This window comes from Pseudomonas protegens CHA0 (assembly GCF_000397205.1).
Classification (GTDB): Bacteria; Pseudomonadota; Gammaproteobacteria; order Pseudomonadales; family Pseudomonadaceae; genus Aquipseudomonas; species Aquipseudomonas protegens.
This window is the reverse complement of sequence record NC_021237.1, coordinates 1149620-1207290: the sequence shown is the minus strand read 5'-3', so window position 1 is coordinate 1207290 and position 57671 is coordinate 1149620. Positions and strand designations below refer to the sequence as shown.

The following is a 57671-nucleotide window of genomic DNA, read 5'->3' as shown; positions in this document are numbered from 1 at the left end:
TTCCTCACCGCTCGATCAGCGCAATGCGCTTGTTGTACCAGTTCATCAGCAGGGAAATGCTGATGCTGATCGCCAGGTACACGCTCATGGTGATGGCAATGACTTCAATGGCCTGGCCGGTCTGGTTGAGCACCGTGCCGGCGAACAGCGAAACCATTTCCGGGTAGCCGATACCCGCGGCCAGGGAAGAGTTCTTCGCCAGGTTCAGGTATTGGCTGGTCAGCGGCGGAATGATCACTCGCAGGGCCTGGGGAATGATCACCTTGCGCAGGGTCGGGCCGTTGCGCAGCCCCAGGGAGCGGGCCGCCTCGGTCTGGCCGTGGCTCACCGACTTGATCCCGGACCGCACGATCTCGGCGATGAACGCCGCGGTGTAGACAGTCAGGGCCAGGGTCAGGGCCAGCAGCTCGGGAATCAGTACCCAGCCGCCGACGAAATTGAACCCCGCCAGCTTCGGCATCTCCCAGTGCACCGGCGAGCCGAAGATCAGCGTGCACAACGCGGGAATCACCAACAGCAGGCCCAGGCCGCTCCAGAACTTGTGAAAAGGCACGCCGGTGGCTTCAAAGCGCCGGTTGGCCCAGCGGCACATCAGCGCGATGGTGCCGATGGCCAGGACCAGGCTTGCGACAAACGCCCAGAAACCGGGGGCCATCTGCGCCGCCGGCATGTTCAGGCCGCGGCTGCTGACAAAGAACATATCGCCAAAGTTGTGGCTGTTGCGCGGCCCCGGCATGGTCAGGAATACCGCGAAGTACCAGAACAGGATCTGCAGCAGCGGCGGAATGTTGCGGAACACTTCCACATACACCGTCGCCAGCTTGCTGATGATCCAGTTCGGCGATAGCCGCGCCACACCGATGATGAACCCCAGCAGGGTCGCGAGGATCACCCCGATAAAGGTCACCAGCAGGGTGTTGAGCAGGCCGATGACGAACACCCGGGCATAACTGTCCGCTTCGGTGTAGGCAATCAGGTGTTGCGCGATGCCGAACCCGGCGCTGCGCTCGAGAAAGTCGAAACCCGAGGTGATCCCTCGGTGCTGGAGGTTGGTTTGCGTGTTGTCGAACAGAAACCAGCCCAGCGAAACCACCGCCACCAGGGTGATGATCTGGAACAGCCAGGCGCGCACACGCGGGTCGCTGAGGCTAAGCCTCTGCTTGGGTGCGCCGATTGTATTTTGCATGAAGTGCCCCAGGAATAATGGAACAGAACATCACCCGGCGGTTGGCCCGCCGGGTGATAGAACCATCAGCGCACAGGTGGTGCGTATTGGATGCCGCCGTTGTTCCACAGCGCGTTCAGGCCGCGGTCGATGGCCAGTGGCGTGCTCTTGCCGAGGTTTTTCTCGAACACTTCACCGTAGTTACCTACTTGCTTGACGATCTGCACCACCCAGTCCTTCGGCAGCTTCAGGTCTTTGCCGTATTCACCGTCCGCGCCCAGCAGACGTGCAACATCAGGGTTCTTGGTGGATTTGGCTTCAGCCTCGACGTTCTTCGAGGTGACGCCCGCCTCTTCGGCGTTGAGCATGGCGAACAGGGTCCACTTGACGATGCTGAACCACTCTTCGTCGCCCTTGCGCACCACCGGGCCCAGGGGCTCCTTGGAGATGGTTTCCGGCAGAACGACATAGTCGGTAGGGGTTGCCAGCTTGCTGCGCTGTGCGTAGAGCTGGGATTTGTCGGAGGTCAGTACGTCGCAACGCCCGGACTCCAGGGACTTGGCGCTTTCGTCAGAGGTATCGAAAGTGATCGGGGTGTATTTCAGACCATTGCCGCGGAAGTAGTCCGACACGTTCAGTTCGGTAGTAGTACCGGCTTGAATACAGATAGTCGCACCGTCCAGCTCTTTGGCGCTTTTTACGCCCAGTTTTTTGTTCACCAGGAAACCGATCCCGTCGTAATAGGTGACGCCGGCGAACACCAGGCCCATGCCCGCATCGCGGGAACTGGTCCAGGTGGTGTTGCGCGACAGCACGTCGATCTCGCCGGACTGCAGCGCAGTGAAGCGCTCCTTGGCGTTCAACTGGCTGAACTTGACCTTGGTCGCATCGCCGAACACCGCAGCCGCCACCGCGCGGCAAACGTCGGCATCGATGCCGAGGATCTTGCCGGTGGCATCCGGTACCGAGAAGCCCGGCAAACCGTCACTGACGCCGCATTGCACGAATCCTTTCTTCTGTACTGCATCGAGGGTCGCACCCGCCTGTGCGAAACCGCTCATACCCAGCACCGTTGCTGCCGTGACGGCAGCCAGGGTGGATTTCAACATCTTCATTCAAACCTCCAATTTTGCTCTTGTTGTGTCGGAGCTTGAGTCCTGCCGCACCCTCATGAGGCGCTGTTGACCCGTGTCGGCTTTTTTATGGGGTCAAGCGGCGTAAGACCTTAGCTATGAGTCTAGTAGGAGAAATCCACGTAATAGGGGGCCTACATCTCACCAATCGGCCGAACGGGCTGTAGCCCTTCGCAGTTCGCAAAGCCCGTAGCGGCCAGTGGCGAACCTTCATCAGAGGAGGCTGGCTATCCCATCGCCTGCGGTAGCCTGTTAGTGTTACCGCCGGCGGACAGGGCTTTCACCTGGACTCCTCTTTCTGAGCCATAGCAAAGCCCGTACCACAGTCCCGGCTAAAGCGTTTCAGCCAGTGGTCAACAGTAAAACGTTCAACCGTGCGACATCTTCTTCACCGATCAACCGGGCGCGCCCTTCACTCACGCACTCAATCAGCGCGCACGCACACAAATGGAGCAGCCATGACCGAGCCCTTGATTCTTCAGCCCAGCAAGCCCGCAGATGCCTGTGTGATCTGGCTTCACGGCCTGGGAGCGGACCGTTACGACTTCCTGCCGGTAGCCGAGATGCTGCAGGAAACCCTGCTGAGCACGCGCTTCGTATTGCCCCAGGCGCCGACCCGGGCAGTGACCATCAATGGCGGATATGCCATGCCCAGCTGGTACGACATTCTGGCCATGAACCCGGCCCGCGCCATCAGCCGTGAACAGCTCGAGGAATCGTCTGACGAGGTCATCAGACTGATCGAAGAACAACGCACCAGCGGAATAGACGCATCGCGAATTTTCCTCGCCGGTTTCTCCCAGGGTGGCGCCGTTGTACTGCACACCGCCTTCCTCAAATGGCAGGGTCCATTGGGTGGCGTACTTGCCCTGTCCACCTATGCCCCGACCTTCAGCGATGAACTGCAACTATCGGCCAGCCAACAGCGGATTCCGGTGCTTTGCCTGCACGGCCAGTACGACGAAGTGGTACAGAACGCCATGGGCCGTACCGCTTATGAGTACCTGAAGCAGCATGGTGTCACCGTGACATGGCAGGAATACCCAATGGAACACGAGGTGTTACCAGAGGAAATCCGCGACATCGGCACCTGGCTGAGCGAGCGCTTGCGCTAGAAAATCCGCGCGCCGTGCCCCCGGCGAGCAACAGACTACGCCGCGCCCGCTTCTTGCATTACACTGGCCGGCGTACATTCCTTAACCAATTGATGAGATGACCGTGCTCAAAGCACTCAAGAAAATCTTCGGTAAAAGCGAGGCTGAGCCGCTCGCGCCAAGCCCCAGTGCCCCCTCCCCCAGTTCCAGCAGCCGTCATGACGGCCGTCAGCCGGAACGGAGCGCACCCGCTACCGCAGCTAAAAAAGAACCGGTGAACACACCGGCCACCCCTTCCGCTCCCAAAGCCCCACGCCAAGAGAAGCCCAAGGCCGAGCAACCCAAAGCTGAGCAGCCGCGTCGCCCGCGCGCGCCGAAACCGCCGGTCAGCACCTGGAAACTCGAAGACTTCGTGGTCGAACCCCAGGAAGGCAAGACCCGCTTCCACGACTTCAAGCTCGCTCCGGAACTGATGCACGCCATCCAGGACCTGGGCTTTCCCTATTGCACGCCAATCCAGGCCCAGGTGCTGGGCTATACCCTGGCGGGCAAGGACGCCATCGGCCGGGCCCAGACCGGTACCGGCAAGACCGCCGCATTCCTGGTGTCGATCATCACCCAGCTGCTGCAGACCCCGCCGCCCAAGGAGCGCTACATGGGCGAACCACGGGCGCTGATCATCGCTCCGACCCGGGAGCTGGTGGTACAGATCGCCAAGGACGCCGCGGCGCTGACCAAGTACACCGGCCTCAACGTCATGACCTTCGTTGGCGGCATGGATTTCGACAAGCAGCTCAAGCACCTGGAAGCGCGCCACTGCGACATCCTGGTCGCCACCCCGGGCCGCCTGCTGGACTTCAATCAGCGCGGCGACGTGCACCTGGACATGGTCGAAGTGATGGTGCTGGACGAAGCCGACCGCATGCTCGACATGGGCTTCATCCCGCAGGTACGGCAGATCATTCGCCAGACGCCCCCCAAGAGCGAGCGCCAGACCCTGCTGTTCTCCGCCACCTTCACCGAAGACGTGATGAACCTGGCCAAGCAATGGACCACCGACCCGGCCATCGTCGAGATCGAAGCCGAGAACGTCGCCAACGCCAACGTCGAACAGCACATCTATGCCGTGGCCGGCGCCGACAAGTACAAACTGCTGTACAACCTGGTCACCGACAACGGCTGGGAACGGGTGATGGTCTTCGCCAACCGCAAGGATGAAGTGCGACGCATCGAGGAACGCCTGGTACGCGATGGGGTGAACGCCGCCCAGCTGTCCGGCGACGTGCCGCAGCACAAGCGGATCAAGACCCTGGAAGGCTTCCGCGAAGGCAAGATCCGGGTCCTGGTAGCCACCGACGTGGCCGGCCGCGGCATCCACATCGACGGCATCAGCCACGTGATCAACTTCACCCTGCCGGAAGTGCCGGACGACTACGTGCACCGCATCGGCCGGACCGGTCGCGCCGGTGCCGACGGCGTATCCATCAGCTTCGCCGGCGAAGACGACTCCTACCAGCTGCCATCGATCGAAGCCCTGCTGGGCCGCAAGATCAGCTGCGAGATGCCGCCCGCCGAACTGCTGCGCCCGGTGGAGCGCAAGCGCCCGCAAGCCTGACGGCCGGCGCTCCCGCAGCGCCCCGGCAACCTGAAGAAACGCAGCCCGACCACAGGCTGCGTTTTTTTTCGCTTGGATATTGCCCGCCAAAACTAAAAGTCCATAATAGACAAATTAGTTTAAATCCTGGGAGCCCTTGCATGTCCAGCACGCCTTACGTGATTGCCCGCCCCGAGGCCCGTCAATTGCTCGAACGCATCGACGTGCCGCAGATCCTGCGCAAACTGTTCCGCGACCTGGCTGCCGGGCTCGCCGTGCAACCGGCGCAGCAACTGGTGGAGTTTCCCCAGGGGGCCGGCGACTTCATCAATTACCTGGGGGTGCTGGCCGAAGACCGGGTGTACGGGGTCAAGACCTCGCCCTACATCGTCCGTACCCAAGGCGCGCTGGTCACCGCCTGGACGTTGCTGATGTCCATGGACAGCGGCCAGCCGTTGCTGCTGTGCGACGCCGCCGAACTGACCACCGCCCGTACCGCGGCCACCACAGCGGTCGCGGTCGACGCCCTGGCGCCCCCCACAACCCGGCACCTGGCAATCATCGGTAGCGGCGCGGTGGCCCAGGCGCACTTGCGCTATGTGCAGGACCTGCGCCCCTGGCAGAGCATCCGCCTCTACTCCCCGAGCCTGGCGAACAAGCCCGCCGCAGAGCTTGCCCGCCTGCAAGCCCTCGACCCGCGCTTGCAACTGGTGGCCCGGCTTGAGGACGCCACCGAGGGCGCCGACGTGATCATGCTCTGCACCTCGTCCGCCGGCCCCGTGCTGGATCCGAGCAGCCTCGGCAAGCCGGCGCTGATCACCTCCATCAGCACCAATGCGCCACGGGCCCACGAAGTGCCACCCGCGGCCCTGGCACAGATGCAGGTCTACTGCGACTACCGGCGCACCACACCGGGCTGCGCCGGTGAAATGCTGATCGCCGGCGAACAGCACGGCTGGGACAGTGCGGCGATTCTCGGCGACCTGCCGGAGTTGCTCAGCGAACAGGCCCCGCTCCCGGATGCCGAACGCCCGGTGTTCTTCCGTTCCATCGGCCTGGGCCTGGAAGACATCGCCCTGGCCAATGCCCTGTACCACCTGCGGCGCCCGCAGTAACCACTGCTGCTCGCCCCTATTGCGGAGCTTCGAATGATCCAGGCAGATTTCATCATCATTGGCGGCGGTATCGCCGGAGCGTCCACCGGCTACTGGCTGTCGCCCCATGGCCGGGTGGTTGTGCTGGAACGTGAATCCCATCCCGCCTATCACTCCACCGGCCGCTCCGCGGCGCTCTATACCGCCGCCTACGGCACCGCCCAGGTGCGCGCCCTGACCCTGGCCAGCCGGGCCTTCTTCGACCACCCGCCGCAGGGTTTCTGCGAGCACCCGCTGCTGACCCCGCGGGGTGAAATGACCGTGGACTTCAACGGTGATCCGGCCGAGCTGAACATCCAGTACCTGAGCGCCAGGGCCACGGTGCCGGAGATGCAACTGCTGAGCGCCGACGAAGCCTGCGCGCGCCTGCCGATCCTGCGCCGGGAAAAGGTCCATGGCGCGCTCTACGACCCCAGCGCCAGCGATATCGACACCGACGCCCTGCACCAGGGCTACCTGCGGGGCATCCGCCGCAACCAGGGCCAGGTCTGCACCGACCATGAAGTGCTGGGGATCGAGCGCGACAGCCAAGGGCAGTGGCAGGTGCGAACGGCCGCTCAGGCGTTCAGTGCGCCGGTGTTGATCAATGCCGCCGGGGCCTGGGCCGACCACATCGGCACAATGGCCGGAGCCCGCGCCCTGGGCCTGCAGCCCAAGCGCCGCGCGGCTTTCATCTTCGCCGCCGCCGAAGGCCTGGACTTTCACCACTGGCCAATGCTGGTGAGCCTGGATGAATCCTTCTACATGAAGCCCGACGCCGGCATGTTCCTCGGCTCACCGGCCAATGCCGATCCGGTTGAACCCCACGATGTGCAACCCGAAGAACTGGACATTGCCCTGGGTATCCACCAGATCGAAGAAGCCACCACCCTGAGCATCCGTCGTCCGACCCGGACCTGGGCCGGGCTGCGCAGCTTTGTCAGCGACGGCGATCTGCTGGCCGGTTTCGACCTGCAGGTTCCGGGGCTGTTCTGGGTTGCAGGCCAGGGCGGCTACGGTATCCAGACCTCGCCGGCCATGGGCCAGGCCAGCGCCGCCCTGGTGCGAGGTGCCCCCTTGCCGGAACACCTGACCCGCTTCGGCCTCACGCCTGCCATGCTCTCCCCGGCCCGCCTCGACCGAACCACCGGTTGAGGCGCCCCCAACGATTGCGGCACACTCCCAGCGCCCGCTGCCGGCGGGCGCTGAAGCTGCCTGGAGTACGACCATGACCTCACCTGCAAAGGACCCTGCCCTGGACAATTTCCGGGCGATTGCCGATGCCATTGCCACCCTGTTCTTCCCCCATGCCGAGGTGGTGCTCCACGACCTGCGTACACAGAAGATCGACTACATCGCCAACAACCTGTCCAAACGCGAAGTGGGCGACGACGCAGCCCTGGAAGACCTGCTCAGCGGCGACCGCGACGAACGCAACATCGGCCCCTATGAAAAACTCAACTGGGACGGACAGAAGATCCGCAGCCTCAGCAGCGTGCTGCGCGACAGCCAAGGCCAGCCCCAGGCGGTGCTGTGCATCAACCTGAACATCTCGCTGTTCGAAAACGCCAAGGCGGCGCTGGACCTGTTTCTGTCGCCGAGCAAACTGATTCCCCAGCCCGACTCGCTGTTTCGCGATGACTGGCAGGAGCGGATCAACACCTTCCTGCACAACTGGCTGCGCGAGCGCCAGCTGGGGCTGAACCTGCTGACCCGCGATCACAAGCGCGAACTGGTGCTGGCGCTGCACGCCGAGGGCGCCTTCAAGGGCAAGAGCGCCTCCAACTACGTGGCCAACGTGCTGAACATGGGCCGGGCGACGGTGTACAAGCACCTGAAGGAATTGAAGGGACAATAAAGGTTCACGAGCAAGCTCGCTCCTACGCGGAATTGCACAACACCTGTAGGAGCGAGCTCGCTCGCGAAGGCGTCCTCAAGAACGCCACAATGTCTCAATCCCCATAGATATCCGACTTGAAGTACTTGGCCTGGATCTTCTGATATTCACCATTGGCCCGAATATCATCGATGGCCCTGTTCAACTCGCCCACCAGTTCACTGTTGCCCTTGCGCACGGCAATCCCGGCGCCCTCGCCGACGTACTTCGGATCTTTGAGCTCAGGCCCGACAAAGGCGTAGTCGGCCCCCCGGGGCATCGACAGAAAGTCGGCCAGCGGAATGCTGTCGGCAAAGATCGCGTCCAGGCGCCCGGCCGCCAGGTCCATGTAGATCTCCTCGTTGTTGCTGTAGCGCACCACCTTGATGCCCTTGGGCTCGAACACCTCCGTGGCATAGCGGTCGGTGGTGGTGGAGCGCTGCACGCCCACGGTCTTGCCCTTGAGGCTGGCGTACTGGTCGTCCACCTCGGCGCCCTTCTTCATCACCAGGCGCGACGACGTGAAGTAGTACTTGTGGGTGAAATCCACGGATTTGCGGCGCTCGGCGGTAATGGTCATGGAGGACAGCGCAGCGTCGATCTTCTTCACCTTCAGCGAAGGAATCAGGCCGTCGAACTCGCCCTCGATCCACTCGCACTTGACCTGCATCTGCGCGCACAGGGCATTGCCGATGTCGTAGTCGAAACCACCGATCTTGCCCTCGGCGGTCTTGAAGGCAAATGGCGGGTACGCCGCCTCGATGCCCAGGCGCAGGGTCTTTTCGGCCGCGAACAGGCTGCTGCACGCCAACAGGCTCAAGGCCAGGCCACTGATCAGGGGGAGTTTTTTCATGTTCGTTCTCTCGCGGGTTGTTGTTGGTTTGGCAAGACAGAAGGAAGAGGAGAAACAGGCGACGCTTTATTTGTACTTGTTAATCCATACTGGACTTTTACGTACATATCGTCAACGACGCGCGCAACGACTTATCCCCAGCGTTCGGCGGGAACAGTCGTAGTCGATTGCAGGTTGGATTGCGGCGGGCTCAGGTGCCGCCGGCAAGTATCAGGGGATCAGTCTTTCCAGCGCGCGGCCGCCGCATGGTCGCTGTCGCGACCTTCGACCCAGCGCGGGCCGTCGGCGGTGTTTTCCTTCTTCCAGAAAGGCGCCCGGGTCTTCAGGTAATCCATGACAAAGGCACAGGCATCGAACGCAGCCTGGCGATGGGCACTGGCCGCACCGACAAACACAATGGGCTCGCCCGGCTCCAGGGCGCCGATGCGGTGCAGCACTTCCAGTTGCAACAGCGGCCAGCGCTGCTCGGCTTCGGCGGCGATCTTGCCCAGGGCCTTTTCGGTCATGCCCGGGTAGTGCTCAAGAAACATGCCGTGGACATCCTGCCCATCGTTGAAATCGCGCACGTAGCCGACAAAGCTGACCACCGCACCCACCCCGGTATCCGCGGCGTGCATGGCGTTGACTTCAGCCCCGGGATCGAACGCTGCTGACTGCACTCGAATCGCCATCTCAACCTCCGGTCACCGTGGGAAAAAACGCCACTTCGTCGCCGTCTTCCAGGGGTTCGTCCAGCTGGCACAGCTCTTCATTGCGGGCGCACATCAGGTTCTGCTCGGCCAATACCTCGGCCCCGTCCCGGGACAGCAACGCCTGGCGCACATCCTCGACCTGCTGGAACACGCCTTCGATCTCCAGCCCGTCAATGCCCAGGGCCTCGCGGTAGCGAGCGAAAAACTTCACCGAGATCTTCATGCCTGATCCGCCTGGTAATGGCCGCTCTTGCCGCCGAGCTTCTCCAGCACCCGAACGCTGTCGATGGTCATGCCCCGGTCCACCGCCTTGCACATGTCATAGATGGTCAGCGCGGCGACGCTGGCGGCGGTCAGCGCCTCCATTTCCACCCCGGTCTGCCCCGATAGCTTGCAACGCGCAACGATGTGCACGCAGTCCTCGCCTTCGGCACTGAGCTCGACCTTGACACTGGTAAGCATCAACGGATGGCACAGGGGGATCAGGTCACTGGTTTTCTTTGCCGCCTGGATCCCGGCGATGCGCGCCACGGCGAATACATCGCCCTTGGGGTGACCGCCGCTGACGATCATCTGCAGGGTTTGCGGGAGCATGCGCACCCGCGCTTCGGCCACCGCCTCGCGAAAGGTCACGGCCTTGTCGGTGACGTCGACCATATTGGCGCGCCCCTGGGAATCGAGATGAGTCAGCACGGCGTTACTCCTGATCTGGTGGCGGCGATTGTAAACCCGCGGGTCAGTTTTCCGCACCCTGCAGCCCCGCCCCCCGGGGGAAAACAATCCTGCCCGAGATGGTCAGCCGGCCTGTCTGGCCCAGGGTCCCAGAGGACGATCAGCGTGGCGAATACCCAGCATAAGAACAAAGAATTGGCGCCATTATATTAATAAAAGTACAACTTCCCGGAAAAAGGAAACGAAAAAACATGGCATTTCTAATATCAATCCTCCTAAGCCTCCTGGCCGGTTTCGCAGTACCACTACAAGCAGGAACCAATTCAAGACTTGGACACCTATTAGGCCATCCACTATGGGCCACCGGGGTATCACTACTTGTCAGCCTACTGGCACTTATTGCTGTAATAATCTTTATTAAAGTTCCTCGCCCCAACTTCGCAGCCGCTCAGGAAGGCCCCTGGTGGATCTGGATGGGCGGGATTGCCGGTGTGTTCTACATCACCGTCGCCCTACTGATGGCGCCACGCCTAGGGGCCCTCAACTTCATCATGACAGTGATTGTCGGACAACTGATCATTTCCTTGCTCATCGACTATTTCGGTTTGGTCGGTCTTCCACGCCAAACAATAAGCATGCAAAAACTCATTGGCGTATTAGTCGTCATTGGTGGATTCATCATTACCACTCGCGGCTAGCCATAAGAACAACGCAACAACCGATAACAACCAGAAACAACCTGCCCAACTATTTCCTCATCGGAAAGTTAATAACACTCAGCCGACCAGATAGGTGAACAATGACCAGTCAAGCTGCAACTTATGACTCCATCGGTGAACGCTTTGAAGACTTTACCGACACCGCCTCGCAACGCTCGGTAGAAACCGAAACCTTCTTCCATATGGTGGGAGCCATCCAAGGCAAATCCGTCCTGGACCTGGCCTGCGGCTTCGGCTACTTCGGCCGCGAGCTTTACCACCAGGGCGCCAGCAAGGTGGTCGGGGTAGATATTTCCTCATCGATGATCGAACTGGCACGCAAGGAATCGGCGCGCAACCAGGAGGCCATCGAGTATCACGTCGCCAACGTCTGCGACATGGGCGTACTGGGGCACTTCGACCGCGTCACTGCGGCCTGGCTGTTCAATTACGCGCAATCGCCACAAGAGCTGGAAAAGATGTTCAAGGTCGTGGCCAGGAACATGGTCCCCGGCGGCAAACTCATCGCCTACACCGTGGACCCGGGCTTCGAGTTGCAACGCGGCAACTTCACCAAGTACGGCGTCCACGTACTCAGCGAAGAAGCCCATGCCGGTGGCTTCCGCCATCACGCCGAGTTCGTTACCCAACCGCCCAGCGCCTTCACCTTCCACCGCTGGAGCCGCGACACCTACGAGCACGCCATCCTCAAGGCCGGCTTCTCCAAGCTGCAGTGGCAGAAGCCAATCATCTCCGTCGCCAATCGTGCCAAGCATCCCGTCGGCTACTGGGACGATTTCGAGCGCAACTGCCTGCAAACCGGGCTGATCTGCACCCTGTGACCGCCCCTCTCCCCTCAACCAGATGCAGGACAAGAAGTACTATGAATTCCAAGGGTTTTGCTCACTGGCCAGTGTTCGACGGCCCCCTGACAGCCGAAATGACCGACAGGCAATTGATGGGCCTCGCGGAACACTTTCAGCCAGGCATCGAGCTTTCGCTGCCCCTGGCAGTCTGGCGGCAGTTGTCCGACAAATCGGCGGAGCAGTTGGCCCTGGGGGTGGAAAACCCTGACGCTCCCCTGTCATGGCGTCTGGCCTCGGCACGGCTGCTGGCACAGACCATGGACCCACGCCTGGATGTACTCAACCCGCCGATGATCACCATCGAAGGCGGCCAGGTCGAGATCGGCCTGGAGGAGTCGGCCATCGACCAGGTGCTGCAGCACATGCAGGGCCTGGGGCTGGACCGCAGCTGGATCGAGAAGGAGGCCCCGCGCCACCAGGTGGAGCTCAAGCCCTACGCCATTGGCAAGTACCCGGTAACCAACCTGGAATACCGGGCATTCCTGGAGGATTCGCAGTACCCCGCCATCCCCGGCAACTGGCTTTTCGGCCAGTTCCCCAGCGAACGCGCCAACCATCCGGTCTATGGCCTGAGCGCCGGCGATGCCGACGTCTACTGCCAGTGGCTGGCGGCCCGTACCGGTCGCTCGTTCCGCCTGCCCAGCGAAGCGGAATGGGAGTTTGCCGCCGCCGGCCATGAAAACCTCGAATACCCCTGGGGCGACCAGTTTCTGCCCCTGCACGCCAACACCGCGGAAATGGGCCTGTTCGCCACCACCCCGGTAGGTGCCCTGCCCGAGGGCGCATCGCCCTTCGGCTGCATGGACATGGCCGGAAACGTCGAAGAATACGTGGCCGATGACTACGCCCCCTACCCCGGCGGCAACGCCGTCATCGACGACCTGGTGACCGTGGTCGGCACCCACCGGATTGCCCGCGGCGGCAGCTTCACACGCTTTCGCGACTTGACCCGCAACTGCCGTCGACACGGCAAATACCCCAGGGAGATCTACGTGATGGGCTTCAGGCTCGCCGAGAGCCTCTGACCCGGCATTTCTACTTTTGCAACCAAACAATTACACGTTCAACGTCAAAGAACGGAAGGGATTTCCATGAACACACTCAGCATCAGAAACCAGGTCGACATCCCCCTGAACGACTCGCCCACCCCCGGCACTTTCTACAGTTTCAGCGGCCTGGAAGCGGCCCATGAACACATCCTGATCAAGCTGGGCCCCGCCAGCGAACACAGCCCCCTGGTGCGCATTCATTCCGAATGCCTGACCGGCGATGTCTTCAACTCCCAGCGCTGCGATTGCGGCCCGCAACTGAGCGAGTCCATCTCGCGCATGCAGGAAGAAGGCGGCTACCTCATCTACCTGCGCCAGGAAGGCCGGGGCATCGGCCTGTACGCCAAGCTGGATGCCTACCGCCTGCAAGACGGCGGCATGGACACCTTCGAAGCCAACAGCCACTTGAACTTCCCCGAGGACGGCCGGGACTTCTCCATGGCCGCCAGGATGCTCAAGGCCCTGGGCGTGCAGCACTGCCGCCTGATCACCAACAACCCGGACAAGGTCCAGGCCCTGAAGGACAACGGCATCATCGTGGACAGCACCATCCCCACCGGGGTCTTCCTCACCCGGCACAACAGCCACTACCTGCAAGCCAAGAAAGACAAGAAGCACCACCTCATCGATCTCATCAAATAGAAGAGCCTGCCTCCCCCGGAGCCCGCGGGCCGGGGGACGGCTGCCCGTCATCCGCCAACGCATTATTAAGGACAATAATCATGAGACATTTCGGGCCCATCAGCGGCATCGCCACGTTCAAGGACACCTACGTCGCCACCGCCGGCTACGACAACCAGGTGATCCTCTGGGATGCCAGGACCCGGACCCCGATCCAGCGGGTCCTTCACGATCACCTGGCCAACCAGTGCGCATTCAACGCCGCCGGCACGCTGCTGGTAAGCGCCAGCAGCGACTACACCGCGCGGGTCTGGGAAGTGCCGTCCCTGCGCCTGAAGACCGTGCTCATCGGCCATGACGACGACATCGAGATGGCCGCCTTCTCCCCGGACGGCCAGACCATCGCCACCTGTTCCCGGGACCACAGCATCCGCCTGTTCAACCTCAGCGGCCAGACCCTGCGGATCCTCCACGGCCACACCGCCGACGTGATCTCGGTGTGCTGGTCGGCCGATGGCCAGACCCTGGTGTCGAGCAGCGATGACGGTTCGATCCGGCGCTGGGATGCCAATACCGGGCAACAGCTGGAAACCATCGACCTGGGCGGCGTGGAAACCGACACCGTGGCCCTGTCCCGCGAGGGCATCATTTTCGCCGGCGACGACGAAGGCAAGATCTCCATCATCAGCCCCCGCGGCACCCTGCTGCAGCCCGCCCACAGCGCCGGGATCAAGCGCATCATCTGGGACGACAGCCAGCGCCTGCTGATCAGCCTCAGCTACGACCGCTCGGTCATGCTCTGGCACCTCAAGCAGGACGGCACCCTGGTCAAGACCGCGGAAACCTCCCTGCCGAGCATCATCTGGCCACGCAGTTGCGCGCTGCTGGGCAGCCATCGCATCGCCTTCGTCACCTTCGGCTCACGCTATGCCACCTGGGATTTCGCCACCCAGACCTGGGACCTCAGCGGCATCGAACCGGCGGTCAGCCTCAACGCCGTGGCGGTGGTCGGCGAAGACGTCTACAGCATCGGCGACGCCGGCATCCTGCACATCAACGGCCAACCCAGCATCAAGGCCGGCAGCCTGTGCAACTTCCTCCTGCCCTTTGGCGACAGTGTGTTGACCGGCGGCCAGATGGGCACGGTGTTCGACGCCCGCACCGGCGCCACCCTGTACCAGCACCGCTCGCCCCTGAACTGCGGCACCACCTTCATCAAGGACGGTGCCTTGCACGCAGCCATCGGCACCTACACCGGCGAAGCGCTGATCTTCTGCCTGGACCAGCAGCAGCCGCGCTTCGTCACCCAGGTGCGCATGCATGAGAACGCCATCAAAGGCATCGCCGCCGATGAAACCTACATTTTCAGCGTGTGCGCCACCGCAGCCGCGGCCTTCTTCCGGATTGCCGACTTCGGCCTGGAAACCTACCTGGACAAGGCCCACGAGCGGATCTCCAACGGCTGCACGCAGATCCAGGGCGGCTTCGCCAGCATCGGTCGCGACCTGAAACTGCGCCTGTGGCGCGATGGTGCCAGCGAGGTGTTCGACACGCCCCACAGCCACTCGATCAAGTGCATCGCCATCTCCCGCGACCGCTCGATGATCGCCACCGGCAGCTACGGCGGCACCGTGGCCGTCTTCGATCTGAAAAAGCGCGTCTGGGCCAGCGTGGAGAAACCCACCGCCAGCGGCATTTCCTGCCTGATCCATGACGCCAGCGGCGAAGGTTTCCTGGCCAGCGCCTACGACGGCCGGATCTACCCGATCACGCCCCCGGCCGCTGTCCAGTCGGCGCGCCCATGACCTACTTCAGCGAAGTCGACTTCCAGCACATGCAGCACGCCCTGTCCCTGGCAGAACGGGGCAGCCACTCCACCTGGCCCAATCCGCGGGTAGGTTGCGTGATCGCCCATGGCTCGCAAGTGGTCGGCGAAGGCTGGCATCGGCGGGCCGGCGGGCCCCACGCCGAGGTGTTCGCCCTGCGCCAGGCCGGTGGCCTGGCGCGGGGTGCCACCGCCTACGTGACCATGGAACCCTGCAGCCATGTCGGACGCACCGGTGCCTGCCATCAGGCCCTGATCGACAGCGGCGTGCACAGCGTGGTGGTGGCCCATCAGGACCCGTTCGAACAGGTCAACGGCCAGGGCATCGCCCAACTGCGTAACGCCGGAATCGAGGTGCGGGTCGGCCTGCTGGAATCGGCGGCCCAGGAGTTGAACCGCGGCTTTCTGTCCACGGTGCGGCGCCAGCGGCCCTGGGTGCAACTGAAAATGGGCATGAGCCTGGACGGGCGCACGGCCCTGGACAATGGGCGCTCGAAGTGGATCACCAGCACCCGGGCCCGGGCCGACGTGCAGTATTGGCGGGCCCGCAGCTCGGCGATCCTCACCGGCAGCGGTACCGTCCTGGCGGACGACCCACTGCTCACGGTACGCCAGCTGTCCTCCCCGGAGGCCCTGGCGCCAGTACGTGTGGTGCTCGACAGCCAGGGCCGGGTGCCCGCCACGGCGCGGGTGTTCAACGACCAGGCGCCGAGCCTGCACGTGGTGCACCGGGAGTGCCCGCTGGCCAGCAGCGACAGCGAGCAGGTCATGGCGCTGCCCGGGGACGACCAGGGCCTGCACCTTGAGCAGTTGCTGCACAACCTCAGCCAGCGCGGCCTGCACGACCTGCTGGTGGAAGCCGGCCCGACACTGGCCGGCAACCTGCTCAAGGCGCATCTGGTGGATGAGTTGCTGTTGTACGTGGCTCCGCGCCTGCTGGGGGATCTGGCCCGGCCGCTGGTGCACCTGCCGTGCTTCGACCGCCTGGAGGAGGCCCTGGACTTTGCCCTGTATGACGTCAGCCAGCTGGGGCCGGACCTGCGTCTGCGCCTGCGGCCGGCTCAGCCGCCGAGCGCGCTATGAGCGACCACCTGCTTGACCTGCTCACGCAACCAGACATGGGCCGGTTCATTGTCGAAACGCTGATGCCAGATCTGCACGAAGGGAAACGGCGGAATCGGCAACGGCGGTCGCAGCTGGATCAGGTCCTGGTTAAGCAGCGCTTCGTCCAGGGTGCGAGTGGCCACCGTGAGAATCAGGTCGGTGTTGTGAATCATGCTGGGGGCAGTGCGCCAATGGGGCACGCTCACGGCTATCCGCCGCTGCAGCCCTTCGTCGCGCAGCAGGCTGTCCACCTCGCCGTTGGCGCTGCCATCCATCGACACCAGGATGTGTGGCCGGGCCAGGTAGCTGTCCAGGTCCAGCGTGCCGTCGGCCGGCAATGTGCGTCGATCGAGGAGGCAGGAGAAGGTTTCCTCGAACAGTACCTCGGTGGAAATGTCGCCGGACAGGTTGGGAAACACCCCCAGGGCCAGGTCGATCTTGCCCTGGGAAACCTGCTCGAACATTCCGTGCCGGGTGTCCTGGGTCACCACCAAGGTGGTGTTCGGCGCATCGCGGCGCAAGCGCACCATCAGGTTGGGCAGCACCAGCGCGGCGCCGTAGTCGGACATCGCCAGGGTGAAGATGCGCTGGGAACTGGCGGGGTCGAAGTCGATGGACTTGCCGAACAGGGTTTCGATCTGGCCGAGGATTTCCCGCAGCGGCTGCTGGATGTTCTGGGCCAGGGAACTGAGCACCAGTTCGCTGCCCCGGCGAATCAGGATCGGGTCATCCAGCAACCCGCGCAACTTGCTCAACGAGTGGCTGATGGCCGGCTGGCTCAAGTGCAGGCGCAAGGCCGTGCGGGTGACATGTTTTTCTGTCAGCAGGGCATCAAGCACCACCAGCAGGTTCAAATCGATATTGCGCAGTAAGACCGTGACCATCCTGTCATTTCCAACTCAGGGAGCAAGGTCCCAAAAGGAGCAACACATGCTGCAACTCAAACGAATTATTGAAACAGCCCTTTATGTGAACGATCTCGACATCGCGAAAGAATTCTACGCAAAAACCTTCCAGCTGGAAGTCATGGTCGAGAGCGATGTCCTCGTGGCGCTGAACATCGGCGGCCAGAATACCCTGTTGCTCTTCAAGCGGGGCGCCTCGCTGCACACCAAATACCTCAGCGGCGGCGAGATCCCGCCCCACGATGCCAGCGGGCGGATCCATGTGTGCTTTGCCATCGACAAGCAGGACCTGCCCGGCTGGAAGGAACGCCTGGCCCACTCCGGCATTCCCCTGGAAGGTCGTACCGAATGGCCCAAGGGCGGCTCCAGCATCTATTTCCGCGACCCGGATGAAAACCTCGTCGAGCTGCTCACCCCCGGTTGCTGGCCGATCTACTGAAACTGCAACTGACGTCAAGGAGTGAATGTCATGGTGTCCGTCGGTGTAACCAAGCCCCCCTCCCTGCGCGCATGGCTGGCGCTGATCGCGGCGCTGCTGACCGTCGGCCTGCTGGCCGGGTGGCTGTGGCACGGGGCCCGGCCCGGCCCACAGGCCTATGCACAGGCACCGGTCAAGGTCGCCGTGGCCACGGCCAGTACCCTGCCCTTCCCGAACTACCTGGAAGCCATCGGCGAACTGGAGGCGATCCAGCAAGTCAGCGTGCCGGCGGAAATCGGCGGGCGCATCGTCAACCTGCCGATCCAGTCAGGGCAGCGGGTCGAACGCGGCCAGGTCCTGGTCCAGCTCAACGACGCGCCCCAGCGCGGCAACCTGGTGCGCCTACAAGGGGAAATGGAAAACGCCCGGATCCGCCTCGAACGCTCGCGGCGCCTGGTGTCGGTCAACGCCACCTCCAGGGAAGCCTTCGACAATGCCCAGACCGAGCTGTCCACCGCCAAGGGCGCCTTGCAGGCGCTGACCGCGGAAATCGAGCAGCGCACCATCCGCGCGCCCTTTGCCGGCACCCTGGGCATTCGCAAGGTGCACCTGGGGCAATACGTGAACCCCGGGGACGTGCTGATCAACCTGATTGGCGACAAGGGCCTGTACGTCAACTTCAGCGTGCCCGAGCAGGCGCTGGCCCAGGTCACGCCGGGGGCGACCCTGGAAGTGCTTCTCGATGCCCTGCCCGGGCAGGTGCTCAGCGCCAAAGTGAGCGCTGTCGATCCGTTTCTCGATCGCACCCGCACCCTGAGCATCCAGGCGCGCCTGCAAGACCCGCCAGCCAGCGCCCTGCCCCATATGTTCGCCCGTGTGCGGCTGGCCCAGCCGCTGCCCAGCGGCACCTTGAGCGTGCCGGAAACCGCGGTGACCTATAACGCCTACGGCGAAGAGTTGTTCGTGGTCCAGCCGGCCAAGGATGCCCAGGGCGCGCCGACGGTGCAGCGGGTATCGGTGAAAACCGGCGCGCGGCATGCCGGCCGGGTGGTGATCGACAGCGGCCTGGCGCCGGGCGCGCAAGTGGTGACGTCCGGGCAGATCAAGCTCAGTGACGGCGCCCCGATCGAACCGCAGCAGCACAGCGTGCTCAGCGATGCCGGCGGCAGTGCGACAACCCTGGCCGCGGGAGAAGAGCCGTGAAGTTCACCGATCTGTTTGTCCGCCGCCCGGTGCTGGCGCTGGTGGTCAGCCTGCTGATCCTGCTGGCGGGGCTCAAGGCCTACAGCAACCTGCCGGTGCGCCAGTACCCGTTGCTGGAAAGCTCGGTGATCAGCGTCACCACCGACTACCCCGGGGCGCCGGCTGAGCTGATGCAGGGCTTTGTCACCCAGCCGATCAACCAGTCCCTGGCCTCCGTGGAGGGGGTGGACTACGTCAGCTCGTCCTCGGTCCAGGGGCGCAGCCTGATCACCCTGCGCATGGCCCTCAACCAGGATTCGTCGAAGACCCTGAGCGAGGTGATCGCCAAGGTCAACCAGGTCAAGTACCGCCTGCCCGAGCAGGCCTACGACCCGGTGATCGAGCGTTCCGCCGGGGACGCCACCGCCGTGGCCTATGTCGGTTTCGCCAGCCGCTCGCTGTCCGCCTCGGCGCTGAGCGACTACCTCAGCCGAGTGGTACAGCCGCTGTTTTCCAGCATCGAGGGCGTGGCCAAGGTCGAGACCTTCGGCGGCCAGCGCCTGGCCATGCGCCTGTGGCTGGACCCGCAGCGCATGGCCGGCCACGGCGTCAGCGCGGCCCAGGTGGAACAGGCGATCCGCGCCAACAACTTCCAGGCCGCCCCCGGGCAGATCAAGGGCCAGTACGTGATCTCGTCGATCCAGGTCAACACCGACCTGAGCAACCTCGACGAGTTTCGCGACATGGTCATCAGCAACCGTGGCGACCACCTCCTGCGCCTGCGGGACATCGCCCGGGTCGAGCTGGGCTCGGCGTCCTATGAAACCAGTGCACTGATGGACGGCAAGCCGGCGGTGCACCTGGGCCTGTATGCCACGCCCAAGGGCAACCCGCTGCTGATCGTCGCCGACATCAAGCGCCTGCTGCCGGAGATCCAGAAGACCCTGCCGCCGGGAGTGGAGGTGGCCCTGGCGTTCGAGACCGCCCACTTCATCCAGGCCTCGATCATCGAGGTCATCGAAACCCTGATCGAAGCCATCCTGATCGTGGTGGCGATCATCTACCTGTGCCTGGGCTCGGCCCGCAGCGTGCTGATCCCGGTGGTCAGCATTCCCCTGTCGATGGTCGGCGCACTGGCGCTGATGCACCTGTTCGGCTTCAGCATCAACCTCCTGACTCTGCTGGCCATGGTCCTGGCCATCGGCCTGGTGGTGGACGATGCCATCGTGGTCATGGAGAACATCCACCGCCACCTCAAGGAGGGTCGCACGCCGTTGCAGGCGGCCTTTGTCGGGGCCCGCGAAATCGCCTCGCCGGTGATCGCCATGACCATCACCCTGGCTGCGGTGTACATGCCCATCGGCCTGATGAGCGGGCTGACCGGCGCGCTGTTCAAGGAGTTCGCCCTGACCCTGGCCGGCGCGGTGCTGATCTCCGGGGTAGTGGCCCTGACCCTGACCCCGGTGATGTGCGCCACGCTGCTGCCGGCGGGGCAGCAGGAAGGCCGCATGAGCCGCTGGGCCGAGCAGTTCTTCCACTGGCTGGCACGTCTCTACCAGCACGGCCTGGTGCGTTCCCTGCGCTGGCGCGGCGCGGTCCTGGCGTTTGCCGCCCTGGTGCTGCTCAGCCTGCCGTGGCTCTACGGCCACGCCAGCAAGGAGCTGGCGCCCAACGAAGACCAGGGCAACCTGCTGCTGGCGATCAAGTCGCCGCAGCACGCCAACCTGGACTATGTCGAGCGCTATGCCTACCAGCTGGACGCGATCCTCCAGGGCCTGCCGGAAACCGTCAGCACCTGGATCATCAATGGCAGCGACGGCGTGGCCGCCAGTTTCGCCGGGGTCAACTTCAGCGAGTGGTCGCAACGCCAGCGCAGCGCGGCCAGCATCCAGCAGCAGTTGCAGCAGGAGGTCGATGCGGTCGAGGGCAACTCGATCTTCGTCTTCCAGTTGCCGCCGCTGCCGGCCTCCACCGGCGGCCTGCCGGTGCAACTGGTGATCCGCAGCACCGAGGACTACCGCTCGCTGTTCCAGGCCATGGAAGAGATCAAGCAGCAGGCCCGGGCCAGCGGCCTGTTCGCGGTGGTGGACAGCGACCTGGAGTTCAACAACCCGGTGACCGAGGTGCGCATCGATCGCAGCAAGGCCAACAGCCTGGGCATCCGCATGCAGGACATCGGCACCACCCTGGCGGTGCTGATCGGCGAGAACTACACCAACCGCTTCGCCCTGCAAGGCCGCTCCTACGACGTGATTCCCCAGAGCGCCGCGGCCCAGCGCCTGACGCCCCAGGCCCTCAACGGCTTCTATGTGGAGACCGACAGCGGCACCCAGGTGCCGTTGTCCACCGTGGTCAGCCTGCATGACAGCATCCAGCCCAACAAGCTCAAGCAGTTCAACCAGCAGAATGCCGCGACCTTCCAGGGCATCCCCGCCCCGGGGGTCAGCCTGGGCCAGGCGGTGGCCTTCCTGCAGCAGCAAAGCCAGGCCCTGCCCGCCAGTTTCAGCCATGACTGGCAGGCCGATTCGCGGCAGTTCATCCACGAAGGCAATGCCCTGCTGCTGACTTTCCTGTTCGCCCTCATCGTGATCTACATGGTGCTGGCCGCGCAGTACGAAAGCCTGAGCGACCCGCTGATCATCCTGATCACCGTGCCGCTGTCGATCTGTGGCGCGCTGATTCCCCTGGCGCTGGGGCTGGCGACCATCAATATCTACACGCAGATCGGCCTGGTGACCCTGATCGGCCTCATCAGCAAGCACGGCATCCTGATGGTGGAGTTCGCCAATGAACTGCGCGCGTCCCTGGGCTGCACTGCGGCCCAGGCGATTATCCGCGCGGCACGGATCCGCCTGCGGCCGATCCTCATGACCACCGCCGCCATGGTGGTGGGGCTGGTGCCGCTGCTGTTTTCTTCCGGCGCCGGCGCCAGCAGCCGTTTCGGCCTGGGGCTGGTGATCGTCATCGGCATGCTGGTGGGCACCCTGTTCACCCTGTTCGTGCTGCCGTCGATCTACAGCCTGATGGCACGCACCCACAGTCGCTCCAGCGAGCTGGAGGAACTGCAGCAACTGGCCTGAGCCTGCGCCAGAAGTGCAACGGGCGGCCCAAGGGCCGCCCGTTGTGTTCCAGGGTGAGGTTACAAATGGCTTTCGGCGTATTCCGCCAGGATCGAGCGCGGTACCCCTTGCAGGGTGATGTGCACGCCGTTGGGGAAGTCCTTGAAACGTTCGGTGAGGTAGGTCAGGCCAGAACTGGTGGCCGACAGGTAGGGGGTATCGATCTGTGCCAGGTTGCCCAGGCACACCACTTTGGAACCGGCGCCGGCACGGGTGATGATGGTCTTCATCTGGTGCGGGGTAAGGTTCTGGCATTCGTCGATCAGGATCAGGCTCTGCTGGAAGCTGCGGCCGCGGATGTAGTTCAGGGATTTGAACTGCAACGGCACCTTGCTGAGGATGTAGTCGACGCTGCCGTGGGTGTTCTCGTCATCCATGTGCAGGGCTTCGAGGTTGTCGGTGATGGCGCCCAGCCAGGGTTCCATCTTCTCCGCCTCGGTGCCGGGCAGGAAGCCGATCTCCTGGTCCAGCCCCTGCACGCTGCGGGTGGCGATGATGCGCCGGTAGCGCTTGCTGACCATGGTCTGCTCGATAGCGGCGGCCAGGGCCAGGATGGTCTTGCCCGAGCCCGCGGCGCCGGACAGGTTGACCAGGTGGATATCCGGATCGAGCAGCGCGTACAGCGCCAGGCCCTGGTAGATGTCCCGCGGTTTCAGGCCCCAGGCCTCCTGGTGCAACAGGGGCTCCTGATGCAGGTCGAGGATCAGCAGCACATCGGCGCGGATTTCCTTGATCCAGCCGACAAAGCCCTGTTCGTCGATGATGAATTCATTGATGTGCACCGCCGGCAGGTTGTCGATCAACTGCACCTGGTGCCAGGTACGGCCATGGTCCTGGCGGGTTTCCACCTTGCTTACGCGGTCCCAGAACGAGCCGCTCATGTTGTGGAAACCATTGGGCAGCAGGGAAACATCGTCCACCAGCTGGTCGGTGCTGTAGTCCTCGGCGGCGATCCCGCAGGCCCGCGCCTTGAGGCGCATGTTGATGTCTTTGGTCACCAGCACCACGGGCAGGTCCTTGTTGCGCGCGTGCAGGTCGATCAGCTGGTTGATGATGATGTTGTCGTTGAGGTTGTCCGGCAACAGGCTGGTGGGCTCGTTGCGCTTGCTCATGAGGATCGACAGCAAGCCCTTGGGCCCGCTCTTGCCACGCTGGATCGGTACGCCCAGCTCGACGTCCTCGGGTGAGGCTTCACCCAGGGTCTTGTCGATCAGGCGGATGGCCTGGCGGCATTCGGCGGCCACGCTGTGATGCCCGCTCTTGAGCTTGTCCAGCTCTTCGAGGACGGTCATGGGGATGGCGACGTGGTGTTCTTCGAAATTCAGTAAGGCGTTTGGATCGTGAATCAATACATTGGTATCGAGTACATAAAGGATTGGCTGGTTGGAAGAAGAGCTACGTCCGTGGTCATCCATACTCGGTCACCTTATGTGGGAGCCAGTCGACGCAATACCATGGGGTATCGCGCCTCGAAGGGCCACCGAATTCACCCGCGGGGGTTCAGGTGACCTGCACACACAAGGAGTCTTGGGAGACGCCACCTGTGTCGCAGGTTTCGGCGGTCTGAGTTCGTAATACTCCAAAAGCCGTGACAGGAAAAAGCACTTTGACGCTTTTTTGATGTTTATTTTGCAGAGTGACGAATAGCCCTTGGCGAGTGGCCCGGGCACCGTTAAAGTCGGAAGTCCGCCTGCCTCGAAATCCCGCTATTTTTCCCCTCTTCAGCCGCCATTTCTCCCTGTTTGCGCAGGCTGTTTCGTTTCAGCGAAATGCATCCTGGCAGTCTTCCCAACCGATGCCGCTCTGCGCGGTCTGGGCCAGCAACCAGGGCAGGCTGCTCTTGACCCCATCCTGCTTGGCATTGAAGGCGATCACCCCGCGTCGCCACAGCAGCATCAAGGTCAACACTCTTTGCCCGCTGTCCTCGGCCTTGAGCTTGCCGGCGCCATCCTGGGCGTCGATGTCCCATAGCGCCACCTGCATGCCCTGGGCATTGAAGAAGCCCTGGGCGTCGGCGCGACGCTGGCCATAGGGCGGGCGGAACAGCGGCACGTAGTTTTCCGGCAGCTTGCTTTTCACCAGGTCGGCGCTGCGCTGGATCGAGTACTGCCAGTCCTGCCAATGGCTGTGGGAACGGAATTCCCACCCCTGGACCCCAACGCACTGCCGGGAATACAGGGATTGCAGGCTGGCCACCGAAGCCTTGTCGAGACGGTTCTGGATATCGTTGCCAAGAACGAAGAAGGTGCCGCTGAGGTTGGCCTTGCGCAGGTAGTTGGTGAGCCAGGGCGTGTTGTCCGGCGCCAGGTTGGCGGCGCTGTCGAAGGTCAGCAGAAACAGCCGGTCATTGAGCTCGTCGCCATTGCGCTCGTAGTCGCCAAAGCGCAGCACTTCGCTGCTGGTCTGCGGTGACAGCGCGGCCTTGCGCAGCAATTCGTCCAGGTACTGCTCGTGGAAGGTCCGGCTCGGCTCGCCCCAGCGCGCGTAGTAGGAGTCCTGCGCCAGATGGAACTTGCCGGCCTGCTTGCGCAACTGCTGCATGTTTTCCACCAGGTAACAGAAGGACGCGTCCTGGTCGCAGCTCTGCTGGGCGAAGTTGTAGTTATCCAGCAGGCGCTGCCACAGATGCTCGCGCAGCTCAAAGATCGCCTCCATATTGATCATCCGCAGGCCCAGGCGCTGCTTCATCGAGGCTTCGTCCCAGGCTTCGCTGATCAGCAAGGCGCGAGCGAAGGAGAGGATCTCGGCCCGCGAGGCGACGTCGAACAGGGTCGGATTGTCGAGCTTTTCCGGCCAGGTGCTGCGGTCCAGGGTCGCCACATCATTGGGCGCTGCCAGCACGCTGAAACTCAGAAGCCAGGCCGAGAAGAGAAACGCGATACGCAAAAGGGATGCCTCCAGAACAAAACCCGCGCCGCACTATAGCCGATCTGTGCCAGGAATCAGGGCCCCTTCGCCGGCAAGCCGGCTCCTACAGGCTCGTGCGGGAGCCGGCTTGCCGGCGAACCGCGATCAGCGGTCATGACTATCGCCATCATAGGTGGAGTCCGGGCGCCCGAGCCCCTAGAATCCCCCGACGCCAAAAGGAGACGACCCCATGCTGATGGTGATTTCACCCGCCAAGACCCTCGATTACGAAACACCGCCGGTTACCCAGCGCTTCACCCAGCCGCAATACCTCGACCACTCCCAGGAACTGATCCAGCAACTGCGGGAACTGACCCCGGCGCAGATCAGCGAGCTGATGCACGTATCCGACAAGATCGGCGGGCTCAACGCCGCGCGCTTCGGTAGCTGGACCCCGGCCTTCACTCCAGACAACGCCAAGCAGGCGCTGCTGGCGTTCAAGGGCGACGTCTATACCGGGCTCAACGCCGAAACCCTCAGCGAGGCGGATTTCGACTACGCCCAGCAACACCTGCGCATGCTTTCCGGCCTGTACGGCCTGCTGCGCCCCCTGGACCTGATGCAGCCCTATCGCCTGGAAATGGGCACCAAGCTGGCCAACGCCCGGGGCAAGGACCTGTACGCCTTCTGGGGCACCCGCATCAGCGAATGGCTCAACGAGGCTCTGGCCGAGCAAGGTGACGACCTGCTGCTGAACCTGGCTTCCAACGAGTACTTCTCGGCGGTCAAGCGCACGGCCCTGAACGCGCGGATCATCAATACCGAGTTCAAGGACCTGAAGAACGGCCAGTACAAGATCATCAGTTTCTATGCCAAGAAAGCCCGTGGCCTGATGAGCCGCTTCGTCATCCAGGAGCGCATCAACGACCCCGCTCAGCTCAAGCAATTCGACGTCCAGGGCTACCGCTTCAGCGCGGAGCAGTCCAAAGCCGACACCCTGGTATTCCTGCGCGACCACGCACCGGAATAAAGCGTTCCCCTGCCGCGCTCCCTTCCAACCGGCGAGCGCGCCAGAATGTGATCATCCGCACATTCCCCGCCTTTAATAAGCCAATTTTCTGGCGCCATAGAACTTTCAGCGTTTTGCCTAACTTTTATTTCACTCGACAGCCCTGATTTTTTTCAGTAGTGGCACCACTTTTTTTATTCGGTAGTGGCACAAAAATATCCCCTCGCTTCAACTCCCCATAACTAAAGGCTCAAACCGTTAGTGCTATCAGTTTGAGAGCAGTGCCATCTTTCTCAATATTTCAAGAAATTTCGAAAAACAGGATGAGCGGGCAGGAACTATGCCTTCAGACACCGCTCATACCACCGGTAACGATTCTCAACGAGGTTGTAGGAGATGACTTACACGGACTCACGAGGAACTAATCAAGTTGCAACATTGATTTGACCAACGAGTCACAAACTTGAACTAAAGGGTAAACAAACGGAGATAAGGCACCTCAACTATCCCCTAACGAGCCAAGGAACAGCTGGCCTTCAAGGCCCCCGAAAACAACTGGAGAGCCCGTACTACGTGGCATCCAGCCATCCACAGGAACGCGGATGGTTTTTCTCGAGGGACCTGCAGCAGGAGCCGCCGGCAACATTCAAGGGCAAGTCAAAACAACATGGATCGGTTGCGCACAACTTGAGTGCATTTATTTAGTCACTCGGAACTTAGTCTGCCTGCACACGGTACTACAGCGTACTTCGCTGGACTTCCGAGTGCGCAACAACAGCTGGCAAACATTAACTCCGGCCATCTAATGGCGTGAATAACACAGAGGTAAATGCGATGCGCATCAGCATATTTGGTTTGGGTTACGTCGGTGCAGTATGTGCCGGTTGCCTGTCCGCACGGGGCCATGAAGTGGTTGGCGTAGATATCTCCAAAGACAAGATCGACCTGATCAACGCCGGCAAGTCGCCGATCGTCGAACCGGGCCTGGGCGAACTTCTGGCGCAAGGAATCCAGACCGCTCGTCTGCGTGGCACCACCAACTTCGCCGAGGCCATTCGCGATACCGACCTGTCGATGATCTGCGTCGGTACCCCGAGCAAGAAGAACGGCGACCTGGAACTGGACTACATCGAATCGGTGTGCCGCGAGATCGGTTTCGTCCTGCGCGACAAGGCCACCCGCCACACCATCGTGGTGCGCAGCACCGTGCTGCCGGGCACCGTGAAGAACGTGGTGATCCCGATCCTCGAAGACTGCTCGGGCAAGAAGGCCGGGGTGGATTTCGGCGTCGCGGTGAACCCCGAGTTCCTGCGTGAAAGCACCGCGATCAAGGACTACGACTTCCCGCCCATGACCGTGATCGGCCAGTTCGACCAGGCCTCCGGTGATGTGCTGCAAGCGCTGTACGAAGAGCTCGATGCACCGATCATCCGCAAGGACATCGAAGTCGCCGAGATGATCAAGTACACCTGCAACGTCTGGCACGCCACCAAGGTCACCTTTGCCAACGAGATCGGCAACATCGCCAAGGCGGTGGGCGTGGACGGCCGTGAAGTGATGGACGTGGTCTGCCAGGACAAGACCCTCAACCTGTCCCAGTACTACATGCGCCCGGGCTTCGCCTTCGGCGGCTCGTGCCTGCCCAAGGACGTGCGCGCCCTGACCTACCGCGCCGGCTCCCTGGACATTGAGGCGCCCCTTCTCAACTCGCTGATGCGCAGCAATGAATCCCAGGTGCAGAACGCCTTCGACATCGTTTCCAGCCATGACAAGCGCAAGGTCGCCCTGCTGGGCCTGAGCTTCAAGGCCGGCACCGACGACCTGCGCGAGAGCCCGCTGGTGGAACTGGCGGAAATGCTCATCGGCAAGGGCTTCGACCTGAGCATCTACGACAGCAACGTCGAGTACGCCCGGGTTCACGGCGCCAACAAGGACTACATCGAGTCGAAGATCCCCCACGTTTCGTCCCTGCTCAACTCGGACTTCGACGCGGTAATCGGCAACTCCGACGTGATCATTCTCGGCAACCGCGACGAGAAGTTCCGCGCCCTGGCCGAAGACGTGCCCCACGGCAAGCAGGTCATCGACCTGGTGGGCTTCATGTCCAAGGCTACCTGCAGCAAAGGCCGTACCGAAGGGATCTGCTGGTAAGGGTTCGCCAGCCAGCCGGCTCCTACCCCATCCCCGTAGGAGCTGGCTGGCCAGCGATCTGGCCCTCCCAGATCTCCATGCCTGCCTTAACCCCCCTCGGGCCACCCCACAGGCTCGCCCGAGACCTTGATGGACGCAGATTATGCACAGGCTAAAGCACGGCCTGCTTCAGGCCGCCGGTTGGCTGTTCTACTCGAGTTTGCTGATGGGCATGGCCTTGTTGCTGCCCGCCTCGACCTTCGACTCACAGTCCAAGGACTTCATTTTCCTGATTGGCGCCGTGGGCATCTGGCGCTACTCGATGGGTGCCACGCACTTCGTGCGCGGCATGCTGTTTCTCTACGTGGTCTACCCGCACCTGCGGCGCAAGGTGCGCAAGCTCGGCAGCGCGGCGGACCCGTCCCATGTGTACCTGATGGTCACCAGCTTCCGGATAGACGCGCTGACCACCGCCCAGGTCTACGGCTCGGTCATCCGTGAAGCCATCGACTGCGGCTTCCCCACCACCGTGGTCTGCTCGATCGTGGAAATGTCCGACGAGCTGCTGGTGAAAAGCCTGTGGGCGCGGATGAACCCGCCGGAGCGGGTCAAGCTGGACTTCGTGCGCATCCCCGGCACCGGCAAGCGTGATGGCCTGGCCTTCGGCTTTCGTGCCATCTCCCGCCACCTGCCGGACAGCCGCGCCGTGGTAGCGGTGATCGACGGTGACACCGTGCTCGGCGAAGGCGTGGTACGCAAGACCGTGCCCTGGTTCCAGCTGTTCGGCAATGTCGGCGGCCTGACCACCAACGAATTCTGCGAAGTGCGCGGCGGCTACATCATGAGCGAATGGCACAAGCTGCGCTTCGCCCAGCGCCACATCAACATGTGCTCCATGGCCCTGTCCAAGCGCGTGCTGACCATGACCGGGCGCATGTCGGTGTTCCGCGCCACCGTGGTCACCGACCCGGACTTCATCGCCGACGTGGAAAGCGACTCCCTGCAGCACTGGCGCCTGGGCCGCTTCAAGTTCCTTACCGGCGACGACAAGTCCAGCTGGTTCAGCCTGATGCGCCTGGGCTACGACACCTTCTACGTGCCTGACGCGGCAATCAACACCGTGGAGCACCCGCCGGAGAAGAGCTTCATCAAGGCCAGCCGCAAGCTGATGTTCCGCTGGTACGGCAACAACCTGCGGCAGAACTCCCGGGCCCTCGGCCTGGGCATGAAACGCCTGGGGCTGTTCACCAGCGTGGTGCTGTTCGACCAGCGCGTGTCGATGTGGACCTCGCTGCTGGGCCTGACCGTGGCGATCATCGCCAGCTTCAAGTACGGCACCGCCTTCATCCTGGCCTACCTGCTGTGGATCGGCATTACCCGCCTGATCCTGACCCTGCTGCTGTCCTGCTCGGGGCACCGCATCGGCCCGGCCTACCCCTTGATTCTCTATTACAACCAGATCGTCGGCGCGCTGGTGAAGATCTACGTGTTCTTCCGCCTCGACCAGCAATCCTGGACCCGCCAGGACACCAAGCTGACCCGCGACCTGGCCAGTTTTCAACGTTGGTTCAACACCTGGTCGTCTCGGACCATGACCTTCTCGGCCGGCAGCGTGTTCGTCGCTGTCCTGCTGCTGATGGTCTGAACCGCCTTGCCTGAATTAACTAGGAAATCGACTCTATGAACACCGCCGTGAACGTCAATGTAGTGCATGAATCCGAAGCCCAACGCCAGCACGCCCGGGTCAAGATCCCGGCCAAGCTGCGCTTCTTCGGAACCGAGGCCAAGCCTCTTGAAGTGCGGGTCCACGACCTCTCCGCCGGCGGCCTGAGCTTCAACGCCGGGCAGCAGATGCTGACCGTGGGCGAAGTGCACAAGGGCCGCCTGCAATTTGTCATCGACAACCTCGGCCTGGCCATGGACGTCGAGCTGCAGGTCCGCTCCTTCGATCGCCAGAGCGGCCGGGTCGGTTGCCAGTTCCAAAACCTCGAACCCCAAGACATCTCCACCCTGCGCCACCTGATCACCTCGCACCTGGCCGGCGACATCGTCAGCATGGGCGACGTGCTCGCCACCCTGCAGCGGGACAACTTCACCAAGGCGCGCAAGAACAAGGACAGCGGCAGCGGCATGACTCCGCTGGGGCGCCTGCGGGCGGTGACCTTCAGCGCCGGGATCTTCATCGTCGGCCTTGCCGCCTTCGGTTTCATCCTCAAGTCGGTGTACGGCATGTACTTCGTCAGCCACGCCGAGGCCGGCCTGGTCAACGTTCCGGGGATGAACGTCACCATGCCGCGCGACGGCACCGTGCAGAGCCTGGTGCAGACCGATGGCAGCGTCGCCAAAGGCGCGCCCCTGGCCAGCTTCAGCACCAGCATGCTGGACGTGCTCAAGGGCCACCTGGACGAAAACCAGCTGCAACCGGCCAAGGTCGAGGAACTGTTCGGCAAGCAGATGACCGGCACCCTGACCTCCCCCTGCGACTGCACCGTGGCCCAGCAACTGGTGGCCGACGGGCAGTACGCCAGCAAGGGCGACGTGATCTTCCAACTGGTGCCGCGCAATAGCCTGGCCAATGTCGAGGCGCGGTTCTCCTACCGCCAGTTCGGCGACGTGCGCCCGGGCACCAAGGTCAACTTCCAGATCGCCGGCGAGGATGAAGTGCGCACCGGCACCATCGTCAGCAGCGCCAGCCTCAACAGCAACGACCTGTCCTCCGACATCCGCGTACAGATCAAGCCCGACGCGCCCCTGAGCAGCGCCTTCGCCGGCCGCCCGGTGGAAGTCAGCAGCGACCGCGGCCCGTCGATGAACTGGCTGATCGACAAAGCCATGGCTGCGGGTCTCTGAGCGGAGGACATGCCTGTGACTAGCCTTTTCATTGGCGAGTGCTGCGCACTCGATCGCGAGCAAGCTCGCTCCTACCAGAACACCGCCGCCTCCCGTAGGAGCGAGCTTGCTCGCGAAAGCGCTCAAGGCCGCCGCCATCTGGCCCTATGCGCCCTGGCGCTGGCCGTGAGCCTGGCCGGTTGCGCCGGCCTGCCGGACCAGCGCCTGGCCAACGAGGCCCTGAAGCGCGGCGACACCGCCCTGGCCCAGCAGAACTACCGCCAACTGGCAGACCTGGGCTACAGCGAAGCGCAAGTGGGCCTGGCCGACATTCAGGTGGAAAGCCGCGACCCGGCGCAGATCAAGCAGGCCGAGGCCACCTACCGCGCCGCAGCCGACACCTCGCCCCGTGCCCAGGCGCGCCTGGGGCGCCTGCTGGTGGCCAAGCCCGGCTCCAGCGAGGCCGAGCAGCACGAAGCCGAAGGCCTGCTGAAGAAAGCCTTTGCCAATGGCGAAGGCAACACCCTGATCCCCCTGGCGATGCTGTACCTGCAATACCCCCACAGCTTCCCCAACGTCGACGCCCAGCAGCAGATCAGCCAATGGCGCGCCGCCGGCTATCCGGAAGCCGGTCTGGCCCAGGTCCTGCTGTACCGCACCCAGGGCACCTACGACCAGCACCTGGACCAGGTGGAAAGCATCTGCAAGGCCGCCCTCGACAGCACCGACATCTGCTACGTCGAGCTGGCCACCGTCTACCAGAAACGCGGCCAGCCAGAACAGCAGGCCGAGCTGATCAAGCGACTGCAGGCCGGCTACAGCCGTGGCAGCGTCAGTGCCCAGCGAGTCGACAGCGTGGCCCGGGTACTGGGCGATGCCAGTCTTGGCAAGCCGGATGAAAAGACCGCCCAGGCCCTGCTGGAACAGGTCGCCCCCGGCTACCCGGCCTCCTGGGTCAGCCTGGCGCAACTGCTCTACGACTTCCCCGAGCTGGGTGACGTCGACAAGATGATGGAATACCTGGAGAACGGCCGCGCCGCCGACCAGCCCCGGGCCGAACTGCTGCTGGGCAAGCTCTACTACGAAGGCAAGTGGGTGCCGGCGGACGCCAAGGTGGCCGAGGCGCACTTCCAGAAAGCCGTGGGCCGCGAAGTCGCCGCCGACTACTACCTGGGGCAGATCTACCGCCGTGGCTATCTGGGCCAGGTGTACCCGCAAAAAGCCCTGGACCACCTGCTGACGGCTGCCCGCAACGGCCAGAACAGCGCCGACTTCGCCATTGCCCAGCTGTTTTCCCAGGGCCGCGGCACCGCGCCCAACCCGGTCAACGCCTACGTCTTCAGCCAGTTGGCCAAGGCCCAGGACACCCCACAGGCCAACGAACTGGCCCAGCAGCTGGATCAACAACTGCCCCCCGGCCAGCGCGCCGAAGCCCAGCGCCTGCTGCAACAGGAGCAGGCGGCGCGCGGTGCCCTGACCCAGAACACGCTGCAACTGCACGCGCTGCAGGAAGAAGACGGCGAGGAATCCCTATGAAGTCCATCCCATTCAACACCACCCCTGTAGCCGCTGCCGCAGGCTGCGACCAAGCGCGAAGCGCTCGCCACGCCTGCCCTCGCGAATCGCGGCCGCTGCGCGACCGGGCACACCCCGCCGCCACCACCACAGGCAAGCGCTTGTGCCTGTCGAAACTGGGCATGGCCCTGGGTTTTGCCATGATCTGGTCCAACCCGACCCTGGCGGCCATCACCGACACCAAGAACTTCGGCCTGGAAGTGAAGATCACCGGCCAGTCCGAGGACGATCGCGACCTGGGCACCCAGGGCGGTGGCGACGTCAACGGCATCGGCCTCGACCTGCGGCCCTGGGTCTATGGCGAAAGCGGCAACTGGAGCGCCTACGCCATGGGCCAGGCAGTGACCGCAAGCGACGTGATCGAAACCGACACCCTGCAACAGTCCGGCGACGACGCCAGCCAGCAGTCCAGCAACGATGACCGCAAGACCAAGAAGAACTACCTGGCCATGCGCGAGTTCTGGGTCGGCTACAGCGGCTTCACCGCCTACCCCGGCGAGCAGTTGAAGTTCGGCCGCCAGCGCCTGCGCAACGATGACGGGCAATGGCGCGACACCAACATCGAGGCGCTGAACTGGACCTTCGACACCACCCTGCTGCGGGCCAACCTGGGGGCCGCCGAGCGCTTCAGTGAATACCGCACCGACCTCAAGGAGCTGGCGCCCAAGGACAAGGACCGCCTGCACCTGTACGCCGACGCCGCCTACCAGTGGACGCCCGGCCAGTGGGTGGGCATCCGCGCCCACCATACCCACGACGACGGCAAGCTCGACTATGCCCAGCCCGGCGTGGCCAGCGACCCGCTGGACAAAAAGGAAAACGGCGACCTGACCTGGCTCGGCCTGGAAGCCAACAGCGACGCCTTTAACTGGCGCAACACCAATACCGTCAACTACTGGGCCAGCCTCACCGGCATGCGCGGCGACCGCGATACGGTCAACCCGCTGAACGCCGATGGCAGCCGCCCGACCCAAGCCAAGCGCGGGGACAACCTCAACGGCTGGGCCACCGACCTGGGCGTGCGCCTGCGCCTTGACCCGAACTGGCAAGTGGGCGCGGCCTATGCCCGGGCCAGCGCCGAGTACGAACAGAACGGCCTGCAAAGCAACCGCTCCAACTACACCGGTACTCGCTCCCGGGTGCACCGCTTCGGCGAAGCCTTCCGGGGCGAAATGAACAATACCCAGAGCGCCACCCTGTTCGGTTCCTGGCAATTGCGCGAGGACTACGACGCCAGCCTGGTCTACCACAAGTTCTGGCGTGTGGACGGCAACAAACCGGTGGGCAGCAACGGCATCAACGCAGTGGACAACAACTACGACGACGCCACCGGCGCCCTGCTCAGCAGCACCTCCCTGCCGCTCATGGACGGCAAGAAGGACCTCGGCCAGGAGATGGACCTGGTGGTCACCAAGTACTTCAAGCAAGGCCTGTTGCCCGCGGCCCTGAGCCAGTCGATCGATGAACCTTCGGCCCTGGTGCGTTTGCGCGGTGGCGTGTTCAAGCCCGGCGACGCCTACGGCAAAGAGGTCGACTCCTACATGCACCGCGCCTTTATCGACGTGATCTGGCGCTTCTGATGCAAGCCGCTAAAGGAGTGCCCGACATGCCTACTCAAACTCTCCAGAGCCCGTTGTCCAGAGGCTCCCTGAGCCTCCTGGCCGGCGCCCTGCTGCTGGCCAGCAGCAGCGCCTTCGCCACTGCCGAGAAGGCCAAGGCACCGATCATCGCCAAGGAGCTGCAACAGGCCAAGACCTACACCGTCAGCAGTGCTCCCACCGAGCCCCTGGCCCTGGCCAAGCCGACCCTGCCCGACCTCTCCGGCTACACCGCCGAGGCGGCCGCGGCGAAGATCGTGCGCAGCAAGCCGGGCAAGATCAGCGTGCGCCGGATGATGCAGGAAGACGCCCTGAAGGACTTTATCGGCGGTGACAACAAGATGGCCGAATGGGTGGTGCGCCAGCACGGCATACCCCAGGCGATCTTCATCGACGACGGCTACGTCAACCTCAAGGAACTGGTGGGCAAGCTGCCCAAGCAGTACATCAGCGAAACCGCGCCCGGGGTCTACCTGGCCCGCCTGCCCATCGTCGTCGGCCGCCACGGCATCCTGGAAATCGACAAACAGACCCAGGAGCTGCGCCTGTCCCAGGAAGGCGGCTCGTTCCTGGTCAACGATGGCCAGCTGTTTGTGCGCGACACCAAGGTCACGGGCTGGCGCGAGAAGGACAACGGCCCGGCGACCTTCCGCTCACCCAAGGAATTCCGCCCGTTCCTGCTGGCCTGGGGCGGCACCGAGACGTACATCGTCAACAGCCAGATGGCCAGCTTCGGCTACGCCAACTCCAAGTCCTACGGGGTGAGTATTTCCCAGTACACGCCGAACATGGCCAAGGTGCTCAAGCGCCCCGAGCCCACCGGCTGGATCGTCGGCTCGACGTTCTCGGACATGTGGTACGGCTTCTACTGCTACGAGACCCGGGACTTCGTGCTCAAGGGCAACACCTACAAGGACAACATCGTCTACGGCATCGACCCCCACGACCGCTCCCATGGCCTGATCATTGCCGACAACACCGTCCACGGCACCAAGAAGAAGCACGGCATCATCATTTCCCGGGAAGTGAACGACAGCTTCATCTTCAACAACCGCAGCTACGACAACCACCTCTCCGGGCTGGTGATCGACCGTAACAGCGTCAACAACCTGATCGCCTACAACGAGATCTACCGCAACCACACCGACGGCATCACCCTCTACGAGAGTGCCGACAACCTGATCTACGGCAACAAGGTGATCAGCAACCGCCGCCACGGCATCCGCATTCGCAACAGCGTGAACATCCGTCTGTACGAAAACATCGCCATGGCCAACGGCCTGACCGGGGTCTACGGCCACATCAAGGACCTTTCCGACACCGACCGCGACATCAAGCTCGACCCGTTCGACGCCCAGGTCTCGCTGATCGTGGTCGGCGGCGAGCTGGCCGCCAACGGCAGCGGGCCGATGTCCATCGACTCCCCCTTGAGCGTGGAGCTGTACCGGGTCTCCATGCTGGCGCCGACCAAAAGCAGCGGCATCAGCTTCTCCGGGGTCCTGGGCGAGCGCCAGGATGAAATTCTCGACCTGCTGGTGCGCCAGCAGAAAGCCGTGTTGATCGACCCCGTCGAACGCCAGACCGAATTGCGGGATTGAGGATGACTTTCATGCACCCACACTGGATCAAACTCCTGGGCCTGTCGGCCCTGACCGCGGGGATTCTCGCCGCCAGCGCCGGCGCCCGTGCCGACGAAACCAGCGCCACAAGCGCCGCGCCGAACTTCAAGGCCGAGCCGTGCTGCAACCTGTGCCCGGCCGCCCACGACGCAAAGAACTACGTGACCCGCTACCAGCAGAACTTCACCACCCTGGTGCAAGCCCAGGGCGACTGGTTGTTCCGTACCCAGGAAGATTTGCGCACCGAGTTCAACACCACTCCCGAAGGCTACCGCCGCCTCAAGCAGTTGCACGAAGCCTTCAAGAGCAAGGGCGTGGAACTGGTGGTGGTCTATCAGCCGACCCGCGGCCTGGTGAACCGCAACAAGCTCAACCCGGCGGAGAAAGCCCGTTTCGACTATGACAAGGCGCTGAGCAACTACAAGGCCATGCTCGGGCGCTTCGCGCAGATGGGCTACGTGGTGCCGGACCTCTCGCCGCTGACCAACGAACAACTGCCCGATACCCTGCCGGCCCACGACTTCTACTTCCGCGGCGACCAGCACTGGACCCCTTATGGCGCCCAGCGCACGGCGAAGATCGTCGCCGACAAGGTCAAGCAGTTGCCGGCCTTTGCCGACATTCCACGGCGTGAATTCGAAACCCACAAGTCCGGGCGCATGGGCAAGACCGGCACCCTGCACAACATGGCCGGCCAGTTGTGCGGCACCAGCTACGCCATCCAGTACATGGACCAGTTCACCACCGAGCCCAAGGGCGAGGCTGGCGACGGCGACCTGTTCGGCGACTCCGGCAACCCGCAGATCACCCTCGTGGGCACCAGCCACAGTGGCAAGAACTACAACTTCGCCGGCTTCCTGGAAGAGGCCATCGGTGCCGACATCCTCAACGTCGCCTTCCCCGGCGGCGGCCTGGAAGGCTCGATGCTGCAGTACCTGGGCAGCGACGAGTTCCAGAAGAGCCCGCCGAAGATCCTCATCTGGGAATTCTCGCCGCTGTACCGCCTGGACCAGGAAACCATCTACCGGCAGATGATGGCCCTGCTGGACAACGGCTGCGAGGGCAAGGACGCGCAGATGACCGGCAGCACCACCCTCAAGCCCGGCAAGAACGAATTGCTGGTCAACAGCAAGAACATGGACCTGCGCAACAGCGGTCATCAGGTCGACATCCGCTTCGCCGACACCTCGGTGAAAACCCTGCAAGCCACCCTCTGGTACATGAACGGGCGCCACGAGGACATCAAGATCGAAAAACCGGAAACGTCCGACACCGACGGGCGCTTCGCCTTCGAACTGCGCACCGACGAAGACTGGGCCTCGCAGAACCTGCTGGCGGTCGAGATCCAGGGCCCGGAAGCGGGCACTGCGGGGCAGAAGGTCGAAGCGAAAATTTGCAAACGCAACGTATTCCCGAGCGCCGAGCAACGCACCGCGCAGATCGGGCAATGAGGTTACCTATGCAAAGCACAGACTTGAAACGCTTGTTGATACCCAGCCTGCTGGGGCTGGCCATCGTCACCGGCAGCGCCCAGGCCGCCGCGCCGCTGCGCCCGCCCCAGGGCTATTACGCCCCGGTGGACAAGTTCAAGAGCGGCGACAACAGCGAGGGCTGCGACGCCATGCCGGCGCCCTACACCGGCGCCCTGCAGTTTCGCAGCAAGTACGAAGGCTCGGACAAGGCCCGGGCGACCCTCAACGTGCAGTCCGAACAGGCCTTTCGCGACACCACCGCGGACATCACCAAGATCGAGCGCGGTACCAGCAAGCGGGTCATGCAGTTCATGCGCGACGGCCGCCCTGAACAGCTGGACTGCACCCTCGCCTGGCTCAGCGCCTGGGCCCAGGCCGATGCGCTGATGTCCAAGGACTTCAACCACACCGGCAAGTCCATGCGCAAATGGGCCCTGGGCAGCATGGCCTCGGCCTACCTGCGGCTGAAGTTCTCCGACTCCCACCCCCTGGCCACCCACCAGGAACAGGCACAGAAGATCGAAGCCTGGTTCAGCAAGATGGCCGACCAGGTGGTCAGCGACTGGGACAACCTGCCCCTGGACAAGACCAACAACCACTCCTACTGGGCCGCCTGGTCGGTGATGGCCACCGCCGTGGCCACCAACCGCCGCGACCTGTTCGACTGGGCGGTCAAGGAATACAAGGTCGGCGCCAACCAGGTCGATGCAGACGGCTTCTTGCCCAACGAACTCAAGCGCCAGCAGCGGGCCCTGGCCTACCACAACTACGCCCTGCCGCCGCTGGCAATGATCGCCAGCTTCGCCCAGGTCAACGGCGTGGACCTGCGCCAGGAAAACCACGAAGCACTCAAGCGCCTGGGCGAGCGGGTGCTGGCCGGGGTCAAGGACCCGGACACCTTCGAGAAGAAGAACGGCAAGCAGCAGGACATGACCGACCTCAAGGTCGACTCGAAATTCGCCTGGCTGGAACCCTACTGCAGCCTCTACACCTGCGCTCCGGAGACATTGGAGCGCAAGCACAAGATGCAGCCGTTCAAGACTTTCCGCCTGGGTGGCGACCTGACCAAGGTCTACGACCCGGCCCATGAAAAGGGCTCCTGATTCGAATCGTTGGAACGTCCCCCTGTAGGAGCTGGCTTGCCAGCGAAGAGGCCCTCAAGAGCGCCTTCGCCGGCAAGCCGGCTCCTACAGGGGGCGCGCTGCACGCAGTACCGCTTCCCCGGTTTTTCACGGGGGGGTTTGGGGGGGCTCCGGCCTCTGACTATTGGTTAAACATGGAGAGATCGGGATGGTTTTCTCATCCAATGTGTTCCTGTTCCTGTTCCTGCCGATCTTTCTCGGCTTGTACTACTTGAGCGGGCAACGCTATCGCAACTTGCTGCTGCTGATCGCCAGCTATGTGTTCTATGCCTGGTGGCGCGTGGACTTCCTGGCGCTGTTCGCCGGGGTCACCCTGTGGAACTACTGGATCGGCCTGAAAGTCGGCGCCGCCGGTGTCAGGACCAAACCCGCCCAGCGCTGGCTGCTGCTGGGGGTGGCGGTGGACCTGTGCATCCTCGGCTACTTCAAGTACGCCAACTTCGGCGTCGACAGCATCAACGCCATCATGACCTCCATGGGGCTTGAGCCGTTCATCCTGACCCACGTGCTGCTGCCGATCGGCATCTCGTTCTACATCTTCGAGTCCATCAGCTACATCATCGACGTCTACCGCGGAGACACCCCGGCCACTCGCAACCTGATCGACTTCGCGGCGTTCGTGGCGATCTTCCCGCACCTGATCGCCGGCCCCGTGCTGCGCTTTCGTGACCTGGCGGACCAGTTCAACAACCGCACCCACACCCTGGACAAGTTCTCCGAAGGCTGCACCCGCTTCATGCAGGGCTTCATCAAGAAAGTGTTCATCGCCGACACCCTGGCGGTGGTCGCCGACCATTGCTTCGCCCTGCACAACCCCACCACGGGCGATGCCTGGCTCGGCGCCCTGGCCTACACCGCGCAGCTGTACTTCGACTTCTCCGGCTACAGCGACATGGCCATCGGCCTGGGCTTGATGATGGGTTTTCGCTTCATGGAAAACTTCAAGCAGCCCTACATCAGCCAGTCGATCACCGAGTTCTGGCGGCGCTGGCACATCAGCCTGTCCACCTGGCTGCGGGACTACCTGTACATCACCCTGGGCGGCAACCGCAAAGGCACCCTGATCACCTACCGCAACCTGTTCCTGACCATGCTCCTGGGCGGCCTGTGGCATGGCGCCAACTTCACCTACATCGTCTGGGGCGCCTGGCACGGCATGTGGCTGGCCATCGAAAAGGCCCTGGGCATCAACACCACGCCGCGCAGCCTGAACCCGGTGCGCTGGGCCCTGACCTTCCTCCTGGTGGTGATGGGCTGGGTAATCTTCCGCGCCGAGAACCTGCACGTAGCAGGCCGCATGTACGGCGCGATGTTCAGCTTTGGCGACTGGTCGCTGTCGGAACTCAACCGCGCCAGCCTCACCGGCCTGCAAGTGGCGACCCTGATCCTGGCCTACGCCACCCTGGCGTTCTTCGGCCTGCGTGACCTGTACCGCAACCCGGCGCTGGTCAAGGCCAAGCCCGAGGTCACTACCGCCGACGACGGCCCGGCCAGCGCCCAGCCCGGCCTGATCAAGGCGGTCCCCGGGGACAACCCCGGCAGCATTCACCAGCCGGGCCACATCGTCGGCACCGAGGCCCAGGTGCAGCCGGCCTACTGGACTGCCGACTGGTCGCGCTACGCCATGCGCGCCCTGGTGCTGCTGCTGTTCATTGCCTCGATTCTCAAACTCTCGGCGCAAAGCTTCTCGCCGTTCCTTTACTTCCAGTTCTGAGGGATCTGCCCATGACCCGCTCATTACGTGTGTTCTACATCGCCCTGTTCCTGCTGACCCTGCTGGTGCTGGGGGTGTGGTCGGCGCGCAGCTTCTTCGGTTTCAGTACCAACAACGACGCCACCGTGCTCAACGGGCGCTGGGCCAAGGCGGTGGAAACCCACTACGACGACCAGTTTCCGATCAAGCGCCTGGGCACCAACCTCTGGGCCGCCCTGGACTTCAAGCTGTTCAACGAAGGGCGCCCGGGGGTGGTGCTGGGCCGTGACCAGTGGCTGTACAGCGATGAAGAGTTCAACCCCGTAGTCAACGAGGAGCTCAACCTGCAGGGCAACTACGCCCTGGTAGAAGGCGTGCGCCAGACCCTCAAGGAGCACGGGGTAAAACTGGTGATGGCGATCGTTCCGGCCAAGGTGCGCCTGTACCCGGAACACATGGACGAAGTGCGCCCGGCGCGCATCCACGCCAACCTCTACCAGGACTTCCACGCCCGGGTCGCTGCCGACAAGATCCTTGCCCCCGACCTGCTTGGCCCCCTGCAACAGGCCAAGCAACAGGGCCAGCAAGTGTTCCTGCGCACCGACACCCACTGGACCCCCGCCGGCGCCGAGATCGTCGCCCGCCAACTGGCCCTGACCATCGCCGCCAAGACCCCGCTCAGCGGTCAGCCACAGCGCTTCGTCACCGAGACCCAAGAGACCGTGGAACACAAGGGCGACCTGCGCCGCTTCCTGCCCCTGGACCCGCTGTTCGAAAACCTGATGCCGGCCGAAGAGCCCCTGCAAAAGCGCGTGACCCGGGCCAGCGAAGAGCAGCCGGCCGCCGACGACGCGCTGTTTGCCGACCGCGAAGTGCCGGTGACCCTGGTGGGCACCAGCTACAGCGCCAACCCCAGCTGGAACTTCGTCGGCGCCCTGAAACAGGCCCTGCACAGCGACGTGCTGAGCTACGCCGAAGACGGCCACGGCCCGATCCTGCCGATGCTCAGCTACCTGAAAAGCGACGACTTCAAGAACAACCCGCCCCAGGTGCTGATCTGGGAATTCCCTGAACGCTATCTGCCTGTGAACAACGAAATCGGCGACGCCGACCCGCAGTGGGTCGCAGAGCTCAAGCAAGCCGGTGCTCGCCAACAGAACGTAGCTGCACTCAACAAATCCGAGACGCCCGACCGGGCGCAAAACTGAAAAGAGGTAACACTCATGACTTTCACTACTACTCCTCGTCGTCTCGCTGCCAAATCCCTGAAAGCTGCCGTATTGGCTGCGGGCCTGGGCCTGCTATCAGCTCCGGTATTCGCCGGTGGCGATGCCGCCCTGTACGGCCCCACCGCGCCCAAGGGCTCGACCTTCGTGCGCCTGTACAACGCCAGCAACAGCGAAGTCAGCGCCACGGTGGGCAGCACCAACGTCAATGACGTCGCGCCCCTGGCCAGCAGCGACTTCAGCTTCATGCCCGGCGGCGACTACACCGCCAAGGTGGGCAGCCAGAGCGTGCCGGTGAAACTGGCCGCCGATCACTATTACACCCTGGTCAACAACGCCAGCGGCCAGCCGCAACTGATCGAAGAACCGCCGTTCAAGAACAAGCAGAAATCCCTGGTGCGGGTGCAGAACCTCAGCGACCAGGCCCTGACCCTGAAGACCGCCGACGGCAAGACCGACGTGGTCAAGGCCGTGGCCGCCAAAGGCCGCGGCGAGCGCGAAATCAACCCGGTGAAGGTCAGCTTCGCCCTGTATGACGGCGAGAAAAAGGTCAGCGACCTCAAGCCCGTGGCCTTGGAGCGCGGCGAAGCAGCGGTGCTCTACGTCACCGGCAACGGCAGCAACCTGTCGCCGGTCTGGGTCAAGCGCCCGGTTTCCACCCGCTAATGAATTTCCGGAAGGCTGCTCCCCGCCTCTCGTAGGAGCTGGCTTGCCAGCGAAGGCGTCCTCACGGGCCCCTTCGCCGGCAAGCCGGCTCCTACAGAAGGTGGGCAGCGCATCCGGGCACGCCACAAAAACAAGAGTGAAACGACAGAACGCAGTAGCTCTAACCCATACGATGTTTGAAGGAGTAACAACATGATTCCGGTGATCTTGTCAGGTGGTAGCGGCTCACGTCTTTGGCCGCTTTCGCGCAAGCAATTCCCCAAGCAGTTCCTCGCCCTGACCGGCGAACACACTTTGTTCCAGCAGACCCTGGAGCGCCTGGTGTTCGAAGGCATGGATACCCCCATCGTGGTCTGCAACAAGGACCACCGCTTTATCGTCAACGAGCAACTGGCGGCCCGTAAGCTCGAATCCCAGCGCATCCTCATGGAGCCCTTCGGCCGCAACACCGCCCCGGCCGTGGCCCTGACCGCGATGATGCTGGTCAACGAAGGCCGCGACGAGCTGATGCTGGTACTGCCCGCCGACCACGTCCTGGACGACCAGAAAGCCCTGCAACGGGCCCTGGCCCTGGCCACCGTGGCCGCCGAGCGTGGCGAAATGGTGCTGTTCGGGGTCCCGGCAACCAAGCCGGAAACCGGCTACGGCTACATCAAGTCCACCAACGATGCGCTGCTCCCGGAGGGGGTCAGCCGGGTCTCGCACTTCGTCGAAAAGCCCGACGAAAAACGCGCCACCGAGTTTGTCCAGGCCGGCGGCTATTTCTGGAACAGCGGCATGTTCCTGTTCCGCGCCAGCCGCTTCCTCGAAGAGCTGAAGAAACACGACCCGGACATCTACGACACCTGCCTCTTGACCCTGGAGCGCAGCCAGCAGGACCCGGACACCGTGACCATCGACGAAGCCACCTTCGCCTGCTGCCCGGACAACTCCATCGACTACGCGGTGATGGAGAAGACCCAGCGCGCCTGCGTGGTGCCCCTGACCGCTGGCTGGAGCGATGTCGGCTGCTGGTCGTCGCTGTGGGACGTGCATGAAAAAGACGCCAACGGCAACGTCAGCAAGGGCGATGTGGTGATCCAGGACAGCCGCAACTGCATGATCCACGGCAACGGCAAGCTGGTATCGGTGATCGGCCTTGAAAACATCGTCGTGGTGGAAACCAAGGACGCCATGATGATCGCCCACAAGGACAAGGTCCAAGGGGTGAAACAGATGGTCAACACCCTCAACGAACAGGGCCGCAGCGAGACCCAGAACCACTGCGAGGTCTACCGTCCGTGGGGCTCCTACGACTCGGTGGACATGGGCGGGCGTTTCCAGGTCAAGCACATCTCGGTCAAGCCGGGGGCCTGCCTGTCCCTGCAGATGCACCACCACCGCGCCGAACACTGGATCGTGGTCAGCGGCACCGCCGAAGTCACCTGTGACGAGAACGTGTTCCTGCTCACCGAGAACCAGTCCACCTACATCCCGATTGCCTCGGTGCACCGCCTGCGCAACCCGGGCAAGATCCCGCTGGAGATCATCGAAGTGCAATCGGGCAGCTACCTGGGCGAAGACGATATCGAGCGGTTTGAAGATATCTACGGCCGCTCCACCCCGGTGGAACGTGGCGTCTCGGTGAAGACCATCGCCCAGTAACAGCGACAGGCTTCAAGCGGCAAGCTGCGAGCAAAGGCAGAGCGCCGTTATCAGCGAGTCCTTTCAACCCCCTTCCAGGCGCCTGCGTCCCCTATCCGCAGGCGGTTGGACAGGGGGATTTTTTTGTAGCCGCTGCCGCAGGCTGCGAAAAGGGCCGAAGGACCTTCAGCGGTCTTGAGCCCCCTGCGCCCGCTGCGCGGTCGTTCGCAGCCTGCGGCAGCGGCTACAAGAAGCAGCGATCAGTAGAGGCAGCCGTAAGCTTCAAGCGGCAAGCCAGATCAACAGCCATCTGTGGATACAAAAGGTCGTTTAAGGCTACACATCTCGGGTTGACCACCCTCTTCTCGCTCCCTATCCTCGCGCCTGTCACGACTCATTCGTGATCGGGTTTGACGGCTCGGTAACACTTTCAGGACGCATAGTTCCTCGACTCTGCTTGCGCTCTTCTGCGCTCGCAAAAATGTCTTATGGCGACTGTGCGTGGGGCATCTTCGGATGCGCCGGGTTCCTGAAACCGGTCCGTCAACCTGCGTACAGTTGCCACCCAACTCGTTTGACGGCGATCAAGTGGCAGCTCTATTTATTTCAGGAGCAACACACCATGACGGACCGTATCGCGCTAACCAGCAACGAATCCTCCACTCCGACCCTGTTTATCGACACCCGCGCGCCTTTGGACGAACTGCATGCCAGCGCCGCCTACCGCATCCTCGCGGTGACTCAACTGATGGAAAGCATCGTGCACATGGACAGCCGCCACGCCGATGCCACCGATCTGACACAGATCGCCCACGCCAGCGCCATTCTGTTGCGCGATGGTTGTGATCTGCTGGACGTGTTGGGACGGCGGATTCGTGGCAGTCAGTACCTGAACTAAAACGCCCCGTAATCGTTCCCCTTCAAACGCGGGGGAACGATCGGCACGCCTGTCCCCTCTCCTTCATCTAGAACCCGCCTCATCGATCACTGCCGTACCCATCTTCGTCAGAAGATGCGCAGCCCTGTTGTGGGTGGCAGCCGTGCGCGGATTGGTCGACCGGAGATACAGGAACCCGGCAGGGACGAAGCCCTCCCACGCACAGCTGCCATTGCACGAATGCGCAGGCGCACAACCCGCCGGCAATAGCGCAATGGGGTGCTGCTGCAGCTGCATCAAAACGGGTTACCAAGCGCAGGGGTGGCAGCTGCGTGCAGGTTGGTAAACCGGAGATACAGGAACCCGGCAGGGACGCCCCCTCCCACGCACAGCTGCCATTGCACAAGTGAAATGCGGCGCTGTTGCGCCTGTATCAGAACGAGTTACCAAGCCCGGTCGCTGAATGTGCTGCGACGCTCAAAGGCTAGTCCGGGTTCGACACACAGCAACGACGAAGGCGTCGCAGTTTATGTCCAGGCCAAGAGAGTTTAGGAATGTTCAGGATGGCGGCACGCCGAGGAGGCGGGGTAGCAGTAATGATCATGAGAAGCGTCGTATTTATCCATTCAACGGTCTTCCATGCTTGGCCAGGATTTTTTCCAACGAGGCTTTTTCGTCGAAGACCGGTATGTCTATGCCTTCCAGTCTTGAACTGCTGACAAAGTTTTTAAGCTTGTTCTTTTCGAAACGCTCATAAGGATCAAACGCAGGACGAGCAGAGCATTTCGACAACAGGGACAAAGCGCCTCTAAGTTCTGCAACATTCCTGGCGCACATCCTGAAGCCGATTCTTTTTGAAACTTCATTGCGCACAACCGGATAGGGCAACGCATCACTGAGTACACGTGCGCATTCACGCCCCTCTTCTGCCTGGGCACTCAGGCGCTTTAACTTCAAAGATAAGGAGCTCCAGCCATTTGCCCCTAACTTCAAATGAAGCTGAGTTTCGACAAAGCGTTTGACCTCAAGAAACGTCCCCAGCTTCTTCAGATCGCTGATCTGTGCAGTTTGCAAAATCTGCTGCAGTGATACGTCCATCATCGCCCCATGATTGATGCCAAAGCCCGGAGATTATACACCTCATAGATCGCCACCACGGGCACGTCTCGTCCTTGGCACCAGCACGCTTCACAGTCGAAAGCGGAGCCCACCCCTTCAGCTAGCATTCGCCTCGTTCGATGTTTGCAGCCCTGAGAGCCTGAGCATTTTCCAGTCCCGGTAAAGGTGTTCCAGAAATGGATAGATGACCCCGAAGCATGCCAGCCACCTGCTCGGGCGGGCACCAGAGTGGACCACATGATGTCCACTATCGGCATAAATCCGCTTTAACAGACCTTCTGTTGTCCCTAACGCCCCCATCAAAACCTGGCCTGTGGATAACGTCACAACAGCCACCCTCCATCGCCAACCCCACCTACGCTTAGGTAGGATGTCCCCTCCTTTTCCCCGAGGCTCGCGTCATGTTCATCGGCGTTCTGCTGGTCATCACCTGGCTGATCCTGCTTCTGCGCTACCCCGCCAAAGCCCTTCCCGTGTCCCTGGCTGCCGCGTTCGGCCTGGCCCTGGTGGCCTGCTGGGTGGTCTGGCTGGACAACCGCGAAGCCCAGCAACTGGCGCGCCTGGAGCTGCGCCTGAGCTACGCGCCGGAGCACTGCCCCGCCGACCGTCCATTGCAGGTCAAGCTGAACAACGGCAACAAGGTGCCCCTGGTGGAGTTGCGCTGGCGGGTCGCCGCCTATGCGCCGGGGGATACGGTCAACCTCGCCGACAACCAGTACAGCGCCCCGCGCTACCGTGGCCCCGGCGAGTTGCAGGCCGGCGCCAACTGGCAGGACTGCCTGCCCCTGCCGCCGCTGCGCCCCGGCTATCGCCCGCAAACCCTGGAGTTTCGCGCCGAGCGTTTACAGGGTAGTTTCTCCGACTGATTCACCCCCTCCCTCACCCAGCACAAGGACCGCGCCATGCCCGTAGCGTTGATCACCGGTTGTTCCAGCGGCATCGGCCGCGCCCTGGCGGACACCTTCAAGGGCGCCGGTTTCACCGTGCTCGCCACCGCCCGCAAGGCCGAGGACGTCTCTGCCCTGCAAGCGGCCGGTTTCAAGGCCGTGCAACTGGACGTCAATGACGGCCCGGCCCTGGGCGCCCTGGGCGAGGAGATCAACCAGCAGTACGGCGGCCTGGATGTGCTGATCAACAACGCCGGCTACGGCGCCATGGGCCCGCTGCTCGATGGCGGCGTGGAAGCGATGCAACGCCAGTTCGAAACCAATGTGTTCTCGGTGGTCGGGGTGACTCGGGCGATGTTCCCGGTGCTGCGCCGCAGCCGCGGCCTGGTGGTGAACATCGGCAGTGTGTCCGGGGTGCTGGTGACGCCTTTTGCCGGTGCCTACTGCGCCTCAAAAGCCGCAGTGCACGCCTTGAGCGATGCCCTGCGCATGGAACTGTCGCCGTTCGGCATCCGCGTCATGGAAGTGCAGCCCGGGGCCATTGCTTCGAGCTTCGCCAAGAATGCCGGGCATGAAGCCGAACAGCTGCTCAACGAACAATCGCCCTGGTGGCCGCTGCGCGAGGGCATCCGCTCCCGGGCCAAGGCCTCCCAGGACAAGCCGACCCCGGCCAGCGAATTCGCCGCCGGCTTGCTCAAGGCGGTGCAGCAGGACAATCCGCCACGCCTGGTACGGCTGGGCAATGGCAGCCGCGCCCTGCCGCTGCTGGCCAACCTGCTGCCCAAGGGTCTGCTGGAGAAGGGACTGATGAAGCGCTTCGGCCTGAGCGCCAGGCTCTGACCCCTACGCACGCAAGCCATCTAGGGTGTACCGCGTGCCTCCCGTAGGAGCCGGCTTGCCGGCGAAGAGGCCCGCGAGCCGAGTGCAAATCTTGCGACCACCTTCGCTGGCAAGCCAGCTCCTACCGCGGTGGCGCAGTGCGCCTTTGTTCATTCGCCAATCAAGGATCTGCCCCATTGAAATATCGTAGTGCGCTGACGTTGACCCTGTTCGCCTTGCTGCTGGGCTGCCATGCCTCGTCACCGGACGAAAAACTCAATGCCACCCTGCCGGAGCTGAGCCTGGAACAGATCCTGCCCAAGGTCGAGGCCAACCCGTACTGCTCGCCGGAGATGGACAGCGAACGGCTGGTCGGCCTCGGCATCCGCCTGATGAATGAGGACGAGGTGCTGCATGGCGCAAGCCGTACCTTGCTGGCGAGCAAGGCCATACAAATGGCCCGCGGCTGCCTGATCATGGCCGCCCCCCGCGATACCATGAGCCTGTGCATCCTGGGCGGGATTGTCGGCTCCAGGCAGAAGGACTATGACAAAAGCGAAGCCTTCAACTACATCGCCTACGCCGCCCAGCACAATGAATCCTGCGCGGAAGCGGGCCTGTACGACATCTACAACCTTGGCAAGCTGGACCAGCCGGCGAACAAGGCATTGGCCATGGCCTGGCTGGAACGCGCCGCTCGGCACGGCGACGAGGACTCGCAACAGGAGATGCTGCGCAGCAGCGAACAGGACAATTTCCCGCTGGCCTACGCCTGGGCCCGAACCCTCGATGACGCCCAAAGGCTCGAAGCGCTGAAACGCAAGATGAGCCCTCAGCAGATGGCCGAAGGCGAGCAGCACTACACCCGGCTGCTCAGCCAGCTCCCCTCCAAACAGGATCTTGAGCAGGCGCTGCGCCAGAACGTCATCCTCCTGGGCACAGGGGATATCTACTACGACTACCCGGAGGTGTTCGCGGGCATGTCGCCTGAGCAACAGCATGCTTTCGTCGCCCAATTGGTGGACATGCAGGACCGCTACCCGAAGTTCCACACCCGCGGCCAGCTGGTGGCCTACGCCTTGATTTCCCGCCTGGTGCAAAGCACCGGGCCGGCCGTGGACCTGTGGCAAGACCCGGCGCTGCAGGCCGTGCTGGAGGACGATGACCTGAGCGTGGAAGACAGCGTGGCCAAGGCCAAAATCCTCCTGGCCAAGCGCACGCCATAGCAGCGGCTGGCGCTACTGCTGTCCGAGGTGTCACCGGTGCAGGGCCCCGGGGCCCTTTGCCGCAGCCCAACAGGTGCGGCGGTTTCGGTTGTATGCCCTCTCAATCCCAGTAAAATGCGCGACCTTGAGCCCCTGCGCTCATGCAGCATGGAATCGCTGGCGTCGACACCCAAGCACGGATTTGCTCAAGCTCCACCCTCTCCCGTCCTGTCCTTGCCTGATTTCATGCGCGTCTTTTTTCATTCGCCGATCAGGGAATATCCATTGAAATTGTTCAACGCGCTGCCACTGGCATTGGCTGTCTTGCTGGCGGCTTGCGCCTCCACGCCTGCGCAAAACACCGAACCGAAACGCCCCGAACTCAATGACACCCTGCCCAAGCTGACGCTGGACAGCGTCTTGCCCAAGGTCAGCGCCAACGAGTACTGCAACCCGGCCATGGACGCGGATGTGCTGTACGGCGCCGGTTACAAGCTGAACGAGATCGAGGACTACGCGAACGCCAAGAGCTGCTTCGCCATGGCCGCGCCGCACTACACCCGGGCCTTCTGCTATCTGTCCACCACCACCGATCAGGAAACGGACAAGCCCAAGGCTGAGCGCGACCGCGAGTCCTTCAACTACATCGCCTACTCGGCGTCACAGAACGATTGGTGCGCCGAGTACGGCATGTACGCCACCTACTGGTTCGGCGACAAGGACATTCCCAAGGACCGGGACCTGGCCCTGCGCTGGCTGGAACGCTCGGCACTGCACGGCAACCCGGAACCGCAGCAGAGCCTGGCCGACGCCGCCGAAGAGTCCGGCGACCTGGTGAAGGCCTACGCCTGGCTGAAGGTTATCGACAACACCGAGGACACCAGCCAGCTGGATGCCCTTAAAGGCAAGATGAGCCCAGAGCAACTGGCCGCTGGCGAACAGCACTTTGGCGAGCTGAAGGCGCGGGTGACCAGCAAGCAGGTGATGTACGACGAGGCGCGGGATGAAGAAGTGGCGATTTTCTCGGCCGAGATCCATTTCGATCTCCCCGACCTGTTCAAGGGCATGACCACGGCCGAGCGCCAGGCCTTCGTCAAGGCGGCCATCGCCAAGGCCCGGGACAGCGGCCAGTTCAAGCTGCATTACGCAGTGACCCAGTACATCATCGTCTCGCGCCTGGCCCAGCAGCGTTACCCCGGTGTCGACGTGCTGCAGAACCCGAAGCTGGTGGCCACCATCAACAACGTCAACGACGGCCTGGAAGCTGCGGCGAAGAAGTCCCAGGCGATCATGGACAAAAGCTACAAATAACCGCCCCCTGTAGGAGCCGGCTTGCCGGCGAAGAGGCCCGCGAGCCTTGCATCGCCCATGCCGGCGCTTTCGCTGGCAAGCCAGCTCCTACAACCAATGCCTCCCTCGTAGGAGCCGGCTTGCCGGCGAAGAGGCCCGCGAGCCTTGCATCGCCCCTGCCGACGCCTTCGCTGGCAAGCCAGCTCCTACAAAGGCTCGGGGTTGACGATGACGGTGCAGGTGATGCCGGCCGCCAGCAGGACGCCTTCGGGCACTTCATCGATGTGGATGCGCACCGGTACGCGCTGGGCCAGGCGCACCCAGTTGAAGGTCGGGTTGACGTCGGCGATCAGTTCGCGGCTTTCCGGGTTGTCGCGGTCGTAGATGCCCCGGGAAATGCTTTCCACATGGCCCTTGAGCACTTCGCCGCTCATCAGTTGCATGTCGGCCTTATCCCCGACGCGCACGTGGGGCAGCTTGGTTTCCTCGAAGAAGCCGTAGACCCAGAACGAGTTCATGTCGACCACCGCCATCTTCGCCTCGCCGATGCGTGCGTAGTCGCCACGGTGCACGTTGAGGTTGGTGACATAGCCATCCACAGCCGCCCGCACCTGGGTGCGTGCAAGGTTGAGTTGCGCCGCTTCCAGCTGGGCCTGGGCGTGCTGGTAGTCGGCCAGGGCCGAGTCGGCGATGTTGCCGGCGTCGTCGCGGTTTTCCTTGGAGATCACCAGGTTGTCCATGTCGGCGCGGCGCCGGGCGTTGACCTTGCGCATCTCCCAGGTGGCCTTCTTCGACGCCACCAGCGCTTGCGCCTGCTTGACCGCGATCTGGTAGTGCTCGGGGTCGATCTGCATCAGCAGATCGCCCTTGCGCACCAGCTGGTTGTCCTTGACCGGCACGTCCACCACTTCGCCGGTGACATCGGCGGCGACGTTGATGATGTCCGCGCGCACCCGGCCGTCACGGGTCCAGGGGGTGTACATGTAGTGCTCCCACAGGGTACGGCCGATCCACAGGGCCAGGGCCAGCACGAGCAGGGTGGCGAGCAGGCTGAAAAACTTTTTCATTGCGGGGGTCTCAACGGTAGACAGTGAGCGCCATGGCGCCGAACAGACAGCAGAACAGGCTCAGGCGCAACAGCGCCGGGTGCCAGAAGAAGCGATACAGGTCATAGCCGGAAATGAACCGGTCCAGGGCCCAGGCCAGGGCCGCGGCGATGAAGAACATCAGGGTCATGGTGGGCATGTAAACGCCGTGGAAGGCGATTTCACGAGGCATGGTCAAGTCCTTGGGGTGCAGGCGCCGCCGGCTTGGCCACGGCATAGGCCGCCAGCGGCGATTGCGGGTCGAGCAGTGAAGTGCGGATGAAGTGCAGGTAGCTCTTGACCCGGCGCAGGGCCGAGGTGTCGAAGTGCGGAGCAAAGGGCTCGTCGGTGGCCTGGACCCGGCTGATGGCGTGGTCCACGGCGATCAGGCCGCGCTCCAGGTTGCTCTGGCTGGGCTGCAGGAACAGCCGCACCAGGGAGCGGCCCATGACCCGGATCGCCTGGCGCCAGGGCTGGGATTCGGCATAGGCCGGGTGCACCGGGAGGATCGCCTGCTCCTTGCGCAGCTCGATGATGGCGTGGCCGACTTCCAGCACCACGAACATCCAGCGCAGCAGCTCGCTCTGCACCTTGGGCTGGCCCACCGCCAGGCCATAGGCCTGGTGCAGCAGGTCGCGGGTACGGCTCTCGAAGCTCGACGCCAGGCCCTTGAGCTTGCCGCTGATGGCGTACACCACCTGGCCGCGCAGGTCCTGCTCCAGGCGCCGCCACAGCCAGCGGCTGTTGGGCGGCAGGATGATCGCCCCGGCCGCGGCGCAGACCAGCATGCCCATGACCATGGCGATGTAGTCATTGATGAAGGTGTAGGGGTTGTAGATGGTCAGGTTGTCCGGCACCGAACCGGTGCTGAAGAAGATCAGCAAACCCAGGCCGACCCCGGCGTACTTGGGCCTGGACGCGAGGAACGAACCGAGCACGATCACCGGCGCCAGCATCAGGCACAGCAGCGGGAAGCCGTCGATCCAGGGGAACACGAAGAACATTTCGACGAAGCCCACCAGGGCGCCGATGAAAGTCCCGCAGGCCATCTGGAACGCCATGCGCTTGGGGTTCGGCGTAGCCGCCGAGAGGCCGATGGTGGCGGCGGCGATCAGGGTCATGGTGGCGCCGCTGGGCCAGGCCGTGGCCACCCAGTAGCTGCCCAGCACCACCAGCACGAAGGCCGCGCGGATGCCCGAGGCGGCGCAGGCCAGCCAGTTGGTCTGCGGGGTGTAGGGCTCGTCCCAGCGCTCGCGCTCGTGGCTGTGGTCGGCCAGGGACGCGTGGGTCTGGGCGTAGCTGTGCATCTCGTCGACAAAGCGGTAGAGCAGCTCGTAGGCGGTGTGGAAATCCAGCTGCTCGGCGTCGCTCGGGCCGCTCTCCTGGAAGGCCGTGCGCAGGCTGCGCACCCGCGCCGGCAGTTCGGCCTTGTAGGCCGCCAGGGCCGTGGCCAGGCGCGCCGCATCGGGGCTGGTCAGGGCACGGCCGGAGAAGCCGTCCAGCAGTTCCGCCAGGTCCTGCAGGCCGGGCTTGATCGCCGCCACCACGTGATCGGCGCCGCTGCTGCGCAGGCGTTCGAGCAACTGGTGCAGGGCGTTGAAGCGCGTGGTGATGCCCATGAACTCGCTGTTCAGACGGCTCAGGCGGCCGTTGCGCCGACGCATGTGCGGGTCTTCGAACACGGTGACGCTGCGCAGCCCTTCCAGGCCCACGGCCTCGGCGATGAAGCGCACGTTGCTGCTTTCGAAGCTGTCGCGCTGGCTGCGCCCGCGCAGGCCGTCGGTAACGAACAGGGCGAACACCCCGAAGCGCTGGTACAGGGCGTTGCGCATGGCGGCGCTGGCGGTCTGTGGCAGGATCGCGGCGCTGACCAGGGTCGAGCAGAGAATCCCCAGGGAGATCTCCAGTACCCGCCACACCGCGGCCATGAAGGCCCCTTCCGGATGGGCCAGGGCCGGCAGGCCGACCATGGCCGCGGTGTAGCCGGCGAGGACGAAACCATAGGCGCGAAAGTTGCGGTAGCGCGCCGCGCCGGCCGAGCAGATGCCGACCCAGATCGCCAGCGAGCCGAGGAACAGCTCGGTGTTCTGGGCGAACAGGGCGATCAGCGCCACCATCACCGCCGAGCCGGCCAGGGTGCCGAGAAAGCGGTAGAAGCTCTTGGCGAACACCTGGCCGCTCTGCGGCTGCATGACGATGAACACGGTGATCATCGCCGTGCGCGGTTGCGGCAACTCCAGGCGCATGGCCAGCCACAGGGTGAGGAACGCGGCGGCCAGGACCTTGAAGATATAGACCCAGGTCACGCCGTCGCTGCGCGCCCAGTCGAAGAAACCCCGGCGCCATTCAAGGGAGTACAGCCAGCGCAAAGGTGCGGGCAAGGAAGTCATGGGTGCCTGCTTCAATGGTCGAACACGGCCAGGGCCGCGGGGGTCTTGGGTGCCTCAAGGCGGTCTTGCGCGGGAACGTCGCGGCCGGCTTCAAGCCCGCCGCCCAGGGCCGTGACCAGGTCCGCCTGGACCGTCAGGCGTGCGGCCTGCACCTGCTGCTGCACCTGTTGCTGATGGAACAGCAGGCTCTGGGCGTTGAGCACATTCAGGTAGTCGGTCAGGCCGCGCTGGAAGGCCACGGTGGCGATGTCGTAGGTCTTCTGCGCAGCGGCCACCGACTCGGCGGCGAAGGCTTGCTGCTTGTCCATGGACTCGCGGCGGATCAACTGGTCGGAGATGCTTTTCAGTGCATCCACCAGGGTCTGGTTGTACCTGGCCACGGCCATGTCGTAGCCGGCCGAGGCTTCACCCAGCTCCGAGCGCAGGCGCCCGCCGTCGAAGATCGGCAGGCTGATGGCCGGGCCGACGTTGTAGTTGAGCTTCTTGCCGGTGAGGAACTCCAGGGCCCCACCGCCGGTGGCCATGAAGCCGATGCTGCCCACCAGGTCGACGTTGGGGTAGAAGCCGGCGTGAGCCACATCGATACCGCGAGCCTGGGCCGCCACTTGCCAGCGGCTGGCGACCACGTCCGGGCGCTGCCCCAGCAGTTCGGCGGGCAGGGCCGAGGGCAGTTTCAGCGCGGCGCCCAGGGACAGGCTTGGCCGCTGCAGTTGCGCCCCCTCCCCCGGGCCCTTGCCGGCCAGGGCCGCCAATTGGTTGCGGGTCAGGGCGATTTCTTCGTCCAGGGCGTCCAGTTGGCGATGGGTTTCCGGCAGCGGCGCCTCGGCCTGGCTGACTTCGAAATGGGTGCCGATGCCGCCGTCCAGGCGCCGTTGCGCCAGTTCGAGGATCTGTTGCTGCTGCTTGAGGGTGGCCGCGACGATATCGCGCTGGGCGAAGTGCAGGGACAGCTGGATATAGCTGCGCACCACATTGTTCACCAGTTCCAGCTGGGCCTGACGGGCTTCGGCCACGCTCATGTGGGCCAGGTCCACGGCACGCTCGGTGCTGTTGCTTTCCCGGCCCCAGAGGTCCAGGGCATAACTCAAGCCCAGGGCGGCGTTGTTGTCCCAGGTGGTGCTGTTGGACAGGGCGCCGGGGCCGTAGAACTGATCGGTGGGCCAGTTGTGGCGCTTGAGGGTGGCGTCACCCTTGATCTGCAGCGACTCGGCCGACTCGGCGATGCCGGCCAGGGCCTTGGCCTGGCGGACCCGGGCGGCGGCCATGGCCAGGCTCGGGCTGCCTTGCACCGCAAGGCTGATCCAGCGGTCCAGTTGCGGGTCGCCATAGGCCTGCCACCACTGGGCGCTGGGCCAGTGGGCGTCCTGCGCGGCGCTCTTTATCGCCTCATCCGTGGCCAATGTATTAGCGGGAAGTGTCTTGCCCTGTGGGGCAATGCCTCCGGTTCCGATGCAGCCGCTGATTGCTAACGATAAAGCCCAAACACTGAGGGTCTTGAACCCTCTGCTGATGCGACGCGGCACTGCTGCGAATTCCTGAGATCGGGGGGGAGTATTTCTCTCGTAGGAGCTGGCTTGCCGGCGCAGCGATACGCCTGCTACACCGCGTTGCGCGGATCGCCGGCCTGCCGGCTCCTAGGGATCGGCGCAATTCTAGGGGGCGGTCGTTGCGGCGATAAGCTGGGATTCCTGTGAATCTTTGTTACCGTAAACGCGATAATCCCTTGGTCGTATCCCTGTACGCCTGTAAAAACAGAAACTTCGTGTCACAATTTGCAATCTCCCTTGAGAGCACCCCATGGACACCTTGCAAAACATGCGCGCCTTCAGTTGTGTTGCCGAAGCCGGTAGTTTCACGGCCGCCGCGGTGCAGCTGGACACCACCACCGCCAACGTCTCGCGCGCCGTCTCCAATCTAGAGGCGCACCTGCAAACCCGCCTGCTCAACCGCACGACTCGCCGCATCGCCCTGACCGAGGCCGGCAAGCGCTACCTGCTGCGCTGCGAGCAGATCCTGGCCTATGTCGAAGAAGCCGAGGCCGAGGCCAGCGACGCCCACGCCCGCCCCGCCGGGCAGTTGAAAGTGCACACCATGACCGGCATCGGCCAGCACTTCGTGATCGACGCCATCGCCCGCTACCGCAAGACCCACCCGGACGTGACCTTCGACCTGACCATGGCCAACCGTGTGCCGGACCTCCTGGACGAGGGCTACGACGTGTCCATCGTCCTGGCCCGGGAGCTGCCGGATTCGGGGTTCGTCTCCCAGCGCCTGGGGATGACCTACAGCATCGTCTGCGCCTCGCCGGCCTATGTGAAAGCCAACGGCTGCCCGCAAAAGCCCAGCGATCTGCTGAACCATGCCTGCCTGCGCCTGGTGAGCCCGGTGATTCCCCTGGAGAAGTGGACCTTCGACGGCCCGGAAGGCCAGGAAATGGTCACCATCAACAGCTCGCCGTTCCTGGTGAACTCCGCCGATGCCATGAAGACTGCGATCATCAGCGGCATGGGGGTCGGGGTGTTGCCGGTATATGCGGCTATAGAGGGTTTGCGCACCGGCACCCTGGTGCGGGTGATGCCCAAGTACCGCTCCCAGGAGCTGAACCTGTACGCCATCTACCCGTCGCGCCAGTACCTGGACGCCAAGATCAAGACCTGGGTCGAATACCTGCGCGGCTCTCTGCCGGAGATCCTCACCGCGCACCAGACGGAACTGGCGGCCTATGAACTGAGCGGCAGCCTGACCGGCGCACGCCTGGCCACCTGACCACGGGGCTCCCCACCCAGACCACCGATCCACCTGTAGGAGCCGACTTGCCGGCGAAGAAGCCCGCACATCCTGCGCAAGCCTGGATGCCGCCTTCGCTGGCAAGCCAGCTCCTACACATGCAGGCTCGTGGCGGGGTGCTTTGGTGGCGGCGGCAAAAATGTTAGCTTGCTTGGCATTCTCCCCGCCTGACGAGCCTTCGCGCGATGAAAAAGACTGTACTTGCCTTCAGCCGCATCACCCCCGAGATGACCGAACGCCTGCAACAGGATTTCGAGGTCATAGTGCCCAACCCCAAGCACGGGGACGTCGCCGCGCAATTCAATGAAGCCCTGCCCCAGGCCCACGGCCTGATCGGTGTCGGCCGCAAGCTGGGCCGTGCGCAGTTGGAAAACGCCGCGCGCCTGGAAGTGGTGTCGAGCATCTCGGTGGGCTACGACAACTACGACCTGGCCTACTTCAACGAACGCGGGCTGATGCTCACCAACACCCCGGACGTGCTCACCGAAAGCACCGCCGACCTGGCCTTCGCCCTGCTCATGAGCAGCGCCCGCCGAGTGGCCGAGCTGGATGCCTGGACCAAGGCCGGGCAATGGCAGGCCAGCGTCGGCCCGGCGCTGTTCGGCTGCGACGTGCACGGCAAGACCCTGGGCATCGTCGGCATGGGCAACATTGGCGCGGCCATCGCCCGCCGTGGGCGCCTGGGCTTCGGCATGCCGATCCTCTACAGCGGCAACAGCCGCAAGGCGGCCCTGGAGCAGGAGCTGGGGGCGCAGTTTCGCAGCCTGGAGCAACTGCTGGCGGAGGCGGATTTCGTCTGCCTGGTGGTGCCGTTGAGCGAAAAGACCAAGCACCTGATCAGCCACCGCGAACTGGCGCTGATGAAGCCCAGTGCAATCCTGGTGAACATTTCCCGCGGGCCGGTGGTGGATGAACCGGCGCTGATCGAAGCCTTGCAGAAGGGCCAGATCCGTGGCGCCGGCCTGGATGTGTACGAGAAGGAACCGCTGGCGGAGTCGCCGCTGTTCCAGCTGAAGAACGCAGTGACCTTGCCGCACATTGGCTCGGCCACCCATGAAACCCGCGACGCCATGGCCGCGCGCGCCATGAGCAACCTGCGCAGTGCCCTGCTGGGTGAGCGGCCGCAGGACCTGGTCAACCCGCAGGTGTGGAAGGGCTGACCACCCACGGCCTATCCCCCCTGTAGCCGCTGCCAAGCCTGCGAGGCTGCGAAAAGGTCCGCAGGACCTTCAGCGATAGCCCGGCAGAATCAGGTCGCCCGGTTTTGCGACGGCTGCGCCGCCGTTCGCAGCCTCGCAAGCTCGGCAGCGGCTACAGAGGCAGGCACAGCCTTGGGTTTGCGGAACACCAGGACGTTGCCCAGCATCACCAGCACCAGCCCGGCCAGGGCCGGGGCGGTCCATTGGTAGCCTTCGACAAAGGCCGACACGTTCAACGCCACTACCGGGAACAGCACGGTGCAGTAAGCCGCGCGCTCCGGGCCCATGCGCCCCACCAGGGTCAGGTAGGCGGTAAAGCCGATGACCGAGCCCGGAATCACCAGGTACAGCAGTGAGCCGATGTAGCGGGTGCTCCATTCCACATCGAAGGCGATGCCCTGGAACAGGCAATACACCGCCAGCATCGTCGCGCCGTAGGCCATGCCCCAGGCATTGGTGGTCAATGGCTTGAGCCCGGCTTTTTGCTGCAGGCTGGACAGCATGTTGCCCGCCGAGAAGCACAAGGTGCCCAGCAGGGCCAAGCCCAGGCCCAGCAGGGTTTGCGGGCTGGCACTGTGGCCCACC

At 63.4% G+C, this 57671-nt stretch carries 49 protein-coding genes (1 of these 49 cut by a window edge); 34 read left to right on the top strand and 15 right to left on the bottom strand.

Going from position 1 to position 57671, the window contains the following annotated elements:
* Positions 1 to 4: 4 nt before the first annotated feature.
* Complete coding sequence (locus tag PFLCHA0_RS05330; protein ID WP_015634253.1) at positions 5 to 1186, bottom strand: amino acid ABC transporter permease; 1182 nt, start codon at positions 1184 to 1186, stop codon at positions 5 to 7.
* 65 nt (positions 1187 to 1251) lie between these two features.
* On the bottom strand, positions 1252 to 2280 hold the full coding sequence (locus PFLCHA0_RS05325) for an amino acid ABC transporter substrate-binding protein (protein WP_011059399.1): 1029 nt from the start codon (positions 2278 to 2280) through the stop codon (positions 1252 to 1254).
* A 476-nt stretch (positions 2281 to 2756) separates the two neighbouring features.
* Between PFLCHA0_RS05325 and PFLCHA0_RS05320 the strand changes: the two genes are divergently transcribed.
* From PFLCHA0_RS05320 to PFLCHA0_RS05300, 5 genes are all read left to right on the top strand, one after another.
* Positions 2757 to 3413 (top strand): alpha/beta hydrolase, encoded by a 657-nt coding sequence (locus PFLCHA0_RS05320; protein WP_011059398.1) that lies wholly within the window; start codon positions 2757 to 2759, stop codon positions 3411 to 3413.
* Between the two features lie 97 nt (positions 3414 to 3510).
* Positions 3511 to 5007, top strand: coding sequence for an ATP-dependent RNA helicase RhlB (rhlB, locus tag PFLCHA0_RS05315; protein WP_015634252.1), 1497 nt, complete (start codon positions 3511 to 3513; stop codon positions 5005 to 5007).
* Between the two features lie 140 nt (positions 5008 to 5147).
* Complete coding sequence (locus tag PFLCHA0_RS05310) at positions 5148 to 6101, top strand: ornithine cyclodeaminase family protein (RefSeq protein WP_015634251.1); 954 nt, start codon at positions 5148 to 5150, stop codon at positions 6099 to 6101.
* A gap of 33 nt (positions 6102 to 6134) precedes the next feature.
* Positions 6135 to 7274: an NAD(P)/FAD-dependent oxidoreductase gene (locus PFLCHA0_RS05305; protein ID WP_015634250.1), complete on the top strand. Its 1140-nt coding sequence runs from the start codon at positions 6135 to 6137 to the stop codon at positions 7272 to 7274.
* A 73-nt stretch (positions 7275 to 7347) separates the two neighbouring features.
* Positions 7348 to 7977: a helix-turn-helix transcriptional regulator gene (locus tag PFLCHA0_RS05300; RefSeq protein ID WP_011059395.1), complete on the top strand. Its 630-nt coding sequence runs from the start codon at positions 7348 to 7350 to the stop codon at positions 7975 to 7977.
* A gap of 94 nt (positions 7978 to 8071) precedes the next feature.
* Here PFLCHA0_RS05300 and PFLCHA0_RS05295 read toward each other — a convergent pair whose 3' ends face one another.
* From PFLCHA0_RS05295 to moaC, 4 genes are all read right to left on the bottom strand, one after another.
* Complete coding sequence (locus tag PFLCHA0_RS05295; RefSeq protein WP_015634249.1) at positions 8072 to 8848, bottom strand: ABC transporter substrate-binding protein; 777 nt, start codon at positions 8846 to 8848, stop codon at positions 8072 to 8074.
* Between the two features lie 218 nt (positions 8849 to 9066).
* Positions 9067 to 9519, bottom strand: coding sequence for a molybdopterin synthase catalytic subunit MoaE (gene moaE / locus PFLCHA0_RS05290; RefSeq protein WP_015634248.1), 453 nt, complete (start codon positions 9517 to 9519; stop codon positions 9067 to 9069).
* Position 9520: 1 nt separating this feature from the next.
* A complete protein-coding gene (locus PFLCHA0_RS05285) occupies positions 9521 to 9763 on the bottom strand; it encodes a MoaD/ThiS family protein (protein ID WP_011059392.1) in 243 nt (80 codons plus the stop codon).
* The gene (gene moaC, locus PFLCHA0_RS05280) at positions 9760 to 10233 is read right to left on the bottom strand and encodes a cyclic pyranopterin monophosphate synthase MoaC (protein ID WP_011059391.1); all 474 of its coding nucleotides are present in this window, start codon (positions 10231 to 10233) and stop codon (positions 9760 to 9762) included. Before moaC ends, PFLCHA0_RS05285 begins: the two co-directional genes overlap by 4 nt.
* Before the next feature lie 230 nt (positions 10234 to 10463).
* Between moaC and PFLCHA0_RS05275 the strand changes: the two genes are divergently transcribed.
* The 6 genes from PFLCHA0_RS05275 to ribD all read left to right on the top strand — a co-directional run bounded on the left by PFLCHA0_RS05275 (position 10464) and on the right by ribD (position 16354).
* On the top strand, positions 10464 to 10910 hold the full coding sequence (locus PFLCHA0_RS05275) for a DMT family transporter (protein ID WP_011059390.1): 447 nt from the start codon (positions 10464 to 10466) through the stop codon (positions 10908 to 10910).
* 101 nt (positions 10911 to 11011) lie between these two features.
* On the top strand, positions 11012 to 11752 hold the full coding sequence (locus PFLCHA0_RS05270; RefSeq protein ID WP_015634246.1) for a class I SAM-dependent methyltransferase: 741 nt from the start codon (positions 11012 to 11014) through the stop codon (positions 11750 to 11752).
* Positions 11753 to 11793: 41 nt separating this feature from the next.
* Complete coding sequence (locus PFLCHA0_RS05265) at positions 11794 to 12801, top strand: formylglycine-generating enzyme family protein (protein WP_015634245.1); 1008 nt, start codon at positions 11794 to 11796, stop codon at positions 12799 to 12801.
* 66 nt (positions 12802 to 12867) lie between these two features.
* On the top strand, positions 12868 to 13467 hold the full coding sequence (locus PFLCHA0_RS05260) for a GTP cyclohydrolase II (RefSeq protein WP_011059387.1): 600 nt from the start codon (positions 12868 to 12870) through the stop codon (positions 13465 to 13467).
* Positions 13468 to 13547: 80 nt separating this feature from the next.
* Entirely contained in the window at positions 13548 to 15251 is a 1704-nt protein-coding gene (locus tag PFLCHA0_RS05255) for a WD40 repeat domain-containing protein (RefSeq protein WP_015634244.1), read from the top strand.
* Positions 15248 to 16354, top strand: coding sequence for a bifunctional diaminohydroxyphosphoribosylaminopyrimidine deaminase/5-amino-6-(5-phosphoribosylamino)uracil reductase RibD (gene ribD, locus PFLCHA0_RS05250; RefSeq protein ID WP_011059385.1), 1107 nt, complete (start codon positions 15248 to 15250; stop codon positions 16352 to 16354). The genes PFLCHA0_RS05255 and ribD overlap by 4 nt, the downstream gene beginning before the upstream one ends.
* Here ribD and PFLCHA0_RS05245 read toward each other — a convergent pair.
* Positions 16333 to 17259 (bottom strand): LysR family transcriptional regulator, encoded by a 927-nt coding sequence (locus PFLCHA0_RS05245; protein ID WP_011059384.1) that lies wholly within the window; start codon positions 17257 to 17259, stop codon positions 16333 to 16335. The two genes, ribD and PFLCHA0_RS05245, sit on opposite strands and share 22 nt — an antisense overlap.
* Positions 17260 to 17305: 46 nt before the next feature.
* Between PFLCHA0_RS05245 and PFLCHA0_RS05240 the strand changes: the two genes are divergently transcribed.
* From PFLCHA0_RS05240 to PFLCHA0_RS05230, 3 genes are read left to right on the top strand one after another with little or no spacing between them, the layout of a single operon-like run.
* Positions 17306 to 17719: a VOC family protein gene (locus PFLCHA0_RS05240; RefSeq protein WP_015634243.1), complete on the top strand. Its 414-nt coding sequence runs from the start codon at positions 17306 to 17308 to the stop codon at positions 17717 to 17719.
* A 30-nt stretch (positions 17720 to 17749) separates the two neighbouring features.
* Entirely contained in the window at positions 17750 to 18901 is a 1152-nt protein-coding gene (locus tag PFLCHA0_RS05235; RefSeq protein WP_015634242.1) for an efflux RND transporter periplasmic adaptor subunit, read from the top strand.
* Positions 18898 to 21960: a MexW/MexI family multidrug efflux RND transporter permease subunit gene (locus tag PFLCHA0_RS05230; protein ID WP_015634241.1), complete on the top strand. Its 3063-nt coding sequence runs from the start codon at positions 18898 to 18900 to the stop codon at positions 21958 to 21960. The genes PFLCHA0_RS05235 and PFLCHA0_RS05230 overlap by 4 nt, the downstream gene beginning before the upstream one ends.
* A 59-nt stretch (positions 21961 to 22019) precedes the next feature.
* Here PFLCHA0_RS05230 and PFLCHA0_RS05225 read toward each other — a convergent pair whose 3' ends face one another.
* Together PFLCHA0_RS05225 and PFLCHA0_RS05220 are read right to left on the bottom strand one after the other, a co-directional pair.
* Positions 22020 to 23414 carry a PhoH family protein gene (locus PFLCHA0_RS05225; protein ID WP_011059380.1) on the bottom strand — a complete coding sequence of 465 codons (1395 nt, stop codon included), beginning with the start codon at positions 23412 to 23414 and terminating at the stop codon, positions 22020 to 22022.
* 346 nt (positions 23415 to 23760) lie between these two features.
* Complete coding sequence (locus PFLCHA0_RS05220; RefSeq protein WP_015634240.1) at positions 23761 to 24885, bottom strand: polysaccharide deacetylase family protein; 1125 nt, start codon at positions 24883 to 24885, stop codon at positions 23761 to 23763.
* 211 nt (positions 24886 to 25096) lie between these two features.
* Between PFLCHA0_RS05220 and yaaA the strand changes: the two genes are divergently transcribed.
* From yaaA to PFLCHA0_RS05150, 14 genes are all read left to right on the top strand, one after another.
* Complete coding sequence (yaaA, locus tag PFLCHA0_RS05215; protein WP_015634239.1) at positions 25097 to 25876, top strand: peroxide stress protein YaaA; 780 nt, start codon at positions 25097 to 25099, stop codon at positions 25874 to 25876.
* 813 nt (positions 25877 to 26689) lie between these two features.
* Entirely contained in the window at positions 26690 to 28006 is a 1317-nt protein-coding gene (locus PFLCHA0_RS05210; protein ID WP_011059377.1) for a nucleotide sugar dehydrogenase, read from the top strand.
* 142 nt (positions 28007 to 28148) lie between these two features.
* The gene (alg8, locus tag PFLCHA0_RS05205) at positions 28149 to 29630 is read left to right on the top strand and encodes a mannuronan synthase (RefSeq protein ID WP_011059376.1); all 1482 of its coding nucleotides are present in this window, start codon (positions 28149 to 28151) and stop codon (positions 29628 to 29630) included.
* Between the two features lie 35 nt (positions 29631 to 29665).
* Positions 29666 to 30835, top strand: a complete 1170-nt coding sequence (locus tag PFLCHA0_RS05200; protein WP_011059375.1) for an alginate biosynthesis protein Alg44 — start codon at positions 29666 to 29668, stop codon at positions 30833 to 30835.
* Between the two features lie 9 nt (positions 30836 to 30844).
* Positions 30845 to 32350 carry an alginate biosynthesis TPR repeat lipoprotein AlgK gene (algK, locus tag PFLCHA0_RS05195; RefSeq protein WP_015634238.1) on the top strand — a complete coding sequence of 502 codons (1506 nt, stop codon included), beginning with the start codon at positions 30845 to 30847 and terminating at the stop codon, positions 32348 to 32350.
* 161 nt (positions 32351 to 32511) lie between these two features.
* On the top strand, positions 32512 to 33969 hold the full coding sequence (locus PFLCHA0_RS05190; protein ID WP_041120551.1) for an alginate export family protein: 1458 nt from the start codon (positions 32512 to 32514) through the stop codon (positions 33967 to 33969).
* A 26-nt stretch (positions 33970 to 33995) separates the two neighbouring features.
* Positions 33996 to 35585, top strand: coding sequence for a mannuronan 5-epimerase AlgG (algG, locus tag PFLCHA0_RS05185; protein WP_015634236.1), 1590 nt, complete (start codon positions 33996 to 33998; stop codon positions 35583 to 35585).
* 11 nt (positions 35586 to 35596) lie between these two features.
* Complete coding sequence (locus PFLCHA0_RS05180) at positions 35597 to 37057, top strand: alginate O-acetyltransferase (protein WP_011059371.1); 1461 nt, start codon at positions 35597 to 35599, stop codon at positions 37055 to 37057.
* An 8-nt stretch (positions 37058 to 37065) separates the two neighbouring features.
* Positions 37066 to 38181 (top strand): mannuronate-specific alginate lyase, encoded by a 1116-nt coding sequence (locus PFLCHA0_RS05175; RefSeq protein WP_011059370.1) that lies wholly within the window; start codon positions 37066 to 37068, stop codon positions 38179 to 38181.
* 187 nt (positions 38182 to 38368) lie between these two features.
* Positions 38369 to 39934, top strand: a complete 1566-nt coding sequence (locus PFLCHA0_RS05170; protein WP_015634234.1) for an MBOAT family O-acyltransferase — start codon at positions 38369 to 38371, stop codon at positions 39932 to 39934.
* Between the two features lie 11 nt (positions 39935 to 39945).
* Positions 39946 to 41121, top strand: a complete 1176-nt coding sequence (locus tag PFLCHA0_RS05165) for an alginate O-acetyltransferase (RefSeq protein ID WP_015634233.1) — start codon at positions 39946 to 39948, stop codon at positions 41119 to 41121.
* 15 nt (positions 41122 to 41136) lie between these two features.
* On the top strand, positions 41137 to 41805 hold the full coding sequence (locus PFLCHA0_RS05160) for an alginate O-acetyltransferase AlgF (RefSeq protein ID WP_011059367.1): 669 nt from the start codon (positions 41137 to 41139) through the stop codon (positions 41803 to 41805).
* A 192-nt stretch (positions 41806 to 41997) separates the two neighbouring features.
* Entirely contained in the window at positions 41998 to 43449 is a 1452-nt protein-coding gene (locus PFLCHA0_RS05155; RefSeq protein WP_015634232.1) for a mannose-1-phosphate guanylyltransferase/mannose-6-phosphate isomerase, read from the top strand.
* A gap of 601 nt (positions 43450 to 44050) precedes the next feature.
* Entirely contained in the window at positions 44051 to 44326 is a 276-nt protein-coding gene (locus tag PFLCHA0_RS05150) for a hypothetical protein (protein ID WP_015634231.1), read from the top strand.
* Between the two features lie 597 nt (positions 44327 to 44923).
* Here PFLCHA0_RS05150 and PFLCHA0_RS31055 read toward each other — a convergent pair.
* A complete protein-coding gene (locus tag PFLCHA0_RS31055) occupies positions 44924 to 45403 on the bottom strand; it encodes a YhfG family protein (RefSeq protein WP_080644473.1) in 480 nt (159 codons plus the stop codon).
* Positions 45404 to 45825: 422 nt separating this feature from the next.
* On the opposite strand from PFLCHA0_RS31055, the gene PFLCHA0_RS05145 reads away from it, so the two are divergent.
* The 4 genes from PFLCHA0_RS05145 to PFLCHA0_RS05130 all read left to right on the top strand — a co-directional run bounded on the left by PFLCHA0_RS05145 (position 45826) and on the right by PFLCHA0_RS05130 (position 49646).
* Positions 45826 to 46290, top strand: coding sequence for a hypothetical protein (locus PFLCHA0_RS05145; protein ID WP_015634229.1), 465 nt, complete (start codon positions 45826 to 45828; stop codon positions 46288 to 46290).
* Between the two features lie 36 nt (positions 46291 to 46326).
* A complete protein-coding gene (locus PFLCHA0_RS05140) occupies positions 46327 to 47151 on the top strand; it encodes an SDR family oxidoreductase (RefSeq protein WP_015634228.1) in 825 nt (274 codons plus the stop codon).
* A 176-nt stretch (positions 47152 to 47327) separates the two neighbouring features.
* Complete coding sequence (locus tag PFLCHA0_RS05135) at positions 47328 to 48356, top strand: SEL1-like repeat protein (RefSeq protein WP_015634227.1); 1029 nt, start codon at positions 47328 to 47330, stop codon at positions 48354 to 48356.
* Between the two features lie 264 nt (positions 48357 to 48620).
* Complete coding sequence (locus tag PFLCHA0_RS05130) at positions 48621 to 49646, top strand: SEL1-like repeat protein (protein ID WP_230493586.1); 1026 nt, start codon at positions 48621 to 48623, stop codon at positions 49644 to 49646.
* Positions 49647 to 49831: 185 nt separating this feature from the next.
* On the opposite strand, the gene PFLCHA0_RS05125 is transcribed toward PFLCHA0_RS05130, so the two are convergent.
* Genes PFLCHA0_RS05125 through PFLCHA0_RS05110 form a run of 4 tightly spaced genes read right to left on the bottom strand, consistent with a single transcriptional unit; the run spans position 49832 to position 54623 of the window.
* Positions 49832 to 50692 (bottom strand): efflux RND transporter periplasmic adaptor subunit, encoded by an 861-nt coding sequence (locus PFLCHA0_RS05125; RefSeq protein WP_011059359.1) that lies wholly within the window; start codon positions 50690 to 50692, stop codon positions 49832 to 49834.
* Between the two features lie 10 nt (positions 50693 to 50702).
* Positions 50703 to 50903, bottom strand: coding sequence for a DUF1656 domain-containing protein (locus PFLCHA0_RS05120; protein WP_007930063.1), 201 nt, complete (start codon positions 50901 to 50903; stop codon positions 50703 to 50705).
* The gene (locus tag PFLCHA0_RS05115) at positions 50893 to 53100 is read right to left on the bottom strand and encodes an FUSC family protein (protein ID WP_015634224.1); all 2208 of its coding nucleotides are present in this window, start codon (positions 53098 to 53100) and stop codon (positions 50893 to 50895) included. Before PFLCHA0_RS05115 ends, PFLCHA0_RS05120 begins: the two co-directional genes overlap by 11 nt.
* Positions 53101 to 53111: 11 nt before the next feature.
* Positions 53112 to 54623 carry an efflux transporter outer membrane subunit gene (locus PFLCHA0_RS05110; RefSeq protein ID WP_015634223.1) on the bottom strand — a complete coding sequence of 504 codons (1512 nt, stop codon included), beginning with the start codon at positions 54621 to 54623 and terminating at the stop codon, positions 53112 to 53114.
* A gap of 274 nt (positions 54624 to 54897) precedes the next feature.
* Here PFLCHA0_RS05110 and PFLCHA0_RS05105 point away from each other — a divergent pair, with 274 nt between their 5' ends.
* Positions 54898 to 55866 carry a LysR family transcriptional regulator gene (locus PFLCHA0_RS05105; RefSeq protein ID WP_011059356.1) on the top strand — a complete coding sequence of 323 codons (969 nt, stop codon included), beginning with the start codon at positions 54898 to 54900 and terminating at the stop codon, positions 55864 to 55866.
* 206 nt (positions 55867 to 56072) lie between these two features.
* On the top strand, positions 56073 to 57047 hold the full coding sequence (locus tag PFLCHA0_RS05100; RefSeq protein ID WP_015634222.1) for a 2-hydroxyacid dehydrogenase: 975 nt from the start codon (positions 56073 to 56075) through the stop codon (positions 57045 to 57047).
* Between the two features lie 89 nt (positions 57048 to 57136).
* Here the strand turns inward: PFLCHA0_RS05100 and PFLCHA0_RS05095 are convergent, their stop codons facing one another.
* Positions 57137 to 57671, bottom strand: the 3' portion of a protein-coding gene (locus PFLCHA0_RS05095) for a DMT family transporter (RefSeq protein ID WP_015634221.1). It continues 413 nt past the right edge of the window; the window shows 535 of its 948 coding nt (coding positions 414-948); its start codon lies off the right edge, out of view; its stop codon occupies positions 57137 to 57139.

Excerpts from the sequence above, each read along its gene's own strand:
- PFLCHA0_RS05330 (WP_015634253.1), bottom strand. The coding sequence starts at position 1,186 with ATGCAAAATACAATCGGCGCACCCAAGCAGAGGCTTAGCCTCAGCGAC.
- PFLCHA0_RS05325 (WP_011059399.1), bottom strand. The coding sequence starts at position 2,280 with ATGAAGATGTTGAAATCCACCCTGGCTGCCGTCACGGCAGCAACGGTG.
- PFLCHA0_RS05320 (WP_011059398.1), top strand. The coding sequence starts at position 2,757 with ATGACCGAGCCCTTGATTCTTCAGCCCAGCAAGCCCGCAGATGCCTGT.
- rhlB (WP_015634252.1), top strand. The coding sequence starts at position 3,511 with ATGACCGTGCTCAAAGCACTCAAGAAAATCTTCGGTAAAAGCGAGGCT.
- PFLCHA0_RS05310 (WP_015634251.1), top strand. The coding sequence starts at position 5,148 with ATGTCCAGCACGCCTTACGTGATTGCCCGCCCCGAGGCCCGTCAATTG.
- PFLCHA0_RS05305 (WP_015634250.1), top strand. The coding sequence starts at position 6,135 with ATGATCCAGGCAGATTTCATCATCATTGGCGGCGGTATCGCCGGAGCG.
- PFLCHA0_RS05300 (WP_011059395.1), top strand. The coding sequence starts at position 7,348 with ATGACCTCACCTGCAAAGGACCCTGCCCTGGACAATTTCCGGGCGATT.
- PFLCHA0_RS05295 (WP_015634249.1), bottom strand. The coding sequence starts at position 8,848 with ATGAAAAAACTCCCCCTGATCAGTGGCCTGGCCTTGAGCCTGTTGGCG.
- moaE (WP_015634248.1), bottom strand. The coding sequence starts at position 9,519 with ATGGCGATTCGAGTGCAGTCAGCAGCGTTCGATCCCGGGGCTGAAGTC.
- PFLCHA0_RS05285 (WP_011059392.1), bottom strand. The coding sequence starts at position 9,763 with ATGAAGATCTCGGTGAAGTTTTTCGCTCGCTACCGCGAGGCCCTGGGC.
- PFLCHA0_RS05275 (WP_011059390.1), top strand. The coding sequence starts at position 10,464 with ATGGCATTTCTAATATCAATCCTCCTAAGCCTCCTGGCCGGTTTCGCA.
- PFLCHA0_RS05270 (WP_015634246.1), top strand. The coding sequence starts at position 11,012 with ATGACCAGTCAAGCTGCAACTTATGACTCCATCGGTGAACGCTTTGAA.
- PFLCHA0_RS05265 (WP_015634245.1), top strand. The coding sequence starts at position 11,794 with ATGAATTCCAAGGGTTTTGCTCACTGGCCAGTGTTCGACGGCCCCCTG.
- PFLCHA0_RS05260 (WP_011059387.1), top strand. The coding sequence starts at position 12,868 with ATGAACACACTCAGCATCAGAAACCAGGTCGACATCCCCCTGAACGAC.
- PFLCHA0_RS05255 (WP_015634244.1), top strand. The coding sequence starts at position 13,548 with ATGAGACATTTCGGGCCCATCAGCGGCATCGCCACGTTCAAGGACACC.
- ribD (WP_011059385.1), top strand. The coding sequence starts at position 15,248 with ATGACCTACTTCAGCGAAGTCGACTTCCAGCACATGCAGCACGCCCTG.
- PFLCHA0_RS05245 (WP_011059384.1), bottom strand. The coding sequence starts at position 17,259 with ATGGTCACGGTCTTACTGCGCAATATCGATTTGAACCTGCTGGTGGTG.
- PFLCHA0_RS05240 (WP_015634243.1), top strand. The coding sequence starts at position 17,306 with ATGCTGCAACTCAAACGAATTATTGAAACAGCCCTTTATGTGAACGAT.
- PFLCHA0_RS05235 (WP_015634242.1), top strand. The coding sequence starts at position 17,750 with ATGGTGTCCGTCGGTGTAACCAAGCCCCCCTCCCTGCGCGCATGGCTG.
- PFLCHA0_RS05225 (WP_011059380.1), bottom strand. The coding sequence starts at position 23,414 with ATGGATGACCACGGACGTAGCTCTTCTTCCAACCAGCCAATCCTTTAT.
- yaaA (WP_015634239.1), top strand. The coding sequence starts at position 25,097 with ATGCTGATGGTGATTTCACCCGCCAAGACCCTCGATTACGAAACACCG.
- PFLCHA0_RS05210 (WP_011059377.1), top strand. The coding sequence starts at position 26,690 with ATGCGCATCAGCATATTTGGTTTGGGTTACGTCGGTGCAGTATGTGCC.
- alg8 (WP_011059376.1), top strand. The coding sequence starts at position 28,149 with ATGCACAGGCTAAAGCACGGCCTGCTTCAGGCCGCCGGTTGGCTGTTC.
- PFLCHA0_RS05200 (WP_011059375.1), top strand. The coding sequence starts at position 29,666 with ATGAACACCGCCGTGAACGTCAATGTAGTGCATGAATCCGAAGCCCAA.
- algK (WP_015634238.1), top strand. The coding sequence starts at position 30,845 with ATGCCTGTGACTAGCCTTTTCATTGGCGAGTGCTGCGCACTCGATCGC.
- PFLCHA0_RS05190 (WP_041120551.1), top strand. The coding sequence starts at position 32,512 with ATGGCCCTGGGTTTTGCCATGATCTGGTCCAACCCGACCCTGGCGGCC.
- algG (WP_015634236.1), top strand. The coding sequence starts at position 33,996 with ATGCCTACTCAAACTCTCCAGAGCCCGTTGTCCAGAGGCTCCCTGAGC.
- PFLCHA0_RS05180 (WP_011059371.1), top strand. The coding sequence starts at position 35,597 with ATGCACCCACACTGGATCAAACTCCTGGGCCTGTCGGCCCTGACCGCG.
- PFLCHA0_RS05175 (WP_011059370.1), top strand. The coding sequence starts at position 37,066 with ATGCAAAGCACAGACTTGAAACGCTTGTTGATACCCAGCCTGCTGGGG.
- PFLCHA0_RS05170 (WP_015634234.1), top strand. The coding sequence starts at position 38,369 with ATGGTTTTCTCATCCAATGTGTTCCTGTTCCTGTTCCTGCCGATCTTT.
- PFLCHA0_RS05165 (WP_015634233.1), top strand. The coding sequence starts at position 39,946 with ATGACCCGCTCATTACGTGTGTTCTACATCGCCCTGTTCCTGCTGACC.
- PFLCHA0_RS05160 (WP_011059367.1), top strand. The coding sequence starts at position 41,137 with ATGACTTTCACTACTACTCCTCGTCGTCTCGCTGCCAAATCCCTGAAA.
- PFLCHA0_RS05155 (WP_015634232.1), top strand. The coding sequence starts at position 41,998 with ATGATTCCGGTGATCTTGTCAGGTGGTAGCGGCTCACGTCTTTGGCCG.
- PFLCHA0_RS05150 (WP_015634231.1), top strand. The coding sequence starts at position 44,051 with ATGACGGACCGTATCGCGCTAACCAGCAACGAATCCTCCACTCCGACC.
- PFLCHA0_RS31055 (WP_080644473.1), bottom strand. The coding sequence starts at position 45,403 with ATGGACGTATCACTGCAGCAGATTTTGCAAACTGCACAGATCAGCGAT.
- PFLCHA0_RS05145 (WP_015634229.1), top strand. The coding sequence starts at position 45,826 with ATGTTCATCGGCGTTCTGCTGGTCATCACCTGGCTGATCCTGCTTCTG.
- PFLCHA0_RS05140 (WP_015634228.1), top strand. The coding sequence starts at position 46,327 with ATGCCCGTAGCGTTGATCACCGGTTGTTCCAGCGGCATCGGCCGCGCC.
- PFLCHA0_RS05125 (WP_011059359.1), bottom strand. The coding sequence starts at position 50,692 with ATGAAAAAGTTTTTCAGCCTGCTCGCCACCCTGCTCGTGCTGGCCCTG.
- PFLCHA0_RS05120 (WP_007930063.1), bottom strand. The coding sequence starts at position 50,903 with ATGCCTCGTGAAATCGCCTTCCACGGCGTTTACATGCCCACCATGACC.
- PFLCHA0_RS05115 (WP_015634224.1), bottom strand. The coding sequence starts at position 53,100 with ATGACTTCCTTGCCCGCACCTTTGCGCTGGCTGTACTCCCTTGAATGG.
- PFLCHA0_RS05105 (WP_011059356.1), top strand. The coding sequence starts at position 54,898 with ATGGACACCTTGCAAAACATGCGCGCCTTCAGTTGTGTTGCCGAAGCC.
- PFLCHA0_RS05100 (WP_015634222.1), top strand. The coding sequence starts at position 56,073 with ATGAAAAAGACTGTACTTGCCTTCAGCCGCATCACCCCCGAGATGACC.